General features: G+C 68.5%; 52 protein-coding genes and 1 tRNA gene (1 of these 53 running past the window's edge). 22 read left to right on the top strand and 31 right to left on the bottom strand.

Annotation, left to right across the window (positions count from 1 at the left end):
• Positions 1-34 carry the 5' portion of a class I SAM-dependent methyltransferase gene (locus ABIC25_RS22700; protein ID WP_354563265.1) on the bottom strand. The gene continues 830 nt to the left of window position 1, outside the view, so 34 of the gene's 864 nt are visible here — the first part of the coding sequence; the start codon lies at positions 32-34; its stop codon lies beyond the left edge, outside the window.
• Positions 15-674, bottom strand: coding sequence for a DUF5336 domain-containing protein (locus ABIC25_RS22695; RefSeq protein WP_239402897.1), 660 nt, complete (start codon positions 672-674; stop codon positions 15-17). Before ABIC25_RS22695 ends, ABIC25_RS22700 begins: the two co-directional genes overlap by 20 nt.
• 227 nt (positions 675-901) lie before the next feature.
• Here ABIC25_RS22695 and ABIC25_RS22690 point away from each other — a divergent pair, with 227 nt between their 5' ends.
• The gene (locus tag ABIC25_RS22690) at positions 902-1,570 is read left to right on the top strand and encodes a TetR/AcrR family transcriptional regulator (protein WP_354563263.1); all 669 of its coding nucleotides are present in this window, start codon (positions 902-904) and stop codon (positions 1,568-1,570) included.
• On the opposite strand, the gene ABIC25_RS22685 is transcribed toward ABIC25_RS22690, so the two are convergent.
• The 3 genes from ABIC25_RS22685 to ABIC25_RS22675 form a co-directional block, all read right to left on the bottom strand.
• Entirely contained in the window at positions 1,571-2,191 is a 621-nt protein-coding gene (locus ABIC25_RS22685) for a nitroreductase family protein (RefSeq protein WP_239402896.1), read from the bottom strand.
• Positions 2,192-2,277: 86 nt separating this feature from the next.
• Positions 2,278-2,688 carry an NUDIX domain-containing protein gene (locus ABIC25_RS22680; RefSeq protein WP_354563261.1) on the bottom strand — a complete coding sequence of 137 codons (411 nt, stop codon included), beginning with the start codon at positions 2,686-2,688 and terminating at the stop codon, positions 2,278-2,280.
• Positions 2,685-4,160, bottom strand: coding sequence for a carboxyl transferase domain-containing protein (locus ABIC25_RS22675; protein ID WP_354563260.1), 1,476 nt, complete (start codon positions 4,158-4,160; stop codon positions 2,685-2,687). The genes ABIC25_RS22680 and ABIC25_RS22675 overlap by 4 nt, the downstream gene beginning before the upstream one ends.
• Positions 4,161-4,240: 80 nt before the next feature.
• Here ABIC25_RS22675 and ABIC25_RS22670 point away from each other — a divergent pair, with 80 nt between their 5' ends.
• Positions 4,241-4,705: an SRPBCC family protein gene (locus tag ABIC25_RS22670; RefSeq protein WP_354563258.1), complete on the top strand. Its 465-nt coding sequence runs from the start codon at positions 4,241-4,243 to the stop codon at positions 4,703-4,705.
• Here ABIC25_RS22670 and ABIC25_RS22665 read toward each other — a convergent pair.
• From ABIC25_RS22665 to sucC, 4 genes are all read right to left on the bottom strand, one after another.
• Positions 4,689-5,216 (bottom strand): RDD family protein, encoded by a 528-nt coding sequence (locus ABIC25_RS22665; RefSeq protein WP_239402892.1) that lies wholly within the window; start codon positions 5,214-5,216, stop codon positions 4,689-4,691. The two genes, ABIC25_RS22670 and ABIC25_RS22665, sit on opposite strands and share 17 nt — an antisense overlap.
• Entirely contained in the window at positions 5,213-5,923 is a 711-nt protein-coding gene (locus ABIC25_RS22660; RefSeq protein WP_004020099.1) for a hypothetical protein, read from the bottom strand. Before ABIC25_RS22660 ends, ABIC25_RS22665 begins: the two co-directional genes overlap by 4 nt.
• Before the next feature lie 97 nt (positions 5,924-6,020).
• The gene (gene sucD / locus ABIC25_RS22655; RefSeq protein WP_004020100.1) at positions 6,021-6,923 is read right to left on the bottom strand and encodes a succinate--CoA ligase subunit alpha; all 903 of its coding nucleotides are present in this window, start codon (positions 6,921-6,923) and stop codon (positions 6,021-6,023) included.
• Between the two features lie 13 nt (positions 6,924-6,936).
• Complete coding sequence (sucC, locus tag ABIC25_RS22650; protein WP_004020101.1) at positions 6,937-8,100, bottom strand: ADP-forming succinate--CoA ligase subunit beta; 1,164 nt, start codon at positions 8,098-8,100, stop codon at positions 6,937-6,939.
• 439 nt (positions 8,101-8,539) lie between these two features.
• Here sucC and ABIC25_RS22645 point away from each other — a divergent pair, with 439 nt between their 5' ends.
• Complete coding sequence (locus ABIC25_RS22645) at positions 8,540-9,700, top strand: M23 family metallopeptidase (protein WP_248644916.1); 1,161 nt, start codon at positions 8,540-8,542, stop codon at positions 9,698-9,700.
• 68 nt (positions 9,701-9,768) lie between these two features.
• Here the strand turns inward: ABIC25_RS22645 and ABIC25_RS22640 are convergent, their stop codons facing one another.
• Positions 9,769-12,273, bottom strand: a complete 2,505-nt coding sequence (locus tag ABIC25_RS22640; RefSeq protein ID WP_239402889.1) for a UvrD-helicase domain-containing protein — start codon at positions 12,271-12,273, stop codon at positions 9,769-9,771.
• Between the two features lie 219 nt (positions 12,274-12,492).
• On the opposite strand from ABIC25_RS22640, the gene ABIC25_RS22635 reads away from it, so the two are divergent.
• A complete protein-coding gene (locus tag ABIC25_RS22635) occupies positions 12,493-14,049 on the top strand; it encodes a hypothetical protein (protein WP_239402888.1) in 1,557 nt (518 codons plus the stop codon).
• Positions 14,050-14,055: 6 nt separating this feature from the next.
• Here the strand turns inward: ABIC25_RS22635 and ABIC25_RS22630 are convergent, their stop codons facing one another.
• The gene (locus tag ABIC25_RS22630; RefSeq protein ID WP_239402887.1) at positions 14,056-15,894 is read right to left on the bottom strand and encodes a hypothetical protein; all 1,839 of its coding nucleotides are present in this window, start codon (positions 15,892-15,894) and stop codon (positions 14,056-14,058) included.
• Positions 15,895-15,992: 98 nt separating this feature from the next.
• Between ABIC25_RS22630 and ABIC25_RS22625 the strand changes: the two genes are divergently transcribed.
• Together ABIC25_RS22625 and pgi are read left to right on the top strand one after the other, a co-directional pair.
• A complete protein-coding gene (locus tag ABIC25_RS22625) occupies positions 15,993-16,352 on the top strand; it encodes a chorismate mutase (RefSeq protein WP_064571230.1) in 360 nt (119 codons plus the stop codon).
• 101 nt (positions 16,353-16,453) lie between these two features.
• Entirely contained in the window at positions 16,454-18,151 is a 1,698-nt protein-coding gene (gene pgi, locus ABIC25_RS22620; protein WP_064571231.1) for a glucose-6-phosphate isomerase, read from the top strand.
• 26 nt (positions 18,152-18,177) lie between these two features.
• Here the strand turns inward: pgi and ABIC25_RS22615 are convergent, their stop codons facing one another.
• The 4 genes from ABIC25_RS22615 to ABIC25_RS22600 form a co-directional block, all read right to left on the bottom strand.
• Positions 18,178-18,711: a hypothetical protein gene (locus tag ABIC25_RS22615; protein ID WP_248644914.1), complete on the bottom strand. Its 534-nt coding sequence runs from the start codon at positions 18,709-18,711 to the stop codon at positions 18,178-18,180.
• 20 nt (positions 18,712-18,731) lie between these two features.
• Complete coding sequence (locus ABIC25_RS22610) at positions 18,732-19,262, bottom strand: hypothetical protein (protein WP_248644913.1); 531 nt, start codon at positions 19,260-19,262, stop codon at positions 18,732-18,734.
• An 80-nt stretch (positions 19,263-19,342) separates the two neighbouring features.
• Positions 19,343-20,086, bottom strand: coding sequence for an SDR family oxidoreductase (locus tag ABIC25_RS22605; RefSeq protein WP_004020112.1), 744 nt, complete (start codon positions 20,084-20,086; stop codon positions 19,343-19,345).
• Positions 20,087-20,139: 53 nt separating this feature from the next.
• Positions 20,140-21,030, bottom strand: coding sequence for a DNA-formamidopyrimidine glycosylase family protein (locus ABIC25_RS22600; protein ID WP_354563254.1), 891 nt, complete (start codon positions 21,028-21,030; stop codon positions 20,140-20,142).
• A gap of 25 nt (positions 21,031-21,055) precedes the next feature.
• On the opposite strand from ABIC25_RS22600, the gene ABIC25_RS22595 reads away from it, so the two are divergent.
• Together ABIC25_RS22595 and ABIC25_RS22590 are read left to right on the top strand one after the other, a co-directional pair.
• The gene (locus ABIC25_RS22595; RefSeq protein ID WP_354563253.1) at positions 21,056-21,796 is read left to right on the top strand and encodes a 3'(2'),5'-bisphosphate nucleotidase CysQ; all 741 of its coding nucleotides are present in this window, start codon (positions 21,056-21,058) and stop codon (positions 21,794-21,796) included.
• A gap of 62 nt (positions 21,797-21,858) precedes the next feature.
• Entirely contained in the window at positions 21,859-22,608 is a 750-nt protein-coding gene (locus tag ABIC25_RS22590) for an ABC transporter permease (protein WP_064571234.1), read from the top strand.
• A 6-nt stretch (positions 22,609-22,614) separates the two neighbouring features.
• Here the strand turns inward: ABIC25_RS22590 and cobF are convergent, their stop codons facing one another.
• The 3 genes from cobF to ABIC25_RS22575 are packed head-to-tail and all read right to left on the bottom strand — an operon-like array spanning position 22,615 to position 24,443.
• Complete coding sequence (cobF, locus tag ABIC25_RS22585) at positions 22,615-23,376, bottom strand: precorrin-6A synthase (deacetylating) (RefSeq protein ID WP_248644909.1); 762 nt, start codon at positions 23,374-23,376, stop codon at positions 22,615-22,617.
• 2 nt (positions 23,377-23,378) lie between these two features.
• Positions 23,379-24,188, bottom strand: coding sequence for an SDR family oxidoreductase (locus ABIC25_RS22580; RefSeq protein WP_101820334.1), 810 nt, complete (start codon positions 24,186-24,188; stop codon positions 23,379-23,381).
• A 30-nt stretch (positions 24,189-24,218) separates the two neighbouring features.
• Entirely contained in the window at positions 24,219-24,443 is a 225-nt protein-coding gene (locus ABIC25_RS22575; RefSeq protein ID WP_004020120.1) for a hypothetical protein, read from the bottom strand.
• 82 nt (positions 24,444-24,525) lie between these two features.
• Between ABIC25_RS22575 and ABIC25_RS22570 the strand changes: the two genes are divergently transcribed.
• A complete protein-coding gene (locus tag ABIC25_RS22570; protein ID WP_033203698.1) occupies positions 24,526-25,488 on the top strand; it encodes a GlxA family transcriptional regulator in 963 nt (320 codons plus the stop codon).
• 43 nt (positions 25,489-25,531) lie between these two features.
• Here the strand turns inward: ABIC25_RS22570 and ABIC25_RS22565 are convergent.
• A tRNA-Arg gene (locus tag ABIC25_RS22565) sits at positions 25,532-25,607 on the bottom strand.
• Positions 25,608-25,866: 259 nt separating this feature from the next.
• Between ABIC25_RS22565 and ABIC25_RS22560 the strand changes: the two genes are divergently transcribed.
• Positions 25,867-27,198, top strand: coding sequence for an acyltransferase (locus tag ABIC25_RS22560; RefSeq protein WP_248644907.1), 1,332 nt, complete (start codon positions 25,867-25,869; stop codon positions 27,196-27,198).
• Between the two features lie 7 nt (positions 27,199-27,205).
• Here the strand turns inward: ABIC25_RS22560 and ABIC25_RS22555 are convergent, their stop codons facing one another.
• Positions 27,206-28,429, bottom strand: a complete 1,224-nt coding sequence (locus ABIC25_RS22555; protein WP_354563250.1) for an oxygenase MpaB family protein — start codon at positions 28,427-28,429, stop codon at positions 27,206-27,208.
• A 150-nt stretch (positions 28,430-28,579) separates the two neighbouring features.
• On the opposite strand from ABIC25_RS22555, the gene ABIC25_RS22550 reads away from it, so the two are divergent.
• A complete protein-coding gene (locus ABIC25_RS22550) occupies positions 28,580-29,245 on the top strand; it encodes a TetR/AcrR family transcriptional regulator (RefSeq protein WP_064571239.1) in 666 nt (221 codons plus the stop codon).
• Positions 29,246-29,297: 52 nt separating this feature from the next.
• Positions 29,298-30,911, top strand: coding sequence for an MFS transporter (locus ABIC25_RS22545; RefSeq protein ID WP_239402876.1), 1,614 nt, complete (start codon positions 29,298-29,300; stop codon positions 30,909-30,911).
• An 8-nt stretch (positions 30,912-30,919) separates the two neighbouring features.
• Here ABIC25_RS22545 and ABIC25_RS22540 read toward each other — a convergent pair whose 3' ends face one another.
• Positions 30,920-31,369 (bottom strand): SRPBCC family protein, encoded by a 450-nt coding sequence (locus tag ABIC25_RS22540; RefSeq protein WP_354563248.1) that lies wholly within the window; start codon positions 31,367-31,369, stop codon positions 30,920-30,922.
• Positions 31,370-31,506: 137 nt separating this feature from the next.
• Between ABIC25_RS22540 and ABIC25_RS22535 the strand changes: the two genes are divergently transcribed.
• The 4 genes from ABIC25_RS22535 (at position 31,507) to ABIC25_RS22520 (ending at position 37,929) form a co-directional block, all read left to right on the top strand.
• Positions 31,507-33,468: a gamma-glutamyltransferase family protein gene (locus ABIC25_RS22535; protein ID WP_354563246.1), complete on the top strand. Its 1,962-nt coding sequence runs from the start codon at positions 31,507-31,509 to the stop codon at positions 33,466-33,468.
• 198 nt (positions 33,469-33,666) lie between these two features.
• Entirely contained in the window at positions 33,667-35,838 is a 2,172-nt protein-coding gene (locus ABIC25_RS22530) for a glutamine synthetase III family protein (protein ID WP_354563244.1), read from the top strand.
• A gap of 158 nt (positions 35,839-35,996) precedes the next feature.
• Entirely contained in the window at positions 35,997-37,496 is a 1,500-nt protein-coding gene (locus ABIC25_RS22525) for a SulP family inorganic anion transporter (RefSeq protein ID WP_354563243.1), read from the top strand.
• A 19-nt stretch (positions 37,497-37,515) separates the two neighbouring features.
• The gene (locus ABIC25_RS22520) at positions 37,516-37,929 is read left to right on the top strand and encodes a MerR family transcriptional regulator (protein ID WP_064571244.1); all 414 of its coding nucleotides are present in this window, start codon (positions 37,516-37,518) and stop codon (positions 37,927-37,929) included.
• A 21-nt stretch (positions 37,930-37,950) separates the two neighbouring features.
• Here ABIC25_RS22520 and ABIC25_RS22515 read toward each other — a convergent pair whose 3' ends face one another.
• Together ABIC25_RS22515 and ABIC25_RS22510 are read right to left on the bottom strand one after the other, a co-directional pair.
• Complete coding sequence (locus ABIC25_RS22515) at positions 37,951-38,847, bottom strand: SDR family NAD(P)-dependent oxidoreductase (RefSeq protein WP_354563241.1); 897 nt, start codon at positions 38,845-38,847, stop codon at positions 37,951-37,953.
• A 43-nt stretch (positions 38,848-38,890) separates the two neighbouring features.
• On the bottom strand, positions 38,891-40,492 hold the full coding sequence (locus ABIC25_RS22510; RefSeq protein WP_248644901.1) for a PucR family transcriptional regulator: 1,602 nt from the start codon (positions 40,490-40,492) through the stop codon (positions 38,891-38,893).
• A gap of 74 nt (positions 40,493-40,566) precedes the next feature.
• Between ABIC25_RS22510 and pruA the strand changes: the two genes are divergently transcribed.
• Positions 40,567-42,213, top strand: coding sequence for an L-glutamate gamma-semialdehyde dehydrogenase (gene pruA, locus ABIC25_RS22505; protein ID WP_354563239.1), 1,647 nt, complete (start codon positions 40,567-40,569; stop codon positions 42,211-42,213).
• Positions 42,213-43,163: a proline dehydrogenase family protein gene (locus ABIC25_RS22500; RefSeq protein ID WP_004020135.1), complete on the top strand. Its 951-nt coding sequence runs from the start codon at positions 42,213-42,215 to the stop codon at positions 43,161-43,163. The genes pruA and ABIC25_RS22500 overlap by 1 nt, the downstream gene beginning before the upstream one ends.
• Before the next feature lie 156 nt (positions 43,164-43,319).
• On the opposite strand, the gene ABIC25_RS22495 is transcribed toward ABIC25_RS22500, so the two are convergent.
• The 5 genes from ABIC25_RS22495 to ABIC25_RS22475 form a co-directional block, all read right to left on the bottom strand.
• The gene (locus ABIC25_RS22495; RefSeq protein ID WP_354563237.1) at positions 43,320-44,900 is read right to left on the bottom strand and encodes an FAD-dependent oxidoreductase; all 1,581 of its coding nucleotides are present in this window, start codon (positions 44,898-44,900) and stop codon (positions 43,320-43,322) included.
• Entirely contained in the window at positions 44,897-45,742 is an 846-nt protein-coding gene (locus ABIC25_RS22490) for an FAD:protein FMN transferase (protein ID WP_081486989.1), read from the bottom strand. Before ABIC25_RS22490 ends, ABIC25_RS22495 begins: the two co-directional genes overlap by 4 nt.
• A 38-nt stretch (positions 45,743-45,780) precedes the next feature.
• Complete coding sequence (locus ABIC25_RS22485) at positions 45,781-46,329, bottom strand: FMN-binding protein (RefSeq protein ID WP_354563235.1); 549 nt, start codon at positions 46,327-46,329, stop codon at positions 45,781-45,783.
• Positions 46,330-46,395: 66 nt separating this feature from the next.
• The gene (locus ABIC25_RS22480; protein WP_248644898.1) at positions 46,396-48,132 is read right to left on the bottom strand and encodes a substrate-binding domain-containing protein; all 1,737 of its coding nucleotides are present in this window, start codon (positions 48,130-48,132) and stop codon (positions 46,396-46,398) included.
• Between the two features lie 111 nt (positions 48,133-48,243).
• A complete protein-coding gene (locus ABIC25_RS22475; protein WP_004020140.1) occupies positions 48,244-48,681 on the bottom strand; it encodes a type II toxin-antitoxin system Rv0910 family toxin in 438 nt (145 codons plus the stop codon).
• Here ABIC25_RS22475 and ABIC25_RS22470 point away from each other — a divergent pair.
• Entirely contained in the window at positions 48,659-49,279 is a 621-nt protein-coding gene (locus tag ABIC25_RS22470; protein ID WP_064571248.1) for a DNA-3-methyladenine glycosylase, read from the top strand. The genes ABIC25_RS22475 and ABIC25_RS22470 overlap by 23 nt on opposite strands.
• A gap of 6 nt (positions 49,280-49,285) precedes the next feature.
• Here ABIC25_RS22470 and ABIC25_RS22465 read toward each other — a convergent pair whose 3' ends face one another.
• Genes ABIC25_RS22465 through ABIC25_RS22455 form a run of 3 tightly spaced genes read right to left on the bottom strand, consistent with a single transcriptional unit; the run spans position 49,286 to position 53,267 of the window.
• Positions 49,286-49,534: an antitoxin gene (locus ABIC25_RS22465; RefSeq protein ID WP_064571249.1), complete on the bottom strand. Its 249-nt coding sequence runs from the start codon at positions 49,532-49,534 to the stop codon at positions 49,286-49,288.
• Between the two features lie 53 nt (positions 49,535-49,587).
• Positions 49,588-52,086 (bottom strand): HAD-IC family P-type ATPase, encoded by a 2,499-nt coding sequence (locus tag ABIC25_RS22460; RefSeq protein WP_354563232.1) that lies wholly within the window; start codon positions 52,084-52,086, stop codon positions 49,588-49,590.
• Complete coding sequence (locus ABIC25_RS22455) at positions 52,083-53,267, bottom strand: MBL fold metallo-hydrolase (protein WP_354563293.1); 1,185 nt, start codon at positions 53,265-53,267, stop codon at positions 52,083-52,085. The genes ABIC25_RS22460 and ABIC25_RS22455 overlap by 4 nt, the downstream gene beginning before the upstream one ends.
• Positions 53,268-53,372: 105 nt before the next feature.
• Between ABIC25_RS22455 and ABIC25_RS22450 the strand changes: the two genes are divergently transcribed.
• From ABIC25_RS22450 to ABIC25_RS22440, 3 genes are read left to right on the top strand one after another with little or no spacing between them, the layout of a single operon-like run.
• Complete coding sequence (locus tag ABIC25_RS22450; RefSeq protein WP_239402865.1) at positions 53,373-53,996, top strand: TetR/AcrR family transcriptional regulator; 624 nt, start codon at positions 53,373-53,375, stop codon at positions 53,994-53,996.
• Positions 53,980-55,269, top strand: coding sequence for an alanine racemase (locus ABIC25_RS22445; RefSeq protein ID WP_354563230.1), 1,290 nt, complete (start codon positions 53,980-53,982; stop codon positions 55,267-55,269). Before ABIC25_RS22450 ends, ABIC25_RS22445 begins: the two co-directional genes overlap by 17 nt.
• Entirely contained in the window at positions 55,257-56,588 is a 1,332-nt protein-coding gene (locus tag ABIC25_RS22440; RefSeq protein ID WP_354563228.1) for a D-arabinono-1,4-lactone oxidase, read from the top strand. The genes ABIC25_RS22445 and ABIC25_RS22440 overlap by 13 nt, the downstream gene beginning before the upstream one ends.
• Positions 56,589-56,753 lie beyond the last annotated feature (165 nt).

The raw sequence follows: 56,753 nt of genomic DNA, 5'->3' as shown, positions 1-56,753 counted from the left end.
CGTCGGGTCCGTGGTCAGGAGTGGTGCGCGTCATCCTTCTTCAGACCGTACAAGAAGGCGGCCGCGACGAGCAGCGCCACCTGCAGGAAGCCCAGGATCAGTCCGACGATCGCGCCGGCGCCCAGATCGAGGAACGGCGGTGTGATGAGGGCCGAGGCGAACAGCGCCAGCCACGCGGCCACCCCGACGACCGCCAGGAACGGCAGCGCCCTGCGATAGCGAGGAACCAGGACGAACGTCGCCGCGATGCCCACGACCCCGAGTGCGATGAAGAACTTCCCGGGGTTCAGGACGATCTCGTAGGAGAAGAACGCGGGAATCCCACCCTGTCCCTCCTCGAAGTCGGTGCCCCACCGGTTGAGTTCCTCCTCGGCGCCCGCCGACACCGAGACCCAACTGAGGAAACCCATGAAGTAGGTGACGATCCCGGCGAGCGCGGAGGCCAGCGCGAAGATCACCGACAGGTCGGCACGCGGGCCACGGGTCGGCTGTCCCCAACCGGGAGGCGGGTACTGCGCGCCGGTGTTCCACTGCTGCCCGGGAACACCTCCAGTGCCGGGGTGCTGAACGTGGGCCGTCTGGTCCTGGTTTCCGGCGAAGCCTCCGGTCTGCGGCGGGCCCTGCGGAACGCCTGACCACTGACCGCCCGGGTGCTGGGGTTCGCCTGGATTCACGATCCGCTCCTCGTCGCTGATGCGGGACTCGGCCCGCCGCCCTTCCGGACTGTCCTGCGCCCGCCGTCCGGCGCGCGACCATGCGCAAGACTAAGCCCTCGCCGGCCCCGGAAGCGGTGGCCGGCGCAGTTTTCATTCGACCGGGTCACCCGCCACCGGGATCCGCCCACCGACGTCGGTCAGGCTGCATCTCGTTCGCATGCACGGACGCGTAGAGTGCGGGATCGATGTCCGCAACGCACGAACCGCGCGAGGACGAATCGGAAGCCACGAATCGTCCGCCGACGCGCCGAACCCAGGCCAAGGCGGCCCGTCGTGCCGAATTGCTGTCCGCCGCCGCTCGTCAGATGGCCGAGCGCGGGTTCGCGGGGGTACGGCTGGAAGACATCGGACGGGCTGTCGGGGTGAGCGGACCGGCAATGTACCGCCATTTCTCCTCCAAGACCGAGCTGCTCGACGAGATGCTCATCGACATCAGTCAGCGACTGCACGACGGCGGCAGCGAGGTCGCCGACCGCGGTGGCTCCCCGTCGGAAACGCTGGTGGCGCTCATCGGCTTTCACATCGACGTGCTCGTCACCCGCCCCGACCTCATCACCGTGCAGGATCGCGACCTGCCGTCGATGACCCCGGCCGCCAATCATCGGGTTCGACTGTTGCAGCGCCGCTACGTGGAACGGTGGGTGGATGTGCTCCTCGCCGTCACCGACGAGGCCGGCATGGCTCTCGACCGCGCCGAGGCCCGCGTGCGCGTGCACGCGATGTTCGGGCTGCTCAACTCCTCGCCGCGCCTGCCCGCTTTCGACCAGAACGGACTGCGTCGACTTCTGACCGCGATGGCGCTGGCTGCACTGCAGTGCGAGGTGCCGGATCAGGTGGGACCCGGCACCTCCTGATCACCAGCCGTCGATGTGCAGGACCGAATCGAGGGACTTCCGCGGTGCGGGCTTGAAGTCGGTGCCCTTGCTGTAGGCCACCGGCAGCAGCACACCCTGATGGATGTTGTCCGGGATGCCGAGGAGTTCGGCGATCTCCTTCTCGTAGTTGATGTGCAACGTCGTCCACGCCGACCCGAGACCACGGGCACGAAGGGCCAGCTGCAGGCTCCAGGCACCCGGCAGCAACGAACCCCACACACCGGCCTGATTACCCGCCGGCAGGTCCCCTCCGGTGTAGATGGCGCCGATGACCAGCACCGGGACCTGACCCATCGTGTCGGCGAGGTACTGGGCGCTGGACGCGACCCGCTTACCGGTCTCGTCCCGCGGGGCCTGGCCCGAGTAGTACTTCGCGAACGACTGCGCATAGTAGTCCGCGACCTTCTGCTTCAGCTCGGGGTCGGTGAGCACGATCCAGTGCCAGGTCTGACTGTTGCTGCCGGTCGGCGCCTGCAACGCGACCTCGAGCGCCTCCTTGACCACGTCGAGCGGCACGGGACGATCGAAGTCGAGACGCTTGCGCACCGAGCGGGTGGTGGTGAGGAGTTGGTCAGGGTCCAGGGGCAGTAGTTCGGTCATGTCTCCATCCTGCACACAACCGCTCTCGAGCACCACGTCACCCCCACACGGCGAACTGCCGTCCGCGGGTTCGGCTCGATGACCGGTCAGGGCGACTCCGGTGGCAGTGCACCGGCCTGTTCCAGATACTCCACCAGCCGGCTGGTGACTTTCGCCGTGCGCACCTGGGCCGGTGTGAAGAAGGCCGCGTCGGCGGCGTCGTCACCGGGACGCAGTTTCCCCGAGCGGATCTCGGCCCGGAAGTCGTGCACCTCGTACACCCGTCCGTCGCCGACCGGTATCTCGAGCTGGATGGCCGGTTCACCGACCGTCACCGCAAGACCGGTTTCCTCTTCCACCTCGCGCACCACCGCCTCTTCGAGCGATTCCCCGGGCTCGACCTTGCCGCCGGGGAGGCTCCAGTGTCCGGCCGACGGCTCGTTGCGGCGCAGTATCAACAGGATTCGGCCGTCCTCGTCGGTGATGAGTGCGCCGACGGCAACCACGCGGTCGGTCATCGGGCGTCCGCCGTCGGCACGCGCGTGCGCGCCTCGCTGTCCGGAACGGGCGAAGCGGCCAGGTACCGGGCGATCGAGTCACGGAGCGCCGACATCGCTTCGTCATCCGATCCGGCGTCGACGACGACGTCGATCATCCCCTGAGCCGCCATGCGACCGGCGAGAATGCCCTGCCGCGAGGCCATTTCACCGGCGTGGTCGAGATCCCGGTGCACGATGAGGCTCGCTCCCTCGGGCGGCAACGGCGAGAGCCAGGCATCGGCGCGCGCGACGCGGAAGTCGGCGGGGAAGAGCGCCAGCGCCGCACCGCCCGCACCCTGGCCCAACAGCACGGAGACCGTCGGCACCGGGGCGCTGATCAACTGGACTGTGCAGCGCGCTATCTGCGCCGCGAGGCCACCCTCCTCGGCGACGACCGACAATTCCGCGCCCGGGGTGTCGATCACGGTGACCACCGGGAGCCCCAGGTCCCCGGCCGTCAGGAGTGCCCGGCGCGCCTCGCGCAGGTGCCGGGGACCCGGCAACTCGCCGGCCGCCTGTGACGTCCGGTCATATCCGACGACCAGTGCGACGTGTCCGTCGAAGTCGCTCAGCGAGAATCGGAGTGGCCCGGCATCCGACAGCGGCGCGGAGTCGCCGTGCGCCAGGAACTCGACGAGTCCCGCGCGCTCGGGCTCCCGGGTCGCGCGGACACACGCCCAGGTGTCGTCCGGCTCCCCCGAACGCGTGCGTCGCGGACGTACCCGAATCGAGTCGGGCGGCGCCACCGCATCTCCCCGACGGGCGAGGAGGCGCAGTACCGCCGATAGGCGCTCGCGGAGGTCCAGGGGCGCGACCACGTCGTCGACAACCGTTGTGCGGACCAGGTTCTCGGCGGTCTGGACATCGTCGGGGAATGGCTCACCGTGCAGGCCCTCGTACACACGCGGTCCGAGAAAGCCGATGAGCGCTCCGGGTTGCGCCCAGGTGATGTGCCCGAGCGACCCCCACGAGGCGAACACACCGCCGGTCGTCGGGTGGCGCAGGTACACCAGATAGGGCAGTCCCGCGGCCTTGTGGTCGGTGACGGCACCGGTGATCGCGACCATCTGCAGGAACGCCGCGGTCCCCTCCTGCATCCGGGTGCCCCCCGAAGCCGGGAGGGCCAGCAGCGGAAGCCGCTCACGCGTCGCGCGCCGGACCGCCGTCACGATCCTGGCACCCGCGTCGCGTCCGATGGACCCACCGAGGAAGCCGAACTCACTGACCACCATGGCCACCGGGTGGCCGCCGATCACACCGGAGCCGGTGATCACCGATTCGTCGGACCCGGTGCGCTCGCGGGACCGCGCCAGTTCCTCGGCGTAGGCGTCGTCGTCGCCGTCCGAGGCGGACGCCGGACTCTCGACCGGGGAGTCCCACGATTCCCACGTTCCCTCGTCGACGAGCATGTCGCGCAGGACCGGTGCGCTCAGCCGTGCCCGTTCACCCATGGATGCCACCGTATCGGCTGCCCGCCGGTGTCATACTCACGTCACCTCGAACCAGTCGACCGACGGCCAGGAGACCCCGCATGTCCGACACGTTCCGCATCACCCGATCCATCACCGTCGACGCACCGCCCGAGGCGGTACTGCCGTACCTGACCGACTTCCGGCAGTGGGTGCACTGGTCCCCGTGGGAGGGCGTCGATCCGGACATGACGCGCGACTACTCCGGCGCGGAGCACGGTGTCGGCGCCGAGTACGCGTGGTCGGGCAACAAGAAGGCCGGACGGGGTGCCATGGAGATCACGCGCGTCGACGAACCCCGAGAGGTCGAGGTGCGCCTCGAGTTCGAGAAGCCGATGACGACCACCAACACCGTCACCTTCGAACTCGTTCCCCGGGGTCGGGCCACGCGGGTGTCCTGGACGATGGTGGGCCCGCAGTCGCTGTTCAGCCGCGTCGCCGGACTCTTCGGCATCTTCGACAAGATGCTGGGCAAGGACTTCGAGAAGGGGCTGACCCGACTCAAGGCGGTCACCGAGAGTAGATGACCCGGGTCCGCAGGAGGACGTCGGCCACCGACCGACGACGCCGGTCGATCACCACCCACACGAGGCCTATCGCGAAGAAGGTGCACAGCAGCGCGCGCAGCACCGCGATGGTCGGCCGGATGCGGGCCCCTTCCGAATTGACCACGCGCAGGCCCATCACGACCGACCCGAGCGTCCGTCCGGAGATCTCCCAGCACGTCGCGAGATACAGCACCGCGACGAGGACGAAGCCGGTCGTGGTGAAGATCAGATCGACTTCCGGCAGCGAGAATTCGCCGACCGAGATGACGAACTTCATCAGGGACAGTCCCGCGTAGGAGGCGCCGAGGATCGTCCAGACGACGAGGAGATCGAGGAACGAGGCGACACCCCGACTCACGATGCCGGCGTTCTTGTCCCGGTCCTGCACCGCATGCGCCTTGTGCGTGGGTGACCGGCCGGGCGTCGTCGGCGGCGGCGACGCCGGAGTCGAATCCTTCAGCGGCCCGGTCGGTTTCGGTTCAGCGGTCATCGAGGTCCCTCGGCGTCGGGCGCAGCCTCGACGGTCGCGGCGCCACGCCGGCGCAGAAACCGGTTGACCGCATTGGCCACCGCGTCGTCGGCGCGCTCACTGGTGCTGCGCACATCGGTCATCACATCGGCGGTCACCGATGTGCTCGCCTCGCGGATGATGTCGGGGAGATCGACGCCGTCGATGATCTCCTCGGCGAGCCCGATCAGATCGACCCGCCCGAGGATGGCGTCGATGTCAATCCGCGCGGCGATCGCGTCGATGTCGATTCCGGTGGCGACGGCATCGAGATCGACCTTGCCGATCACCGCGTCGAGGTCGACGAGGTCGATAGCCGCGTTCAGGTCCACCTGTGCCACAGCACGATCGAGATCCACGGTGGTGATCACCTCGTCGATGTCGATGAGTGCGAGCACCTCGCTGATGAGGCGCTTGAGGTCGACATGGGTGAGGACGAGGTCGGTGAGGTCGACCTCCTCGACCAGCGCGTCGACCACTTCCCGGATGACGACGCCCAGGACGGCTCTCGTCGTCGAGACCGCCACCGTCACAGCGGCGTCGGTGATCGTGGCGATCCGCGCCCGTGCGGACCCGATCAACCCGCCCGCCACCGGAAGCCGTTCGGCAACCCCCACGAGCACCCCGGCGTACCGCACCGACTCCCCCACCAGCTGGGGAATCGCGCCGCGTCGAGCCTGGGAGTTCACCGACGGATTATCTCACGCGGCGACTGTGGCGGGTCGACCCATGAAAAAGCCCGAGCGAGGAAGATTCCCGCTCGGGCTTTTCCGTGGGCGTCGAGGCTTACAGGGCCTGGTAGAGTTCCCGTGCCAGCGAGGCGGTCTCGGACGGCGTCTTGCCGACCTTGACGCCCGCGGCCTCGAGGGCCTCCTTCTTGCCCTGGGCGGTGCCCGCACCGTCGGAGACGATGGCTCCGGCGTGGCCCATGGTCTTGCCCTCGGGAGCGGTGAAGCCCGCGACATAACCGACGACCGGCTTGGTCACGTTGGCCTTGATGTACTCGCCGGCCTTCTCCTCGGCGTCGCCGCCGATCTCACCGATCATGACGATCAGCTTGGTCTCGGGATCCTTCTCGAACGCCTCGATGGCGTCGATGTGGGTGGTCCCGATGACCGGGTCGCCGCCGATGCCGATGGCGGTCGAGAAGCCGAGATCGCGCAGCTCGTACATCATCTGGTAGGTCAGGGTGCCCGACTTGGAGACCAGACCGATCGGCCCCTTGCCGGTGATGTTGTTCGGCGTGATGCCCACCAGCGCCTCACCCGGGGTGATGATGCCGGGGCAGTTCGGGCCGATGATGCGGGTCTTCTCGCCCTTCTCCACGTTGTAGGCCCACGCGTAGGCGGAGTCCTGCACCGGGATGCCCTCGGTGATGACCACGAGCAGCGGGATCTCCGCGTCGATGGCCTCGATGATGGCGTCCTTGGAGAACTTCGGCGGCACGAAGGCGATCGAGGTGTCGGCCCCGGTCTCCTTCATGGCCTCGGCGACCGAGGCGAACACCGGGAGTTCGACGTTGTTGCCGTCGGCGTCGACGTGCGAGACGGTGGTGCCCGCCTTGCGTGCGTTGACACCGCCGACGACGTTGGTGCCGGCCTTGAGCATCAGGGCGGTGTGCTTGGTGCCCTCACCGCCGGTGATGCCCTGGACGATGACCTTGTTGTCTTTGTTCAGAAAGATCGACATTTCCGTGGCTCCCTTACTTGCTCGCCAGCTCGGCGGCCTTGTCGGCGCCCGAGTCCATGGTTTCGGCGAGCGTGACCAACGGGTGGTTCGCATCGGCCAGGATCTTGCGGCCTTCGTCGACCTTGTTGCCGTCGAGGCGGACGACCAGCGGCTTGTTGGCGTCGGACCCCAGCTTCTCCAGAGCACCGACGATGCCGTTGGCGACGGCGTCACACGCGGTGATGCCACCGAAGACGTTCACGAAGACGCTCTTGACCTGCTCGTCGCCGAGGATGACGTCGAGACCGGCCGCCATGACCTCGGCCGAGGCGCCGCCGCCGATGTCGAGGAAGTTGGCGGGCTTCACGTTGTTGTGCTTCTCACCGGCGTAGGCGACCACGTCGAGGGTCGACATGACCAGGCCCGCACCGTTGCCGATGATGCCGACCTCACCGTCGAGCTTGACGTAGTTGAGGTCGTTCTCCTTGGCCTTGAGCTCCAGGGGATCGGTGGCGTCGCGATCCTCGAACTCCTCGTGGCCGGGCTGACGGAAGTCGGCGTTGGCATCGAGGGTGACCTTGCCGTCGAGGGCGAGGATCTGATCGTCCGGAGTGCGGACGAGCGGGTTGACCTCGACCAGGGTGGCGTCCTCCTTGACGAAGACCTCCCACAGCTTCGAGATGGTGACCGCTGCGGCGTCGAGCACCTCGGCGGGCAGATGGCCCTGCTCGGCGATCGAGCGCGCGGTCTCCAGATCGACACCCTTCACGGCGTCGACGGCGACCCTCGCGAGGCGCTCGGGCTTGGTCGCGGCGACCTCTTCGATCTCCATGCCGCCCTCGACCGAGCACATGGCCAGGTAGGAGCGATTGGTGCGATCGAGCAGGAAGGAGATGTAGTACTCCTCCGCGATGTCGCTGGCCTCGGCGACCAGCAGCTTCTTGACGACATGGCCCTTGATGTCGAGGCCAAGGATGTTGGAAGCGTGGGACTGCGCGTCGTCCGGGGTCGCGGCGTACTTCACGCCGCCTGCCTTGCCACGCCCGCCGGTCTTGACCTGCGCCTTGATCATCACAGGCTTGCCGATTTCCTCGGCGATCGCCCGCGCGTCGGCGGCATCATCGGTCACCCGACCGGGTGTGGTGGGAACCCCGTGCTTGGCGAACAGTTCCTTCGCCTGGTATTCGAAGAGATCCATTCAGCTCACCATCTCGTAGATTTGCCCGCGCAAGGGTGTAATGCGGGCCATATCGGACTTTAAACCTGTCGGAAATCGCCACCCCGCGCGCACCCTGCGCTTGTGCGACAGATCACTCGCTCGGTCGGCCCTCACAGGATTGGCGGCGCCGAGTGAGGGGGACACCCACCCCGAGCGTCCATGAGCAGCACATACACGCGCCGACATCCGTTCGCCGGATTCACAGGTTCGATGCACCATCGTGAACTGCAAATTCGTCAACTTCGAGCGTGGCGCACAAGTCATGTGACTCAGCTCACAATATGCCGGTTTGTCGCTTTCTACGGTTGGACTTGCCGCAATCATTTCGTTACCGTCGGCTCTCAGCGGTTGGTCACAGAAGGATTACGGACGGTAACTTCGAATCCGCCAACGACGAGATGCGGCAGCAAGAGATGAGGTGGACGATTTGGCGGGACTCGGTGTCTCACGCGGATCGGGCCGCGTCCGATCGGGCGGGTTGATCGATGACGTCACAGCGGAAGAGATGACCACGATCATCCCCATCGTCGACACCGACGACGCCGCCGGATACGACCTCAGCGACTACGACTTCGATTTCGCCGACTCCGCCACCACCCGCGAGTCCTCCGACGCCGGCTGGACCCCGTCGTCGTGGCAGGGCTACTACCGCCCCACCCGCTCGGAGATCACTCAGGACATCCTGATCCCCGAGCACGAGTTCGATCAGTACGAGCACGACGAGCCGTTCGATGTCGACGGCGCCGAACTCGACGTCTTCGACGGAGGCGAACTCGACGCCGTCGCCGACGACGCCCTCGACGGCGAGAATCGCCCCTTCCGCACCAATCCGGCCGGACAGCGCGTGCGCCGTGGCGGCAAGCACCGCATCGCTGCGCCCCCGAACGCCCTCAAGGGCGGACGCGCCGCCCTCATCGCCATGGCGGCCGGCGCCGCCGTCGCCGCCGTCGCCCAGGTCGGCGCAGGCGACGAAGCGCCCGCCCCGGTGAACGCCGCCGCCGTCAACGACGCGTCAGCGCCCGGCGCCGCACCGGTCGAACTCGGCCCCGGAGTGGCCGCTGCGACAGCACAGACCGACCAGATGAACGTCTTCACCAACCAGCTCGGTGTCGGCGCCAAGATGGCCGCAGACCAGGATCGCCGCGAGGCCCTGGCCCGCCGCCCGCTCTTCACCTCGCCGATCCCGCTCGGCAGCTACGACTTCACCTCGGCCTTCGCGATGCGCTGGGGCACCATGCACGGCGGCATCGACATGGCCGCTCCGCTCGGGACCCCGATCCACGCGGCCACCGACGGCGTCGTGATCAAGGCCGAGCCCGCATCGGGATACGGCCACTGGGTTCAGGTCCAGGCGGCCGACGGAACGGTCACCATGTACGGCCACATGGCCTCCTCGGGCGTCCTCGTCAAGGAAGGCCAGCGCGTCACCGCCGGCGACGTCATCGCCCTGGTCGGCAACGAGGGCTTCTCGTTCGGGCCGCACCTGCACTTCGAGGTGTGGAAGAACGGCAACACCAAGATCGATCCCGTGCCGTGGCTCGCGGCCAAGGGCGTGAAGCTCTCCGGTTACACCGGCTGACAGCAGCGCGACCGCCGCAAGCTCCGAGCGCCCCTCAGGGGCAGCCGGGGGTGTCGCTTGCCCTCACCCTAGAGCTTGTCCCCAGGAATCCCGCCCGCGGTGAGAAGAGTGACTCGACCCGCGCTGCCGCCGTAGTCGATCGTGACGCGCTCGGTGGCGCCGCTGCCTTCCTTGGCCACGACCTTGCCCATCCCGTACTTCGGGTGGTTGTGCCGATCGCCGATGTCGAGCTGGACCTGCTTGTTGCGACCACGTGCCGGATCCGAGGAATACGACGAACGTCCGCGACCCATCGACGACGAACCGCCCGAGCCGGAGAATCCCCCGTCGCGGCCGAACACTCCGCCCGAAGACCCGCCGAACCCCCGTGCCGAGCGCCGGGGTTCGGTGCGACGCCAGTCGATGAGGTGTTGCGGGATCTCCTGCAGGAAACGGGATTCCGGGTTCGACACCGGCTGACCCCACGAGGCGCGGGTGACCGAACGGGTGAGATACAGCCGCTGCTTGGCGCGGGTGATGCCCACGTACGCGAGGCGTCGCTCCTCGCTCAACTCGGCCGGATCGCCCAGCGCCCGCATGTGCGGGAAATGTCCGTCCTCCCAACCGGTCACGAAGACGACCGGGAACTCCAGCCCCTTGGCGGTGTGCAGGGTCATCATCGTGACCACACCCTCGCCCTCGTCGGGCACCTGATCGGCGTCGGCGACCAGCGAGACGCGCTCGAGAAACGCTGCGAGCGAACCGGGTTCGGGCTCACCCTCGCGGTCGACCTCGATGTCGGGGTCGTCGGCATCGGCGTCGACCTGTGCCGCGTCGGCACTGAATTCTCTTGCCACGGCGACGAGTTCGTTGATGTTGTCGAGCCGGGCGCCATCCTGCGGATCGTTGGAGGCCTCGAGTTCGGCCCGGTAGCCGCTGCGTTCGACGATCGCGTCGACGAGTTCGCCGATGTCCGCCGATTCCTCGGTGGCATCGAGGAAGGCCACGTCGGCGTCTTCGGTGCCCGCCTCGCCGAAGTGGGTGAGGAAGTCCGAACGCAGGCCCTCGATGAGTTCGACGAACCCGCCGATCTGCTTGACGGCCCGTGTGTTCAACAGGGCGACCTTGCCCTCGGCCGCGTCCATCAGCGACTCGTAGAAGCTCCGGCCGGTGTTCTCCGAATGCACGGCGACGCAGGCCTCGGCGCGGTCGCCGATGCCGCGCCGGGGGGTGTTGAGGATGCGGCGCAGGCTGACCGAGTCGTCCGGGTTGGCGACCACCCGCAGGTAGGCCACCACGTCGCGCACCTCCTTGCGCTCGTAGAACTTGGTACCGCCGACGACCTTGTACGGAATCCCGTGCCGGACGAACACTTCCTCGATCGCACGCGACCCCGTGTTGGTGCGGTAGAACACCGCGACGTCGGAGTACTTGTGGCTCGACGAACCGCCGATCGAGTAATCGGTGAGCTCCTCGATCTCCTTGGCGATGAACGTCGACTCGTCACGGTCGGAGTCGGCGACATAGCCGACGATGAGTTCACCCTCGCCGGAGTCGGTCCACAGCCGCTTCTCGCGCCGGTTCGAGTTGCGCGCGATGACCGCGTTGGCGGCCGACAGGATCGTTTGCGTCGACCGGTAGTTCTGTTCGAGGAGAACGGTTTCGGCGGACGGGAAGTCGCGCTCGAACTCCTCGATGTTGCGGATCGTGGCACCGCGGAACGCATAGATGGACTGGTCGGCATCGCCGACCACGCACAGTTCGGACGGTTCCAGACCGCTCGCGGTGGTCTGCTCTCCCACCAGCTCGCGGATGAGCACGTACTGCGCGTGGTTGGTGTCCTGGTATTCGTCGACCAGAACGTGACGGAACCGGCGCCGGTAGTACTCGGCGACCTGCGGGTGCCGGTGCAGCAGCGCGACGGTCTCGCCGATCAGGTCGTCGAAGTCGAAGGCGTTGGCGGCGCGCAGCCGACGCTGGTACTCGGCGTAGATCCGGGCGATCGTCGTCGAGGTCGGATCGTCCTCGGGCGCCGAGGCCAGTGCCTCGTCAGGCGAGATCAGCTCGTTCTTGAAGTTCGAGACGGCCACCGACACCCCGCGCGGGCTGAACTTCTTGGGGTCGAGGTCGAGGTCGCGGATCACCATGCCGAACAACCGCTTCGAGTCGTCGGAGTCGTAGATGGAGAAGTTGGAGTTCATCGACTCCAGCAACCCGGACTGCGCACGCAGGATGCGCACACACGTGGAGTGGAACGTCGAGACCCACATGTAGGCGGCACGGGGGCCGACGAGATCGATGACGCGCTCGCGCATCTCCGCGGCGGCCTTGTTGGTGAACGTGATGGCCAGGATCTGCCCGGGTGTGACATCCCGCGCGGCCAGCAGGTAGGCGATCCGGCGGGTCAGCACCGCGGTCTTGCCCGAGCCGGCACCCGCCACGATCAGCAGCGGTGCGCCGGCATGCAGCACCGCGGCGCGCTGTTGCGGATTGAGACCTTCGAGCAGGCGCGCGACCCGATCGTCGGCGGCCGCACCCGAGGTGGCGGCGCCCGCGCGACCGGCGAGAAGAGGGGCAGAAGAAGAGCTGTTCATCGGTTGTCCAGGTTACCCGCCACTGCCGACAGACCCCCGTCGGCCGGTCCGCTCGGCCCCGGTGCGAGGTCCACCGAACAGTCGACCGGCCCCGTGGGTTGAGGCCCCGATCGTCGTCGCCCGCGGCTAATATGACGCCGTACCACCGGCTCGGGGTGCCCTGTCTGCGAACGAACTCGCATGCGGCGACGCCGCCCCGGCGAGCAGGAAGAGGCGCCCATGAAGAGACCGTCCATTGTCCCCGCCGCCATCGCACTCGGTGTCGGAGCACTGGCCCTCGTCATCGCGCTCGTCCTGTCGTTCGTGCCGTTCAGCAGCGCGGGCACCGTCGAACCCACGCCCGCCTTCCGTGCGCAGAAGAGCCTCGACGAGGTGCTGTTCAAGATGGCCACGAGCCCGGCGGCCAAGTTCACCGGCCGGGTCACCTACAAATACGACGACGAGCGCGGCGAGGGCACGGTCGAGTTCGACGACCTGATCGTCACCACGTCGAACACCGCCGAGGGCACGATCACCCTCGGCGCGCAGCAGGGCGAGTATCGCCAGATCGGCAACAGTCCGTTCATCAGCGCGCCCGGCGCCCTCTGGACCGAGCTCCTCGTCGACGCGGAGAAGACGAACCTCGACACCGGGCCCCTGGACAACAAGTGGGCCTCGACCCGCTTCACGAGCATGCCGCGCCTGGGCACGATCCTCGGCCCGGACAATCTCGCCGGCGACATCGGCAACATCGAGGCCGGCGACGCGCCGCAGCTGGGGGCCGAACTCCCGGCACCCAACAAGGGCACGCCCGACGCCCGCCACTGGCCGACCACCGACCCGCCGATCGAGTTCGTCGGTGACGACAAGGTGAAGATCGGGGCCTGGGAGGTCACGTTCGATCCGGAGACGAAGAACGTCACCAACGTCAAGGGTCAGAGTGTGCAGGGCCCGGTCACCTACGACATCGACGCGGCGGTCAGCCTGCAGCCGGCCGACCAGGCCCAGAAGGTGTTCGCCAACCAGCGCGCCCTCGTCTCGGACCTCGTGTCGGTACCCGCGCCCGGACTGTGGATGAAGCAACCGGTGGTGTCCTCGCGGCAGACCGGTGCATGCACCACCTCGTCGTGCGCCTTCGACTACACCGTGCAGGGCAGCCCTTACACCGACGACGTCCGCGGCCACTTCAACTACGGTCTGACGCTCAACTTCGCGGTCGGCAACCGACCACCCGGAGCGCTCGGCGGTGAGTGCAAGGTGGTCCTGCGAGTGGACTTCGGTCGCAACGGCACCACCCGGTGTGCGGCCACCAACCTCCCGCCGGACACCAACATCGCGTCGCGATACAGCTTCACCTACCTCGCGTTCATCGACTCGACCGAGACCGAGCTGAACGATCTCATCGACAACAACGAGAAGCAGACCAACACCGAGATCGTCTATGTCCGTACCGGAAACAAGGAACCGGAACAGGCCCGCTTCGGTGCCAGCGTGACCGGCCTGCCGAGCTACTACGCGATCAAGCGCGGCGACTACGTCTTCGACGGCATCGGCACCGACGGCAACATGCACGTCACCTTCGGTGACGGGTATCGGGAGCACATCGTCGGCGGCACCTTCGATCCGTCCTGGGAGGGCACCGAGGTGCTCCGCGAGCAGATGCAGCAACAGGTCACCGCGGCCGGGGACGCAAAGGTCGTCTACTTCGTCGCCGAGGAGGAGACCGCGTCGGCCCTCCGGGCCCTGATCGCCGCGGAGAACCAGAGCGACAACATCTCCGCCTTCTACTACGACTGAGGGCGCTCAGCCGCCGGCGAAGCGCGCCTCGGCGGCCTCGCCCACCCGACCGGCGCCGGTGTGCAACCGCAGCCCCGGGGTCAGGGGACGTATGTCCACGTGGTCGCCGCCGCCGTCGATCCGGACGTACACCGACCCCAGTCCCGCGCGGACCGGCGCCCGGACCGCTTCCCCGTCCTCGAGGGCGATCTCGATCTCGCCGTCCCGGGTCGCGCAGTAACTCAGCGCGATCGTCCAGGGCCAGGAGAAGAGCGGGCCGTCGAGTCGCAGTCGGGAGGGCCCGTCGACCTCCGGGGTGCGGCAGGTTCCCGAACCCGCGTAGATGATGCGTCGCTGGGTCACGCCGCCGGGCACGAGGTTTCCCGCGGTGTCGAGCACGAACAGCCGGTCGGTGGCCGCCCCGAAGTCGGGCCGGGGATCCACCCGACCGAAGATGCGGCTGATCTGATTGTCGGGGTAGACGAACGGCTGCAAGATCTCCAGCGGCACCGACTGATCGAGCATGGTCAGGCCATCCGGCCCCTGCGCCGCGGCATCGTGCAGCGACGCGGTCGCCGTCTCGAGGTAGTCGCCGGTCGGGTTGTCCCGCCACGACGACGAGAACGAGACCAGCGAGACCAGTGCGGACACCGCGACGAGCGCACCCACGACCGATGCGAAGGCGGGCAAGGCCGACCGCTCCTCGTCGAGCCCGGACTCCGCGTCGGACGTGCGCGCATGCCGCCCGCCCACCTCGGCGTTCCGGGCCGGCGCCGCACACAGCAGGGCCAGCGCGATGCTGAACACCAGCGCGGTGTCCGGGAGGTAGCGCATGTGCTGGGCGAGTTCGATCGCGGTCTGCGGGCTCGACCGATTCCACATCACCGGGATCTGCGCCGCGACCGCGTAGAGGGCCGCGCACGCGACGATCACCGCGCCACCGCGTCTGCGGGCCACCGCCCACCAGGTCACCGCGGCCAGCACCAGCCAGCCGCCGACGATCATCCACATCTGCGGGAAACCCGTCGGGGGGCTCGGTGTCCACCGTTCCCACTCCCACGGTCCGCCGACGAGCGAGGGCACGATCGCGTCGGTCACCGATCGCCAGACCAGACGCGCGGTCTGCGCCACCGAATGGTCACCCGACGTCGGATCGGTGGTGACGAAGTACACGGCAATCCACAGCGCGGCGGTGACGGTCAGCGCGATCCACAACTCCCGGGCCGCCCGCAGCGTCGGCATCGTCGCGCGCACACCGCCGTTCGCGAGGACGGCGGCCACCAGGGCGACCGGCAGGATATACAGCGACTTCTCGAAGAACGCCAGCGCGATCACGAAGACGATGGTCGAGCGAACCCACACCAGCCTGCGCCGCGCGTCGTCGACGTCACCGCAACCGAGGCGCACCGCGTCGGCGACGATCCACGCCATCGCCGCCTGCATGGGCAGGGTGTTGAGGCCCGCGGCCCACCAGGCGAAGGCGGGCACCGTCATCGGACTGAACAGATAGAACGCGAGCGCGACGAGCGCACCGATGCGGGCGCGCGGCGCGATGGTCCGCACCATCCGCCACACCGCCACCGAGGCGATGCCCTGCAGCACGACCAGCATGAGTGCCGGCAGCACCCAGTTCAGCGGCGCCAACCAGGTGGCCACCCCGGCGAGCAGGAAGGCCGCGGGCATGAAGTGGCCGTCGTGACCGTGTCCCAGGTACTCCCAGGACAGGATCGGGTTCGACGACGCGCGCGCGACGAGGACCAGGTCGTCCCAGTAGAAGTTGCCGGTCGCGACGAGCCAGCCCCGGACGATCAGCTGGCCCACGATGAGGGACAGGGCGACGAGGGACACCATCCGCGCATTGGGCATGCGCTCCAGTTTCCATGTGCGCCGAGCGCCGTCGTGGTCGGGTCGGGTGACTCGGCCGCGTGCGGGTCATCGGGGGGCGTCGTGGCAAAATCGGGCGCGTGACCGATCGCAGCCCCAGCCCCGGCGCTCAGGACCCCCGCCCGTCCGGCGGCACGTCCTTCGAGAACTCGATCGACCTCGACAAGTACCAGCTCTCGTCCGAGGTCGGCGACCTGCCCGACGACATCGACCAGCTGCGACTCGAGATCGATCGGCTCGACGCCGTCATCCTCGCCGCGATCAAGCGCAGGTCGGCGGTGTCGAAGAAGATCGGCGCCGCGCGGATGGCCTCCGGCGGACCCCGCCTGGTCCACAGCCGCGAGGTGAAGGTGCTCGAGCGCTTCCAGGACCTCGGCCAGGAGGGGCACACCCTCGCGATGCTGCTGCTGCGCCTGGGGCGTGGACCGCTGGGCCGCTGATCTCTCGGCACCCCGCCGCCCGCGCGGTGATCCGGTGACGTGCTCTCGCCGCGTGTGACGACCGTCGCGGCCCGGCCGCCGAGCACATAGGGTTAGGGGTCATGAGCACCCAGGCCCCTGGCAGCGACTTCACCGGCACCGACCACGGCGACATCACCGCGACGCAGTCCTGGCAGGCGCTCGCGGCTCATCAGCCGCACGTGTATGCCATGCATCTGCGTGAGGTGTTCGCGATCGATCCCGCGCGCGGCACCGAGCTGACCGTCGACGTCGGGGATCTGCACATCGACTACTCCAAGCACCGGGTGCTGCGCGAGACCCTCGAACTGCTGATGAGCCTGGCCCGCGAGATCGGTCTCGAGGAGATCCGCGACGACATGTTCGCCGGAACCCACATCAACACCTCCGAGGACCGCGCGGTCCTGCACACCGCCCTGCGGCTGCCCGCCGACGCGACACTGACCGTCGACGGCCAGGACGTCGTCGCCGACGTCCACGAGGTCCTGACCCGGATGGGCGAGTTCACCGACCGCCTCCGCAGCGGAGAGTGGAAGGGACACACCGGCAAACCCATCACCGATGTGGTCAACATCGGCATCGGCGGTTCCGACCTGGGACCGGTCATGGTCTACCAGGCGCTGCGCCACTACGTCGACGCCGGAATCCGCTGTCACTTCGTCTCCAACGTCGACCCCGCCGACATGGTCGGCACACTCGCCGACCTCGACGCCGAGACGACACTGTTCATCATCGCCTCGAAGACCTTCACCACCCTCGAGACGCTCACCAACGCCGCCGCCGCACGCACCTGGCTCCTGCAGGCGCTCGGCGCCGACTCCGACGCCGTGGCAAAGCATTTCGTCGCCGTCAGCACCAACGCCGCCGAAGTCGCCGAGTTCGGCATCGACACCGACAACATGTTCGGCTTCTGGGACTGGGTCGGCGGCCGCTACTCGGTGGACTCCGCGATCGGACTGTCGGTGATGGCCGCGATCGGCAAGGAACGCTTCGCCGAGTTCCTCGACGGCTTCCACCAGGTCGACGAGCACTTCCGCACCCAGCCCCTCGAGCGCAACGCGCCGGTGATCCTCGGCCTGATCGGCCTCTGGTACAACAACTTCTGGGACGTCGGCGTTCGTGCGGTACTGCCCTACAGCAACGACATGGCCCGCTTCGCCGCCTACCTGCAGCAGCTGACGATGGAGTCCAACGGCAAGTCGGTCACCGCCGGCGGCCACCACGTCACCACCGACACCGGTGAGATCTTCTGGGGCGAACCGGGAACCAACGGTCAGCACGCCTTCTACCAACTGCTGCACCAGGGCACCCGGATGGTGCCCGCGGACTTCATCGGCTTCGCCGAACCCACCGACGACCTACCGACCTCCGCCGACGGGACGGGCTCCATGCACGACCTGTTGATGAGCAACTTCTTCGCCCAGACCAAGGTGCTCGCCTTCGGCAAGACCGCCGACGAGATCGCCGCCGAGGGCGTACCCGCACACGTCGTGGCCCACAAGGTGATGCCGGGCAACCGACCCACCACCTCGATCCTCGCCCCCCAGCTCACCCCGTCGGTGATCGGCCAGCTCGTGGCGCTCTACGAACACCAGGTCTTCGTCGAAGGCGCCATCTGGGGCATCAACCCCTTCGACCAGTGGGGCGTCGAACTGGGCAAGACCCAGGCCAAGGAACTGCTCGGCACCCTCGTCCAACCCGAAGCACCTGACACCCACGACGATTCGTCGACCGACGCCCTCGTGACCTGGTACCGGCAACGCCGCGGCCGCGCGGTCTGAGGGGTTTCGACAAGCTCAACCGGCGGTTAGGTCCAGTACTCCTCGTCGAAGACCTCGTCGGGGATCTCGTCCCCGGGTTCGACGCCGAGGGACTGGATGCGGCCCATGATCGCGGCCGCGGTGGCCACGTAGGTGACGAGATCTGTTGGCTCCACGTCACGTTCGGCGGGATCGCCGCCGAGGAACTCGTACAGGGTGGGCGGCACGCAGGCGCCCATGTCCAGCGCGCGGGTGCCGGTCGCCGCCCGCCAGGCATCGAAGCTCGCGACGTCCACGGCCTCGGCGACATCGCCGGTGCGGATCGCCTCGGCCACCTCGTCGACGGTGGCCAGCTCGCCCGAGGTCCCGCTCGACGGATCGAAGCCCAGAACCGTGTCGACGGAGGTCGTCTCGTCGTCGGTGAGGGTGAAATAGACGATGCCCCGCCAGTCGGAGCCCATGGCCGCGATGTCCGTGCGGTCGAAGATCTCGCCGAGCAGTTCGCCGACCTGCTCCCGTTGCCGGGCGCCGAACGCCTGAAACGCGCCCGACGCCACCACTTGTCCCTGCTTGTTCGCCACGACGGCCACCTTACGCAGGGTCAGTCGTCGAGACCGAGGACGACCACGCGCCCCGACGCCGGAGACAGGTAGACCCGCGCCTGCCACTGCGCCGACGAGAAGGCCCGGTCGAGTTCCGGGCTGCCGAGCAGCTCGCCCGGCGGGACGAACTCGCGCAACTCGTTCACCGGCGACAGGGGCTCCGGCACCGGTTTCGCCTCGTACTCCGCCGCCCACCGCGCGACCTGATCGGCGCCGGCGTTCATCACCGCGTCGAACCAGTAGGTGCTCGGCCCGGGTACGCGACCCGTCGCGCTCGTCCCGAGAGTGCCTGCCGCCCAGCCGTCGACGGTCGCGTCGGCCAGCGCCGGGAACCGCGCCGCCACCGGCTCGATGTCGCGGCGCGGGCCGGTCGTCAGCGTCTTCGTCGGCTGCGACGTCGATGAGGGGTGCACCGACGAGGATGCCGGGACCCGGCCGGCCGGTGCCGACGGCACGCAACCGAGCAGCCCGGCACAACCGACCACGGCGGCGACTACGACCCACCAGGACCGCCACCGGTTGCGCGTCATTCCGCCACGCTAGTCCCCTCCGGCCATGTGCACGATGAAAGGTCCACTGCGTGAATGAGTTCCGCTCGAGGCGGAAACGCTCAGACCAGTCGGCGGCTGACCGACGCCGGCAGGAACTTCAGCGCCGCGGCGATCGGCGTCCACGGCCACGCGGGTACGGGCGCCCACCCCTTCTCCGCCTCGATCGCCTTGACCAGCGCATCGACGCCCTTGTCCGTCTCGACCATCAGGGAGGTCTTCACGCCCCGGTTGATGTCGGTTTCGATGTAGCCCGGCGCGACCACCGACACCGTGATCGGCGACGAGGCGAACTCGGCTTGGAGCCCCTGCCCCAGCGCCGTCAGCCCGGCTTTCGACGCCGAGTACGCGGCCTGCGCCTTCGGCATGCCGCGGACACCCGAGATCGAGCTGACGAGCACCAGATGGCCGGCGTTCTGCGCCCGGAAGATCTCCAGTGCCGCCTCGGCCTGGGCGAGCGCGCCGACCAGATTGGTCTGCACCGTCTCGATGTTCGCCGCGGCCTTGCCGGTACCGAGGGGCGCCCCCTTGCCGAGTCCGGCGTTGACGATGACCCGGTCGAGACCGCCAAGCCCGTCGGCCAGTCTCCCGAAGACCTCGGGAACGGCCTCGACGTCGGTGACGTCGAGCGCCGCGACCTCGACACGTTCGGCGGACGGCCGGAGCTCATCGGCCAGCGCCTCCAGTTTGTCGCGTCGGCGGGCCGCGAGCGCGAGCGAACGCCCTTGCGCGGCGAAGCGCCGGGCCATGCCCTCCCCCAGCCCCGAACTGGCCCCCGTGATGAGAATTCTCTGTCGTGTCGTCACGACCGCCAGGCTACCGGCCGGTAAGTTCCGGGTTCTCCGCCCGGCCGCGACGGCTACTTCAGCAATCGCGACATCCGCCGATCGGCGAGCACCTTCCCGCCCGTCTGGCATGTGGCGCAGTACTGGAAGGACCGGTCGGCGAAAGACACCTCGCGGACGATGTCCCCGCACACCGGGCACGGCAGGCCGGTGCGGGCGTGTACGCGCAGGCCGGTGCGCTTCTCGGACTTCAGCCGCGCGACGGCCTGGCCTTCCAGGCGACCCGTCGCGTCGGTGAGCACGCCGCGCATGGCGTCGTAGAGAGTGGCGACCTGGTCGGGCTTCAGCGTTTTCGACGAGGCGAACGGCGACAGACGTGCGGTGTGCAGGATCTCGTCGGAGTACGCATTGCCGATCCCGGCGATGGTGTGCTGGTCGGTGAGCACGTTCTTGATCCGGCCGGTCGTCCCGGCGAGGATCTCCGCGAATTCCTCGGCCGTCAGTTCGAGCGCATCGGGTCCAAGGCCCGCGATGCGGTCGACCTCGGTGAGTTCGCGGACCAGCCACACGGCGAGCCGCTTCTGCGTGCCGGCCTCGGTGACGTCGAATCCCTCACCGGGTAGTCCACAATGCACGCGCAGGGCGATCGGACTCTTGCCGCCCGGCCGCAGGGGTTTGGGCGACAGGTCCTCGCTCCACCGCACCCAGCCCGCGCGCGACAGGTGGATGACCAGCTGCAACAACGGCTCTGACGCGGTGGCCGCCGAACCGGGAACGGTCCGGATGACCAGGTACTTCCCCACACGTCCGACGGATTCGACGATCCGGTCCATCAGCGCCGTGTAGGGCGGATCGGCCGTCTTCAGCACCGACAGCGACGCGACGTCGACCCGACGGATCGGGAGTCCGGCCGCTCGACCGTCGACGTAGTCGGCGATGGCGGCCACCTCTGGGAGCTCAGGCATGCCACCAGTGTGCTCTAGTTGTGGGATGAACTCCCGACTTTCCGACGCCGACCTGGCCGCCCGGATCGCACAGGGAGCCGGCGAAGTACTTCTCGGAATCCGGTCCGGTGACCTGCTGGGCGGCGCGATGCTCGGCGATGTGGGCGATGCGCTTGCGCAGGCCTGGATCTCGACGGTGCTGCGCAAACACCGGCCACGCGACGCGGTGCTGTCCGAGGAGGCCGCCGACGTCGGCGACCGGGCCACCGCCGCTCGGGTGTGGATCATCGATCCGCTCGACGGCACAAGGGAATTCGCCGCCGGTTCGGCGGACTGGGCCGTGCACGTCGCCCTGACCGAGGGCGGGATCGTCACCGAGGCGTCGGTGTCGCTGCCCGCGACGGGTGAACTGTTTCGGTCCGACACGGTCGAGCGACCCGCCGGTGAACTGACCCGCCGCCTGGTCACCTCCCGATGGGGCGGTTCCTACGAGACCAGTCATGTGGCGAACCGTCTGGGTCTGCAGATGGTGCCGGTCGGCTCGGCGGGGGCGAAGGCGATGGCCGTCGTCCGCGGGGATGCCGACGCCTACGTCCACGCCGGCGGTCAGTACGAGTGGGACAACGCCGCGCCGGTGGGGGTCGCGCTGGCGGCGGGCCTGCACTGCAGTCGACTCGACGGTTCGGAGATCGTGTACAACAACCGGCATCCGTACATGCCGGACTTCGTCATCTGCCGCAGCGAGATCCGCGAGGAGATGCTCGCCGCGCTGCAGCAGATCTGGTGAATCGGTGCGGGATGAGCCACGTTCCGCTGCCGGCGTGTGCCCGGCCCTGGTGAACTGGATCGGTGAACGGAATCGGCGACGCGGTGGTGCGCATCGGCCCCGCCCTGGTGGTGGTCATCGTGCTGCTGGCCGGCGTCGCGGTGATGGTGAACCGCCGAAGCGGGTTGGCTCGGGAGACCGTCGTCGCCACGCTGCGTGCCGCCGTACAACTGGCTGCGCTGGCCGCCGTGCTCGCCGCGGTCGTCCCGCACCTCTGGGCCTCGGCGCTGTTCGTCGCGGCGATGGCCTCGGCGGCCGCGTGGACCTCCGCCCGACGTGTCCGTCCCGCGCGTCCCCGACTCGCCGACGTCATCTGGTGCGCCGGGCCGGTCGCCGCGCCGACGATCGTGATCGTGACCGCCCTCGTCGTGGCCGGGGTGCTCCCCGGTCGCGGTATCGCCGTGATCCCCACCGCCGGGATCATGCTCGGCGGCGCCATGGTGACCGCCTCGCTCGCCGGTCGACGGGCACACGACGAGCTGCGCGTGCGTCGGGGTGAGGTGGAGGCCGCACTGTCGCTGGGCTTCGAGCGGCGAGACGCGCGGATGGAGATCGCCGGCCCGGCGTCGGCCACCGCCCTGATACCCGGCCTCGATCAGACGCGGTCGGTCGGCCTCGTCACCATCCCCGGCGCATTCGTCGGGATGGTCCTCGGCGGCGCCTCGGTGTGGGCGGCCGCGGCCATGCAGCTGTTCGTGCTGATCGCCCTGCTGGCGGTGAGTTCCATCGCCATGGTCGTCACCGTGGAACTGGTTGCGCGGGAACACCTGTGACGACGACTACCGACTCGTCTTCCGTAGTAGATAGATGTCCATGATCCAGCCGATCCGGTCCCGGGCCGCGGCGCGCGCTTCGACGATCCGGTCCGTGACCTCGCCGACCCGGCCGCTGATCAGGATCTCGTCGTCGGTGCCGACATAGGCACCCCACCAGATGTGATCGTCCGGGTCGGCGGTGTGCCGGAAGGCGAGGTCGGCGTCGAGCATCACGACCTGGTTGGCGTCGGCGCCCACGGGCGTGTCCGCCAGGCGCCGGCCGGTCGTCGTGTGGATCGGTTCACCGACGCGGTTGGCGACGATGCCGTGCGCCGCGGTGAGCGCGCTCGCGCTGGTCACGCCGGGGATGACCTCCACGACGAGTTCGAGGTCGTCGCGGGCCGCGAGATCGTCGACGATGCGCAGCGTGCTGTCGTAGAGTGCGGGGTCGCCCCAGACCAGGAAGGCGGCCACACCGCCGTCACCGACCTCGTCGCGTAGCGCGGCGGCGATCAGATCGGCGCGCGCAGCATGCCAGCGGCGGACCTCGGCGTCGTAGTCCTCCGGTTCGCGATCGCGCGGTGGGTCGGGGATCTCCACCAGCGAATGACCCTGCCGCGCATGCTCGGCGAGGATCGCGCGGCGGGCGTCGAGCAGACCGCTCTTGGCGGTACCCTTCTCGAGTGCGAGGAAGGCGTCGACGTCGGCCATCGCGTCGATGGCCTGCAGCGTGATCTGACGCGGGCCCCCGGGTCCGATCCCGATGACGCGCAGTGTGATTCGCACGGTCAGATCGTCACCTTGGGGAGTCCGTGCTTGCGGGCGGTCATATCCAGGATGAGCTGCCTCGGCGCGAGGCGTCGGAGGAGGAAGACCAGGCCCGCCTGATTGCCCTTGGCATAGAAGGGCTTCGGATGGTCGGCGAGAGCGGCGTCGACGATCTGGGTGGCCATGCTCTCCGCGGTGATTCCCGCGTCCTCGTTGCGACGCGTCGCGGCGGCGAGCGTCTCGTACTCGGCGCGGTACGGCGAGTCGTCGCCGATGTGGATGCTCCGGCGATCACCGATCCCGGTCGCGATCGTGCCCGGCTCGACGCTGATCATCCGGATACCGTACGGCGCCAGCTCGCGTCGGGACGCGAGCGCGAACGCCTTCAGCGCCGACTTGGTCGCGGCATAGTTGGACCGGAAGGCAACCGGGAAGCTGGACAACATCGACCCCACCATCACGACCGTGCCGCGACGCCGCAGACGCATCCCGGGCAACACCGCCTTGGTCAGCGCGATGGGTCCGAAGACGTTGACCCGGAACAGATCTTCGACGGCGGACATCGACGTGTCCTCGAGCGCACCGGCCTGGGACTCGCCGGCGTTGTTGATCAGGATGTCGACCTCGCCGACGAGGGCCGCGCACGATTCGGCGGAGGCGTAGTCGGCGTTGTCGAGCCGGACATAGGTGACGCCCGGCAGCGGGTTGCGCACGGAGTCGGGGTTGCGGGTGGTGCCGTACACCCGGTGCCCCCGCGCGACGAACTGACGGGCGACCTCGGCGCCGATGCCACTGGTCGCGCCGGTCACGAGGACGGTCTGTGAAGTCACGACCGCAACGGTAGCGCAGCGGACCGGGCGTCAGATGAGCTTGTCGTACCGGCGGGTGAGGATGCTGAGTTCCGCCGCGACCCGCTCGGTGTCGGGGCCATAGGGCCGCCGCGGATTCCGCGTGAACCAGTCGGAGATCCGCTGGCCCGGCGTCCGCTGTCCGGCGGGGGTACGACGCGCGGCGAGAGCCAGCACTCCGGTCGCGCAGGCGACCGAGACGACGACGACAAGGGCGAGAACGAAGAGGAGTGTCATGGCAGTAATCATTCGCCCACGGCTTTCCCGCCAACAGTGGCAGCAAAGCCATTGTTCGCAAATTATCTGCCATACTGGTGCGGTGTTGAAATCCGTCGGCGTCCTCCTCTACGGACGCGTCGCGCTGTTCGAGTTCGGGGTCGTCCACGAGGTGTTCGGCCTGGACCGCACCGACGACGGGGTCCCGGCCTTCGACTTTCGCGTCGCGTCCCCCGAACCGGGATCCTCGCTCGGGGTGGGCAACGGGGTCTCGCTGCAGGTGTCACACACCCTGCCGGAGTGCCGGGACGTCGATCTCGTGGTGATCCCCGGCGGAAGCATCAGCGGCGACTACCCCGACGAGATCCTGGACACCATCGGTGCGGTCGTCGACAACGGCGGACGCGTCCTCACCGTCTGCTCGGGCGCGTTCGTCGCCGGTGCCGCCGGACTCCTCGACGGTCGCCGGTGCACCACCCACTGGCGGTACGGCGACGATCTGGCGCGCATGTTCCCCCAGGCGCAGGTCGACACCGATGTCCTCTTCGTCGACGACGGCCCCATCACCACGAGCGCCGGCACTGCCGCCGGGATCGACGCGTCACTGCATCTCGTCCGCGAGTCCTGGGGGCCGGCGGTCGCCAACCGGATCGCGCGACGGATGGTCGTGCCACCGCATCGCGACGGCGGCCAACGCCAGTTCGTCGAGGCGCCGATGCCGGCGTGCGCCGACGAGGGATTCGGCGCGTTGCTCGCCTGGATGACCGCGAACCTCGACCGCGACATCAGCATCGACGACATGGCGACCCGTATGCACATGTCGGGGCGGACCTTTGCGCGACGGTTCGTCGACGAGGTCGGGATCTCGCCTCGTCGCTGGCTGACCGAGCAGCGCGTGCTCTCGGCGAAGAACCTGTTGGAATCGACCACCGCGAGCGTCGACGAGGTGGCGCGGCGGGTCGGCTTCACGTCGGCCACGCTGCTGCGCCATCACTTCGCCGCGAGTGTCGGCGTCTCGCCGCTCGTCTACCGTCGGCGGTTCGCGAAATCCGGCGCCGATGCATAGCCCGAGACCGCTCAGCGGATGGACCTGCCGTCCGAAACCGGTGTGGTGCCCTCGGCAGGATTCGAACCTGCGACCTACCCTTTAGGAGAGGGTTGCTCTATCCCCTGAGCTACGAAGGCGGGGTTGTCGATGCCGTGGCCGCGGTTCCGCGGCACGGCCATCCGGCAGTCTACGTCAGCGCCTCACCCGGGCAGCACCCTCTCCGCCAACGCTCCCGAGCGCATCCTCGCTATAGTCGGGGCATCGCTCGAAACGGACATTTCCGGCTGTGATTGTCGCCACTCGGAACACCCCGGCGTTGAGGTTGCTGCCAGCTTGTGTCCGTACACTGCCTACCGCATACGTTCTACCGTTTCACCCGGGGAGGTCTTTTCGTTGGTGCACGCGGCATCAGGATCGGCGCGCACCGCCGACGACGACGAGACCACGGCCACCACCGCCGAGTCGCCGGACTCCGCCGCATCACCACGTCCTGCCGGTTCGGCACCTCGCCCGCCTGCGACCAAGCCGCGCGGACGCGCCCACACCGCCGATTTCATTCGCGTTGTGCTGTTCACCTTCGTGGTCGTCGCCCACAGCGTCAATGCCATCAACGGCGGGGTCGACGAGATCCGCGGCGCGAATCTGGTCGGCACCCTGTGCCATCTGACACGCTACGGCTTCGTCGCGGTCACGCTGTACGTCCTGGTGCTGAGCATGCAGGGCCGGGAGATGTCGCCGTGGCAGTTCTGGCGGCGTCGTTTCGGACTGGTCGTCGGCCCCTACCTCGCCTGGACGCTGATCTACACGATCACCGACCACCTCATCCTGGCCGACAACCCCTTCCCGCCCGTCGGCGAGATGCTGCCCCGGCTTGCGCACGACCTGCTCGTGGGCGAGGGCAAGTACCAGCTGTACTTCCTGTTGATCTCGATGCAGATCTACCTGTTCTTCCCGCTGATCGCATGGGTCTTCGAACGCGGCCGCACCCGCCCGTGGCTGTTGCTCGCCGGCGGGACCGCGATCCAGCTCCTGGTGTTCGTCGTCTACCAGTACCTCCCCCGACCCTCCGGTCACGCATGGGACGTCGCGTACCAGCATCTGTGGAAGACGCTCCCGATGTACGCGCTCTTCGTCGCGATGGGTGTCCTGGCCGCGCAGCACCGCGAGGCCGTCGACCGTTGGCTGCGCGACCACATGGCCACGGTCGTCCTGGTGGCGGCCGGTTGCGCCGCGTTCACCATCGCCGGCTACCTGCTGGCGACCTCACCGGGCAATGTGCCGTGGAAGGCCAACACGGCCTGGAACCCGGTGTCGCTGCCCTGGTTCGTCGGCGGCTTCGTCCTGCTCTGGCTGATCGGTCTCGTCTGGGATGACCGACGCGCCGCCGGCCGCCCGGCCGGCGGAAAGCTGGTGTCGCAGGCCACGCTCCGCGCGTTCGGGGTTTTCGCGGTCCACCCGCTGATCCTCGACATCCTGGGTCGCGTGGGATTCCTCAGCGGGCTCTTCGACTGGTTCCCGCACTCGGCGGTCCTGCGCTCGATCATCTTGATCGCCTTGGTGCTGGCGGCATCGCTGGTACTCGTCGACCTCCTCTTGCGTCTGCCGTTCAGCAAATGGCTGACCGCCCGACCCCGCATCCCCCTGTTCCCGAAGCGGAACAAGAAGGAGCAGGACCGGGCGGTGGAAGTCGGCGAGTCGGCGGGGGCTGCGCAGGTGTCCGCCGACTAGGCGTGGGCTACTTGTACTTCGGGTTGTTGATCACCGGGATCTCGATGTTGATCGGCATCCGGAGTTCGGACATGTAGAAGAGCACGAACTGGCGGAGGAATTCGTCGAACAGCCAGTACGCCTCCCGCGGCATGCCGACGTTCAGCAGGCCCTCGCGGATCTGCACGTACGGACCCCACGCCGTCTCGAGCAGCGGGCTCCACACGGGCTCGCGCGGGATCTGGTACCAGTTGGCGACCTGGTCGCCGAGCACGAATCTCGTGAGCGCTCCCAGCACGCCGCGCGAGATCAGTGAGAGATCGAGGTTCATGCCGAGATCCAGCAGCATGTCGGCGAGCTTGCGGCCCTCCGGGGTCGGCGCCAGGATCGGATCGAGGACCTGCCGCGCCTGCGAGTCGGCGGCGTCCCACGAGGCGGGGATGTACTCGTCCTTCACTCCCAGCATGTAGGCGCTGATCTGCCACGAGTGCAGGAACCCGGCGGACTCGTCGGCGGCGATGGGGACGTTCCACTTGTCGAAGTTGCGCATGACCGTCGTGGGCAGACTGTGCCAGGTGACCATGATGTCGGCCTGGCTGATCGGCTTCTTCTCCGTCGCCCCGTGCACCCAGTGCGGCGACTGCGGCAGGAGATGCCGCACGCCCGCGTGGGCCATGCGCGTCTTGACGCACGTCACGACCATCTCGCCGCCGGGCTGATAGGCGTTCAACGAGCCGATGTCGTAACCGAGCTTGGCGGTCTTGGTGATCCGGTCCTTGAGGTCCCACCCGCCCTTGGAGTAGTACACCGACCGGGCCTCGCGTGGGATGACCGTGCTCATCATGCCGCTGGCGAAGCCGTACAGGACGCCGAGGTAGGTTCCGCGTTTCTGGTTGAAGCGGACCGTGTCGGCGAGCTTGGCCTGGTCGGTCCACGACGGCAGCTGGCGCGCGTACTCCATGAAGTCGCGCAGTTCCGAGGGCAGCCCGGCCGGCAGCGGCTGCGAGTTACGATGCCACGTGCGCAGCAGCCGGTTGACCTTGTGTACCTGTCCGCTGTCGATGACCTTGGCGATCACCGGATCCGCCTCGTCGTCCCACAGCTGCCGCGGATCCGCGCCGCGGCCTCGGCCGGGCACCGAGTTCGCCGGCGACCACGTCCATGGTGTCGTCTGCGAGAGCGCGGCCACCGCGCCGGCCGCACCGACGACACCGCCGGCGCGTATGAGATTCCGCCTGTTCAGATCTTCCATGACCCCGTCCCATCACTTCCATGTATCAATGTGACAAACAACGTATCCTTGTATCATTGTTACCACCGGGTGGTCCAGGACACATGTGTTTCGCGATTTTTGCGATCATGGAAGCCCAGGCGGTCATCATGAGACGAAGGGGGTGACCAGGTGACCACGCAGCCGACCGGCGCCTCACTGTCGAGTTCACTACTCCAGCGCGCGTTTCTCGAGTCCTCGACACCGTCCGAGGGAGCGGCCGACCCGACCGCCGAGCGCCTCCTCGACGCGGCCTTCGAACTGTTCTGCCGACTGGGCGTCCAACGCACGCCGATGGAGAAGGTCGCCAAGAGCGCGGGTGTCACGCGGGTGACCCTGTATCGGAAGTTCGCCACCAAGGACGCACTCGTCGACCAGGTGGTGCTGCGCGAGTTCCGCCGGTACTTCGACCGCTTCCGCGCGGAGATACCCCGTGCCGAAACCGTCGCCGACCGTGTCGTGTTCGGCTTCGTCGGTTCACTCCGCGCCATCTCCGGCAATCCGCTGATCGGCGAGATCAGCGACGCCGAACCGAGCATGCTCATCGAGTCGATGATCGGCGGGGACGGCATGCTGCTCGCGACGGTGCAGCATTTCGTCGCCGCGCAGCTGCGTCGAGAACAAGTGGCGGGCAACATCTCCGATCAGCTGGACGTCGATCTCGTGGCCGAGATGATGGTCCGCGTGTCGGCGTCGTTCCTCACCGTGCCCAGTCGTGTCGTCGACATCACCGACGACGAGCAGCTCGCCACCGTCGCGCGTCAGTTCCTCGTACCGATGCTCAATCCCGCGCGATAACGGCCCGAACCTGTAAAGATCAGAGCGCTCACCACATCTGAGGAGACTGACGATGCGCTCTTGGTCTGTGATCATCATCTTGGCCATCTCCCAGTTCGTCATGGTGCTCGACAGCACCGTGATGAACGTGTCGATCTCGGTGGTGGCCGACGACCTGGGGACCTCGATCACCGGCATGCAGGCCGCGATCACCTTCTACGCGCTCACGATGGCCGCGTTCATGTTGACCGGCGGCAAGCTGGGCGACTTGATGGGCCGCGCACGAGCTTTCAAGATCGGTGCGGTCATCTACGGCATCGGATCACTGACCACGGCGCTGAGTCCCAACCTGACCGTCCTGCTGATCGGGTGGTCGCTCGTCGAGGGGCTGGGCGCGGTTCTGGTGATCCCCGCGATCGCATCACTGGCCGCCATCAACTACACCGGCAAGGCGCGTGTCACCGCATTCTCGATCCTGGGCGCGGTCACCGGGCTGGCCGCGGCCATCGGCCCGCTCCTGGGTGGCGTGATGACCACCTACCTGTCGTGGCGCTACGTGTTCGTCGCCGAGACGGTGGTGATGGTGGCGGTCCTGTTCGCGGCCAAGCTGATCCGCGACGTCCCCCGGGACGCGAACGTGCGCATCGACCCGCTGAGTGTCGTGGCCTCCGCCGGCGGTCTGGCGTTGATCGTCTACGGCGTCCTCCAGTCGAAGACCTGGGGGTGGCTGAAACCGCAGCACCCGCCGGAGATCGGCGGGGACGCGATCGCCCCGCTCGGGGTCTCGCCGGTCGCCTACCTGCTGCTCCTCGGAGTCGTCGTGCTCTGGCTGTTCGTCCTGCGGCAACGTACTCTCGCCGACTCCGGTCGACAACCGCTGCTACGGGTCGAGTTGTTCCGGATCGCCCCTCTGCGTAGCGGACTCGGCGGTTTCCTCGCCCAGTACTTCGCGATCGCGGCCCTGTTCTTCGTGGTCCCGGTGTACCTGCAGACGATGCTCGGGCGCGACGCACTGCAGACCGGGGTGAAGATCCTGCCGCTCTCGGTCGGTCTCATCTTGTTCTCGATCCTCGGATCCTGGCTCACCGCACGACGTTCCGCGCGGTTCATCGCCCGGGGCGGGCAGATCACGATGGCGCTGGGGACACTCCTCGTCATCGCGTCGGTGGGAACCGACCTGCGCAGCGCCGTGTTCGCCGCGGGAATGTTCGTGGTGGGCGCGGGATTCGGACTGCTCGCCTCGCAGCTGGGTAACGTCAACATGTCCGCGGTCGAGGAGAAGGACACCTCGGAGGTCGGCGGTCTCCAGGGCACGTTCCAGAACCTGGGGTCGTCATTCGGCACCGCGGTGGCAGGTTCGGTCTTTCTCCTCATGCTCTCGTCGGGCTTCGTGTCGGCGGTCAACGACACCGAGAACCTCCCCGCGGCGGATCAGCAGCAGATCGTCAGCACGGTCGACGCCGCGGGCGTACCGATCATCTCCGCCGACGAGGCCCGCACCCTCGTTCTCGATGCGGGCGGCTCGTCGGAGTCCGCACAGGCGGTGTCCGAGGCCTACGCGGACTCGCAGATCGCGGCGCTGCAGCAGGCCCTGTTCGTCGTGTTCGGTCTCCTCGTCCTGGCGTTGCTGTTCTCGCGACACCTGCCGAACCGGATACCCGAGCCCGCCGACCGGGAGGCGGCCTGAACCGGCGGTCAGCCGGTGGCGCCGACCTTCTTGCCGATGGTCACCTCGGTGTGGCGCACGGCCTGGGCCGCGAACGGGCCGATGATCTTGCCGAGGAGTTTGCCTGCCATCCCGCCCGGAAGTGTGTAGGAGAATTCGACGTCAAGATCTGTTCCCGACCCACCGTCCGCCGCGTCGGCGAATCGCCACCTGGTGTTCGCCCCGAACCCTTCGATCGCCTCCAGTGCGATCAGTTCGTTCTCGACGTATTCGGTGCACTTGACGATCGACTTCAGCGCCTTGGGACCGACATCGATGGTCACCGCGAAGGTCGCGCCCAGTCCGCTCGTCTGCTCGGTGGTGGGTTCGAAGCGAGTCACCCCGAACATGTACTCGCTGACGTTCTGATACCCGTCGACGTACTCGAACACCCGCTCACGCGGCCCGTCGATCCGCGCCTGATGCCGTACCACTCCCACGATTCTCCCCGTTCGTCTCGTTCGGCCGACCGTGCCGGTGCGGCCCTACCGCCTCGACCCTATGCGCTCCCCCGACTCACCTGAACCACCCGACCCGGTTCTCCTCGCGGACGGCCGATCGCCAGTACGCTTGGTCGATGACGCCCCGTCGCGGAGTCCCTGTCATCGTGCGCGCGCTGTCCGCGGCGTTGGCCACCGCCCTGATCGCGACCGCGTGCGGCACGGATTCGGCCCCGCCGGAAGCGAATCCGATCACATGCGCCGAGATCCCCAACGGAGAGATGATCGACGCCCGGTCGGTGTCCGCCGCACCGACCGACATCGCCACCAGACCTGAAGTGGCCTCGGGGTTCCGAACCGGGATGAGGCCCGTCGTCACCACGACATATGCGGCGGCAACGGCGAATCCGCTCGCCACCCGCGCCGCCTGTGAGGTCCTGCGTGACGGCGGCACGGCCGCCGATGCCCTGGTCGCCGCGCAGCTGGTTCTCGGCCTCGTCGAACCACAGTCGTCCGGCATCGGTGGTGGCGCCTTCGCCCTCTACTACGACGCGGCGTCGAAGAGTGTTCGGGCCTTCGACGGGCGCGAGACGGCCCCGGCCGCCGCCACGGAGTCCTACCTGACCCGGATCAGCCCGGACGATCCCGCGCCGCCCGTGCCGAGTGCCCGCGCCTCAGGCCGGTCCATCGGGGTGCCGGGCGTGATGCGGATGCTGGAGACGGTCCACGGCGAGTTCGGCGGGCACGCCTGGCGTGACCTGTTCGAACCCGCAGTGCGCTTGGCAGACAACGGCTTCGACATCAGCCCGCGGCTCGCGACCGCGATCGCCGCGTCGGCGGCCGAACTCGCCGTCGACGAGGATGCGCGCGCGTACTTCCTCGCCGCCGACGGCTCCCCCAAGGCGGCCGGCACCAGGCTCGTCAACCCGGCCTACGCGAAGACGCTCGGCGCGCTGGCCGCCGACGGCGCCGGCGCCCTGTACGACGGGCCGCTCGCCGAGGCCATCGTCGCCGAGGCCGGGTCCACCGCGGGCGGCATGACGCCGAGTCTGATGACGGTGCAGGATCTCCGCGGGTATCGCGCACTCGTCCGGGACCCGGTCGTGACGACGTATCGCGGACGCCAGATCGTGGCCATGCCCGGGCCGTCGTCGGGCGGGATCGCCGTGGCGTCGGCGCTGGGCATCCTCGAGAACTTCGACCTCCCGTCGATGCCCCCGACCGACGTCGACGCCGATGGCGGACGCCCCGACCCGGCCGCCGTGCATCTCGTCACCGAGGCCGAGCGGCTCGCCTACGCCGATCGCGACAAGTACGTGGCCGACCCCGACTTCGTCCCCCTCCCCGGACGAGGGGTGGCGACCATCCTCGACCCGGCCTATCTCCGATCGCGCGCGGCACTCATCAAGCCCGACTCGTCGCTCGGCGAGGCCCCGGCGGGCGACCTCGGGCCGGTGCCCCTGGGGTCGTATGCCGGCTCCGAACACGGGACCAGCCACATCACCGTCGCCGACCGCTACGGGAACGTCGCCTCCATGACGACGACGATCGAATCCGCGTTCGGGAGCTACCACATGGTCGACGGCTTCCTGCTCAACAATCAGCTGACCGACTTCTCCGCGAAGCCCCGCGACGACGACGGCACGCTGCTCGCCAACCGGGTGTCGCCCGGCAAACGGCCACGGTCGTCGATGGCTCCCACCCTCGTCCTGCAACCGGGCGCCGACGGCGCTCCCGCCGAGGTGGTCGCAGCCCTCGGCTCACCCGGCGGGTCGGTGATCATCCAGTTCGTGATCAAGACGATCGTCGGGATGCTGGACTGGGGACTCGACCCACAGCAGGCCGTGTCGATGATCGACTTCGGCTCGGCCAACACCCCGACCTCGAACGTCGGCGGTGAACACCCCCTGGTCGACACCACCGACGACGGCGCCGGAGATCCCCTGGTCCGAGGCCTGCGGGAGCGCGGCGCCGAGGTGTCGATCGAGGAGCAGTCGAGCGGTCTCAGCGCGTTGCTCCGGCAGGACGGCGGTTGGATCGGCGGCGCCGATCCGCGTCGCGAAGGTGCCGTGATGGGAGACGACGCGACCCTGCGCTGACCCGTCCTGGCCTCGTTCCGGGTTCGACACTGCCTCAACCGGTTCCGGGGCAAGTAGTTTTCCTCGGCGTCACACGGGGGCAATCGAGCGCATACACCCAGCTCATAGCGTCGAGTCGCTCGCATCTGCGACAACGACGTGGCGACGTCGTCGTGCGACCCCCGCGCACGTGGGGGCCGAGATCATCCAGGAGTAACCATGAGTGGCAGCATGTCCCGCCGACAGGCGATCGAGGCCGTGACAACCTACGACTGCTCGGCACCGGGGTTCACCGAACCGCTGGCAGACACGTTCGGGCGCAATGTGTTCAGCCTGTCGGTGATGAAGAAGCGGCTGCCGAAGCACGTCTTCAAGGCGGTCGCCGCGACCGTCGACACCGGTTGTGCGCTCGACCCCACCCTCGCCGACTACGTCGCGGTGGCGATGAAGGACTGGGCCATCGAGAGGGGCGCCACCCACTACGCCCACGTGTTCTATCCGCTGACCGGCTTCACCGCCGAGAAGCACGATTCGTTCCTCGAACCCGATTCCACCGGTGCATCTCTCGCCGAGTTCGCGGGCAAGACGCTGATGCAGGGCGAGCCCGACGCGTCGAGCTTCCCCAACGGCGGCCTGCGCGGGACCTTCGAGGCCCGCGGTTACACGGGCTGGGATGTCACCAGTCCCGCGTACCTCCTGGAGAACCCGAACGGCAACACGCTCTGCATCCCGACGATCTTCATCTCGTGGACCGGTGAGGCCCTCGACAAGAAGACCCCGCTGCTGCGCAGCCAGCAGGCGATGAGCAAGCAGGCGATGCGGCTGCTCCGGTTGTTCGGTCACGACGACGTCGACACCGTCGTCTCGTACGCGGGCGCCGAACAGGAGTATTTCCTGATCGACGAGCACTTCTTCTATGCCCGACCGGATCTCATGACCTGCAACCGGACCCTGTTCGGCGCACCGCCGTCGAAGGGTCAGGAGTTCGACGACCACTACTTCGGCGCCATCCCCGAGCGCGTGTTGTCCTTCATGATCGAGCTCGACCGCGAGCTGTTCAAGCAGGGGATCCCGGCGAAGACGCGACACAACGAGGTCGCGCCCGGCCAGTTCGAGATCGCGCCGGTCTTCGAACGGTCGGTTCTCGCCCACGACCACCAGCAACTGATGATGACCACGATGAAGGCCGTCGCCGAGAAGTACGGCATGAAGTGTCTGCTGCACGAGAAGCCGTTCTCCGGCGTCAACGGTTCGGGCAAGCACGTGAACTTCTCGCTCGGCAACTCCACCCAGGGCAATCTGCTGAACCCGGGCGACACCCCGCACGAGAACATGCAGTTCCTGACCTTCTGCGGCGCGATCATCCGCGCGGTCCACCTCTACGGCGGACTGTTGCGCGCCGCGGTCGCGTCCGCCTCGAACGACCATCGACTGGGGGCCAACGAGGCTCCGCCGGCGATCATCTCGATCTTCTTGGGCGAACAGCTGATGGATGTGTTCGAGCAGATCGCCAAGGGCGGTGCGACCGGCTCCAAGGCCGCGGGCGTCATCGAACTCGGCGTCGACACCCTCCCGCCGCTGACGGCCGATCCGGGAGATCGCAACCGCACGAGTCCGTTCGCGTTCACCGGCAACCGATTCGAGTACCGCGCACCGGGTTCCAACCAGTCGATCTCGGACCCGATGGTCGCCATCAACACGATCCTCGCCGACTCGATCGATGTGATCGCCGCCGACCTCGAGAAGCTCCTCGCCGACGGGCTCGACCTCGCGGACGCCGTCCAGAAGGTGTTGCAGGAGATCGTCAATTCGCACGGGGCGGTCATCTTCAACGGCAACGGTTACTCCGACGAATGGCAGGAGGAGGCGGCCGCCCGCGGCCTCAAGAACCTGCGGACGACGGTCGACGCGGTGACGGAGTACACCTCGCCGGAGGTCATCGAGATCTTCGAGAAGTACGGCGTGCTGTCGGCCCGCGAACTCGAGGCCAGGGAAGACGTCATCTTCGAGTACTACGCGCTGACCCTCCTCGTGGAAGCCAAGGAGACCGCGGAGATCGCCAAGACGATGATCATGCCGGCCGCGATCCGTTACCAGGGTGAACTCGCGGGCACCGCGGCGTCGCTCAAGATGGCCGGGATCGACGCTCCCACACCGCTGCTCGAGGAGCTGACCGGCCTGATCGGCGCGCTGCACGAGGGGTTGGTGACGCTGGATGCCGGAATCGCCGGGATGCACGGCGAGTCCACACTCGACGAGTCGACGTACGCGCTGGAGACCCTCATCCCGGCCATGGCCACGGTTCGCGAGGTTGCCGACACCCTCGAATCCATCGTCGCCGACGACCTCTGGCCCCTGCCGACCTACAACGAGATGCTCACGATCCTCTAGGCACGCAACCGACCGGGTGTGGATATCTACCCTCCCGTAAGGGTAGAGTTTCCGCGTCCGTAGGGCCGGCCCCGGTCGCCATCGCCGCCGACGATCCGGCGAGGTGTGTGAGTCACTGCGCGACACCCGTTCTGATCGCTCGCGAAGATGGAGACGCCGTGACCGCCGAGGTGCTGACCCCTGCCCGCCGACAGTCGGTGTTGGCGACCCTGCGGTCCCCACGACGGCTGCGTACCGAGGTCCTCGCCGGTCTCGTCGTCGCACTCGCACTCATCCCCGAGGCGATCTCGTTCTCGATCATCGCCGGGGTCGACCCACGGGTGGGTCTCTTCGCCTCGTTCACGATGGCGGTGACGATCGCGATCGTCGGGGGCCGTCCGGCGATGATCTCGGCGGCCACCGGCGCCGTGGCGCTCGTGGTGGCGCCCCTGGTCGCCAGTCACGGCCTTGACCATCTGATTGCGGCGGTGCTCCTGGCCGGTGTCATCCAGATCGTCCTCGGTGCCCTGGGGGTCGCGCGACTCATGCGCTTCATCCCGCGCAGCGTGATGGTCGGGTTCGTCAACGCGCTGGCGATCCTGATCTTCACCGCCCAACTGCCGCACCTGCTGGGCGTTCCGTGGCTGGTCTATCCCCTCGTCGCAGCGGGACTCGCGATCATCGTCGGTCTCCCCCGGCTCACCTCGGCGATCCCGTCACCGCTCGTGGCGATCGTGCTGCTCACCGCGGTCACCCTGGCGGTCGGCTTCGCCGTCCCCGACGTCGGCGACGAGGGCGAACTACCCGACAGCCTCCCCACGTTGTTCTTCCCCGACGTCCCGCTGACGTGGGGCACGCTCTCGGTCATCGCGCCGTACGCGTTCACCATGGCACTCGTCGGCCTGCTCGAGTCGCTGATGACCGCCAAGTTCGTCGACGACCTCACCGACACCCATTCCGACAAGACGCGTGAGGCCACCGGGCAGGGCATCGCCAACATCGTGACCGGCCTCTTCGGCGGGATGGGCGGGTGCGCGATGATCGGCCAGACCATGATCAACGTCAAGGAGTCCCGGGCGCGCACCCGGATCTCGACGTTCCTGGCCGGACTGTTCCTGCTCATCCTGGTCGTCGGGCTGGGCGACATCGTCGCCCTGATCCCCATGGCGGCTCTCGTCGCGGTCATGATCATGGTGTCGGTGGGCACTCTGGACTGGCACAGCGTCAACCCGAAGACGTTGCGGCGCATGCCCAAGAGCGAGACCGCGGTGATGGTCGCGACCGTCGTCGTCACCGTGGCGACCCACAATCTGGCCTACGGCGTGATCGTGGGTGTCCTCACGGCGATGGTGCTGTTCGCGCGCCGGGTCGCACACGTCACCGAGGTGGTCGAGGTCGCCGACCCCGAACCCGGAACCCGGGTCTATGCGGTGCGGGGCGAACTGTTCTTCGCGTCCAGCAACGACCTCGTCTACCAGTTCGACTACGCCGGCGACCCGGACGACGTCGTGATCGACATGAGCGAGGCGCACATCTGGGACGCGTCGACGGTCGCTACCCTCGATGCGATCACCACCAAGTACGCAGCCAAGGGCAAGACCGCCACCATCGTCGGCCTCGACGGCCACAGCGCCGAGCGCCATCGGCGTCTCAGTGGCCGGCTCGGCGGCGAAGGCTGACCGGTAGAGAGGGCGGGTCGTGACCGACGGAGGGACCGAGAACACCGGCCATCTGCAGATCGGCGCGGTGGCGACGGAAACCGGGTTGTCCATCAAGACCATCCGCCACTACGACGAGGTCGGCCTGGTCGTCCCGTCCGCGCGTTCGGCCGGGGGGTTCCGGTTGTACACACGTGCCGACATCGATCGGCTGTTCGTGATCCGGCGGATGAAACCACTCGGGTTCACGCTCGATGACATGCGTGAACTCCTGCACGCCGAGAGCGTTCTCGACGACAGCGACGCAGCACCGGAGGACCGGCGAGCGGCACTCGACGCGGTCGCGGAGTTCCGGCAGCGGGCCAGGCTTGCATGCGAGAAGCTGGAGCGGCAGCTGCACTATGCGCACGAACTCACCGCCCAGCTGTCGGATCGACTGACCGATCTGGCGTGACCCGGCAGGGCGACGCGAGCCCTAACCCAACGGCCACCGGGTGCCGGTGCGCTTCTCGGCCTCGCTCCACAGACTGCCGGCCAGTTCGTAATCGCACGCGATGCGGGCGCGGCCCGACAGCACCGGCCGGCCGCGCAGTCCCCACAGTCCGTCGACCCCCACATAGCTGCCCGGCGGGATGGGTTCGGTCAGACAGTGCAGCGTGGGTGCCGCCCCGGCGGTGAGATCGTTGCCGAGCACTCCAGCCAGACCCTGGGCCGCCCGGTGCAGGACTCCCAGGCCCGGCTTGTTCGAGATGTTCGACGCGGCCCAGCCCGGGTCCGTGAGCATCGAGGTCACCGGTGACCCGACCGCGCGCAATCGCCGGTCGAGTTCGAGGCCCCACAGCATCACCGCCAGCTTGGACGCGGCGTAGGCCCGGGGTGCCGACCACCGGGTGTGTCGGTGGTCGAGATCGGCGGGGTCGATGCGGGCGTGGCGGTGCCCCTCGGATCCCACCGTGACGACGTGCCGTCGGATACGCGGCAGCAGGAGGTTGGTCAGGGCGAACGGGCCGAGGAAGTTCGTGCCGATGGCCAGTTCGAACCCGTCCGGCGTCGTCCTGCGCTGGTGCGGAAACATCCCCGCGTTGTTGACGAGTACATCGACCGGACCGTCGAGTTCGGCGACGAAGGCCCGCACCGAGGCGAGGTCGGCGAGATCGAGTCGGAGCACCTCGCACTCGCCGCCGAACTCCCGTGCGCGTCGTGCGCCGAGTTCGGTGTCGCGGACGGCCAACACCACCCGCACTCCGGCCCGGGCGAGCGCCGCGGCGGTGGCCATCCCGATGCCGTTCGTCGCACCGGTGACGACCACCCGCCGGCCGGCGAGGTCGGACAGGGACTTCGACGAGGACGGCATGGGCGCCACGGTACCCATCGGATGTCCCGGGCGGGTGACACTCGGCTTCGCTGTGCCGCCCTCACCGGACACGTAATGACAGCGCCACGACGAGACGCGTCGCCGGATCGTCGAGGTCCATTCCGGTGAGTGCCTGGATCCGACGTAGGCGATAGCGCAACGTGTTCGGGTGGACATGCAGTGCCGCGGCCGCCCCACGGACATCACCGAAGTGATCGAGGTAGGCGCGCAGTGACGCGGTGAAGGCACTGCCGCTGCGGGCGTCGAGATCGACGAGGCCGGTGACCCGGTCGTCGACGAGATCAGGGTTCTCCGAGAGCAATCCGATGATCTCGCCGAGCAGCACACCGGTGCGGGATCGCTCGACCGTGGTGACATCGTCGATCAGGTCGGCTTCCCGGCCGGCCGCATCGAGCACGCGGTCGATCGAGTGGCGCAGCTCGGTTGCGGTGGAGATGCTGTCGGGACCGGCGACCACGGCGCGGGCCGGCACCGCGAACTGCCGGTCGGCCGCGCCGACGGCGACCCGGGCCCATGTGACGGCGTCGTCGAGCGCGACCCCCGGCAGCACGGCGTAGGCGCGGTCGCCGATGGTGACCGTCACCGAGAGTGGACTGAATGCGCTGGCGTGCAACATCAGTGCCGAGACCTGTCCCCCGCGGATGCCGTCGGGGGTGGCGAACCCGGCGATCGTCACGGTCGCCGACGGCGCGATGCCGAGCTGGGCGGCGAGACGATCGGTGTCGACGGGTTCGCCGCCCACACCGAGGAGCCGCCGCACCCGCTCATCGTGGTCGGAGCCGGCGGAGCGGCGCCGCGAGATGATCCGTGCCGCAACGGCTGCGGCTCCGACGAGCACCTCGTCGGTGTCGCGGGCCGGCGGACGAGATCCCTCCTGCAGCCAGACGACCCCCAGCAGGACGTCGCCGGAGCCGCTCGGTCGGGCGGTGGGTGCCGGCCGGATCGCCACCGCGCGTCTCGGCTGCAACCCCAGATCGGCACGCGCGTCGACGGTCACGACCCCGGACGACTGCCGTACCGCGTCCATCACGCCCCACTCCCGCAGCCAGGCGAGCATCTCGGGCGGACCCTCCCGGCCCAGGATCGACAGCCGGCGCAACTCATCGGCCTCGTCGCCGGCCGAGCTGTAGGCCAGGACGTGCGCATGCTCGTCCTCGATGCTCACCAGGCCTCCGGTCCGCCGGGCGACCTCGGCTGCGAGCTGGAACAGGTCGCCGGTGCTCCCGGACTCCATGGACTCGCCGTCCCCGACCGGGTGGGATCGAGCGTCGAGCACCCGGGTGACGAGGTTGTAGATCCGTTCCCAGCGGGCGTGCGGGTCGATGGCGATGACCGCGATCCCCAGCCGCTCGGTTAGACCGATCAACGCCGGTGTCGGGCTCTTGGTCAGCACGGCCACCGGGCGATGCGCACCGAGGTCACCGAGCCATTCGACACCCACCTCGTCGCCGAGTCCGACGAGAAGGAAGAGATCGGCCGATCGCGCCGCACGCCCGAGCCCGTAGTGGAGATCGTCGGTGTCGACCATCGCCAGCGTCGACACCGGGGCGTCGAGCCCGCGTGGGGACGAGACCAAGGTCGCGACGGTCTGATCCAGGGCCAGGACCAGCCGTCCCAGAGCGATGCCCGCGGTCTTGTCCATACGGACAAGGCTACGACGCATATGTTTGCCGATCGGCCATATCGTGGCACCGGGAGGGACGGTGGACTGGACTCATGGATGCCATCACCACTCCCCCTCGACCGTCCAATGAACCCGTACACGGTTATGCCCCCGGTTCGCCGGAGCGAACGCGCATCGTCGACGAGCTGGCGCGGCAGTCCCACGCCGGGCGGCGCGAGTTCCCCCACATCATCGGCGGCCATCTGAGCCTCGGTGCCGGCGATGAGATCGACGTCGTCCAGCCCCACGCACACCGCGAGGTCCTGGGCTTCATCACCAACGCCACCCACGACGACGCCCGCGCCGCCGTCGATGCCGCTCGCGCCGCCGCCGACGACTGGGCGCACACGAGCTTCGACGACCGGGCGGCCGTCATCCTGCGCTCCGCCGAACTGCTGGCCGGTCCGTGGCGCGAACGGATCGCGGCCGCAACGATGCTCGGTCAGTCGAAGTCGGTGCAGCAGGCCGAGATCGACGCACCATGCGAACTCGTCGACTTCTGGCGGTTCAACGTGGCCTTCGCCCGCGAGATCCTCGCCGAACAACCGGAGTCGTCACCGGGGGTGTGGAATCGGCTCGACCATCGTCCGCTGGACGGCTTCGTCTACGCCGTGACCCCGTTCAACTTCACCGCGATCGCCGCGAACCTACCCACGGCTCCGGTGCTCATGGGCAACACCGTCGTCTGGAAGCCCTCACCCACCCAGGCGTATTCGGCCCAGTTGATCATGGCCCTTCTCGAGGCCGCCGGCTTGCCGCCCGGCGTGATCAACCTCGTCCACGGCGACGGCGTGGCCGTCTCGGATGTCGTACTCGCCGACCAGGATCTAGCCGGCATCCATTTCACCGGGTCGACACGCACGTTCCGGCATCTCTGGCGCGAGGTCGGCGCCAACATCGAGCGGTACCGGAACTATCCCCGCCTCGTCGGCGAGACCGGCGGCAAGGACTTCATCGTCGCGCATTCCTCGGCCGAGCCGCATGCGCTGCGAACGGCATTGTCGCGCGGGGCCTTCGAGTACCAGGGACAGAAGTGCTCGGCGGCGTCACGCGCCTACATCCCGCGGTCGGTGTGGGATCGGATGGGCGACGAGTTCCTCGGCGAGGCCGCCGAACTCACCTATGGCGACGTTCGCGATCTGACGAACTTCGGTGGCGCGGTGATCGATCGGCGCGCGTTCGACAAGCAGGTGGCGGCGATCGACCGCGCGAAGTCGTCGGCGTCGCTCACCGTCGCGGTCGGCGGCGACTGCGACGACTCCGAGGGTTTCTTCGTACGGCCCACCGTCCTGTTGTCCGACGATCCGACCGACGAGGCGTTCGCCACCGAGTACTTCGGTCCGATCCTCGCCGTTCACGTCTACGACGACGCGGAGTACGAGAACATACTCGGACTGGTGGATTCGACGGCGACCTACGCACTGACGGGGTCCATCATGGCCACCGATGTCGCGGCCGTCACACTGGCGTCCGACCGACTGCGCAACGCCGCGGGCAACTTCTATGTCAACGACAAACCGACCGGTGCGGTCGTCGGACAGCAGCCCTTCGGCGGGGGCCGGGCGTCGGGGACCAACGACAAGGCCGGATCGAAGCAGAACCTGATGCGCTGGACGTCGACCCGCACGATCAAGGAGACCTTCAGCCCGCCCACCACGACGACCTACCCGCACATGGCCTTCGACTGGACGGGGATCTGATGGGCACCGTCTTCGACACCGTGCTGCGTCCGGCGATCGTCGCGGTGTCGCGTAGCGAACGCGTCAAGGATGTGTCCGAGCGGTGGCCGGTGACCGAGAGAGTGGTGCGCCGGTTCGTGCCGGGCGAATCACTCGCCGACGCCATGACCGCCGTCGGAGCCGAACTCAATGACGGACTCGCCGTCACGGTCGACCACCTGGGTGAGGACACCGTCGACGAATCCCGGGCCGACGCCACGGTGAGCGCCTATCTCGAACTCCTCGAGGCACTGTCGATGTTCCGGTCGGCACCTGCCGGGTCGGTCGAGGTGTCGGTGAAGCTCACCGCACTCGGCCTGAGCCTGCCGGAGCACGGCGCGAAGATCGCCGAGGAGAACGCGCGGACGATCGTCGACGCCGCAGATGGCCGGGGCGTCCTGGTCACCGTGGACGCCGAGAGTCACACCACCGTCGACCGGCGACTGGCGATCGTACGCTCGTTGCGCGACGACTTCCCGGACACCGGAACCGTGCTGCAGGCCGGCCTGCGCCGGACCGAGGACGACTGCGCCGAGTTCGCGGCGTCGGGAGCTCGAATCCGCCTGTGCAAGGGCGCCTATGCCGAACCGGCCGCAGTCGCCTTCACCGAGCGCCGGCAGGTCGACGACAACTATCTCCGCTGCCTCCGGACGCTGATGAAGGGGCGCGGATACCCGATGGTCGCCTCCCACGACCCCACGATGATCGACGCCGCCACGATCCTCGCCGACGAGTTCGGACGGGCCCCGGGCACCTGGGAACACCAGATGCTCTACGGCATTCGCGTCGACGAGCAGCGTCGTCTGGCCGACGCCGGCGCCCGGGTCCGCGTGTACATCCCCTACGGCGCACAGTGGTACGGCTACCTCGTCCGCCGTCTCGCCGAGCGGCCGGCCAATCTCGGCTTCTTCCTGCGCGCGCTGGCCGGGTGACCCGACCTATGGACCCGCAACACCCCGAACTCCCCGGCAGCGGCGACCCGAACATGGGGTGCGCACAGTCAACGACAATCAACGCACAGTCGACGAAATCTTCCGCACAGTCAACGATTTCGTGACTCGGAGAAGCTGTCGCCATCTCGCCGGGATTCAGTAACCCGCGAACGAGTCGGTGTGAACACGCCAGGGCCGGGTCCTCGTGGAACCGTCGAGCCGACGGATCGTCGCCGAGGTCCGTTCGACGAACGCCGGTGTGCCGGACACGTAGTAGTGTGTGCCCGCGGCGCGGGGCCCGATCAGTTCGGCGACCCGGTCAGCATCGTCGATCCCATCGGCGATGTCCGGCGCTTCGACGGTCACGACGCGTGCACCGGCCGCCCGAGCGCTGTCGAGATCATCGTCGTACACGGCGCGTCGTCGGTCCCGCAGAACGTGCACGACGGTCAGTCCGGACAGATCGCGACCCGGCTCCGACTGCACCAGATCCCGAACCATCGACACGAACGGCGTGATGCCGATCCCCGATGCGATCAAGACCACCGCGCCGTTGGACGGAAACGCCCGCGGCAGAACGAAGTCGCCGCCGATCTCGTCGACGTAGGCGCGCCGCGCGGTCCCCTCCACCAGCGCCGCCTTGTAAGCGGACGGCTTCGCGGCAACCGTGAAACCGAACTCCACCGGTTGCTGCCGGGGCGCGGACACGAACGAGAAGACCCGCCGCGAACCCGACCACACCGGTGCTGACCACCGGGGCACACTGACACTCGACCACTGGCCCGCCCGGAACGACGTGGGGGCACCGACCGCTTCACCGCGCACCGCGTAGGTCCGGTCGGCGACCGGGGTGGTCACCACGTCGAGCGGCACCCGGCGCGCGGTCCCCGACACCAGGCGGACCGCGAAGGCGTACAGACATCCGACGAGCAACGCGACCTCGGGCACAAAAGCCAACGTGTACGCGTCGGTGATCGCAATCGTGTACTGGCAGTGCATCAGCACGCCCACCAGGGCCGCATAGACGAGCCGATGGATCTCGGTGGCGGGTGACGTGAGCGGCTCGGGCAGCATGATGGCCGCGACGAACAGCATCGGACTCGACACGACCCACGTCGACAGGTCCTGCCCACCCCGCACCAGCTCGACGACCCCGATCGTGACGAGCGAGGCACCGATGAACACCAGGGCCAGCCGCCACTCGCGGATCAGCGTCACCACCACGGCGCCGACCACGATCATCGGTACGAGCAGCGGTTCGGCGGCCACCCACCAGAAGGGAAAACTGATGCCCTCGACACCGGCATAGGCCAACGCATAGCAACCGATCGCGCCCGCGACCGCGGGATTGACGAACAGCCGACGACGCCACGCGAGAACATATTTCGACGCCGCGGCGATGGCGGTGCCCACCGCGACGGTCGCCACCGCGGTGTCCTCGGAACCGCCCGGCAACACGAAGAACAGGATCAGCCCGGTGATCAGCCAGGAGTCCGAGTTGGGCGGCACCCGTAACACGCCGGCACAGGCATTACCGACGACCGCGCTCACCCCGACCGCGACCACCAGCCACACCGCGAGGTCGTCCGGGCCGTACCCGAAATCGGCGTCGGTCGCGGACACGACGAAGGCCACCGCGACCAGCACCACCAACCCGCACAGCACCGCCCGATACGGGGTCAGGTGTCGCCGGGCGGCATCGATCGGCGAGAGCAGCTGCGGCAGAAGCGTTGTCACAGGAACAACTCCAATCCGGGGATCGCGGTGTGCTCGACGCTCCCGTTGCGTCGGATGGTCACGTGGTGGAAACCTTCGCGGTGGTGGTCGAAGTCGCCGCGCAGGAACGCCGCCGGCGTGAAGAACAGCGCCGTCGCCAAGCCGTCCGCCTCCATCGCCGACGGCGCGATCACCCAGGTCGCGAGGACTTCTCGGGCGGGCGAGGCCGTGCGCGGGTCGACGATGTGATGCCAGTCGGCCCACACCCGCCGATTGCTCGCCGATGCGCAGATCGCGCCACCGGCGACGGACACGACACCGATCGCCTTCGTCGTATCGGACGGATGCTCCAACGCCACCCGCAATCCGCGGGAGCGGGGCGAGACCACCATGTCGCCACCGGCGTCGACCACGAAGTCGTCGACGCTCGCGCCGACGATGGCCGCCACCCGGTCCACCGCGAATCCCTTTCCGGCAGCACCGACGTCGAGCAACGCCGGTTCGCGGATCTCCAGTGCGCCCGTGTGCTCGCCGATCACGGAGTCCCATGCCGGGGCGGCCGGCACCCGGGTGGACGCGCGCAGGCTGTAGGCGGCGTCATAACCCGCGTCGGCGAGCGTCTGCCCCACCAGCGGCGACACGGCGCCGCCGGTGAGGTCGTAGAGACGGCGATACCAGTCGACGAGCGGCTGGTCGGAGTCGGCGATCGGGTACCGACCCGCCTGCCTGGCCATGTCCGCGACCGTCGAGTCGTCCCGGAACCGGGACCACGCGCGATCGATCCGGTCGATCTCGGCGTCCACCGCGTCGACCACGTCGACGGGCAGCGGCGACGGGGTACTGATCGTCCATCGGGTCCCGATCGCGTCGAAGGTCCAGTGGTGCGCGGCACCGAGTGCGGTCAGGCCTGGGCCTCTTCCTTGATCTGGGTGATCGCCTCGTTGAAGCCACCGGAGGTGAGCGACGAACCGGACACCTTGTCGACCTCGATCTCGTCGATGCTCTTGCCCACCACGACATCGGAGATGCCACCGGCGAACTTGCCCTGATACTCCAGCGACGGCCCCTTGGTCTGGCTCGTGTCCACCGACACCGCGGTGATGACCGAGTTCGACAGCGTGACGGTCACGCCGACGCTCTGCGGGCCACCGGGCGAGATGTACTCACCGCGCGCGGTGTACTCGCCGTCCTTGTATTCGCCGGAGCCGGCGTCGGCCGCCTCGGTGGCGGCCGAACTGTCCGCCGGCGTGGCGGTGGTCGAGTCTCCCGACCCGGAGTCCCCGGACGAGCACGCGCCCGCGACGAGTCCGACCGCCGCCATGGCGGCGACCACCCCGCCGGTGCGAGCAAGCGCGGTGGATCCCCGGAGAGTCCGGGACGGACGGGGGGACTCGGAGGAGGCGGTGCTGCGCGGTTCGAGGGTCTCGGGCGTCTCTGGGGTGTACGTCATGTACCAATTGTGCCGATCGCGCGCGCATTCGTCCCGACGACGCCCGCGGCGTCGGCGAAACCGGTCTCAGCGTCCGGCGGCCGCGACCCTCGCCTGGATGGCGTCGACGAACACGGTGCGGATGTCGGCCGCGTTCTCCGCGACGTAGGTGGTGCCGCCCGTCGCCTCCGCGATCTGCTTGAGTGCGTCGGAGTCCGCGTCGTCGGAGATGCCGATCGTCAGCACCAGCACCGGACGCGCCGGGTCCTCGAGGCGCTTCAACTCGGCGAGCAGTTCGTCGAGCGTGATGCTGTCCGGATCCTCGTTCTGTCCGTCGGTCATGATGATGACGCTGTTGGAGTAGTTCGGGTCGTAGGTGTCCTGCACCTTCTTGAACGCCGCGAGGGTCGTGTCGTAGAGACCGGTCCCGCCACCGAGGTCCGACAGCCCCTCTTCGACGGCCCGGCCGAGCGCGTCGCGATGCGTACCGCTCCCCGAGCGGGCGTCGAGGCGACGGATCGGGGCGAGTTCCTCCCAGTCCTGCCCGGGCCCGCCCTTGTTCACGCTGAACGCCCAGCCGCCGATCATCGTGTTGTTGGGGAAGAGTTTCAGCCCGGTCTGGGAGGCGTCGATGAGCAGGCCGGCCCGGGTGGTCCCGCCGGCCGGCGTCTCCATCGATCCGGAGGTGTCCTGCACGACCAGCGAGCGGATCGGCACACCCAGCACCTGCCACTGGCGCAGCGCCTTGTCGACGGACGACGGATCGCGGAGTTCGAGCTCCTTCACCGGCTGGCCGACGCCGTTCCCGTCGGCGTCGCGGTATCCGGAGTCGGCCAGTGCGGCGCGTCCCGCGTCGGTGCCCAGGGCGGCTACCAGGGCCGCCCCCGCGTCGGCGGACGCCTGCTGACGTGCCGCGGGTGCCGTGTTGACCAGCGGGTAGTCGAGCATCACGGTCCCGGCCGCGGGAATCGTCGACGTCAGCTTCGAGCCCGGATGGGTACGCATGAAGAGGTCGAACTGCTGCTCGGTGGTGACCACCGGGACGCCGGAGGTGTTGGCGAGGTTGAGCCGGGTGCCCTCGTTGTCGTTGGCGAGGCGCGCATTGTTCTGCTGGATGGCGAGGATGGTCATCGCCTCGGTGAAGTCCTCGTCGGCGAGCTCGCCGGAGTCGACCGCCGCGAGGGCGCCGATGATCGGCGCGTCCCCGGTGCTGGTGTCCACGGGGCTGCCGGTGCGCAGGTCCGGCAGCTTCATGACCTCCACCCAGGTGCCCAGCTCGGGCACGTCGGTACCGGCGACGACGGCCGGGGTCGACGCGATCGACGGCGACACCAGGTCGAGTTCACGACGCACCTGGGTGGTCACACGGCGGGCCTGCACCTGCGAGTCCGCGACCCAGAGATCAGGAGCCGCGGCACCCTGCGTGAGGAGTCCGGGCACGTCCGCGCCCGCGGCCGTCTGCACGTCGTAGTCGAAACACGAATCCGCGGACGCCTGCCGCGCCACCTCGCGCAGCGGCCCCGTCATCGCCGAGTCCGACGCCACCGCCACCCGGGTGCGTTCACCGCAGCCGCCCGAACTGGTCTGCCAGATGATGACGCCGGTGACCAGGGCGACGACGACCAGCAGAACGGCACCCGCCCACAGCCATCCGCCGCGACGGCCCCCGTCGGTGTTGCGATGCTCGAAACCGAAGTCGTCATCGCGGTCCGACCGGGCACTGTTCGACGGAGACTGCGCACGCGGCGGGACCGCCCCTCCCGTCCGGTCGTTCCCGTTCCACTCGTTTCCGGCGCGATCGGCACCGGAGCTGTGACGCCCCATTTGTCTTCTTCCCGTTCCCCTCGTACGGCAGCCGGCAGGCCGGCCTCTCGCGTGGCCGCCGCACGACGCATCGACGCATCGGCGGTCGCGGCCCGCGCGCTCACGCGTGGCTCAGCCGAACACCTCACGGAACTTCAGCAGCGACTTACGCAGATCCCCCGAAACCGCCATCGCCGCGGTCTTGCCCACGGGTCCGATCAGCGGCAGCCCACCCAGATCAACAGTGAAGGTTACTTCCGATCCGGTCGACGTGGGAGCGATGCCCAGATCCAGCTTGGCCTTGACCCCGCCTTTGCCGTTGCCCTTCAGGCGCACGTGGGACACCGGCTCGAACTTCTCGACGACCCAGTCGAAGCGGACGCGGGTGCCCTTGACCTTCACGATCGACGAGATCTCGGTCCCCTTGCCCAGCTCGGTGGCGTCCGGGAGGGGGCTGCGCCACGTCTCGTGGATCACCAGCCATTCGCTGTACCGCGAGAGATCCGAAGCCGCGGCCCAGGTATCTTCCGGTGACAGATCAACGCCGATGGAGTCGCTCGTCTTCGCCATGACCCAAGAGAGTAGTGCCCCCGCCTCCGCCGCCGAACAGGCACGTTCGCTGCTGGGCTCGCACCTGACCGGGCACGGTGTGACGATCCGCCTGACCGAGGTCGAGGCGTATGCCGGTCCCGACGATCCGGCGTCCCACGCCTACACCCGAACACCCCGCTCGGAGATCATGTACGGCCCGCCGGGCCGCCTGTACGTCTATCGCATCCACGGCCACCACTGCGCGAACGTCGTCGTCGCCGGTACGGGACCCGCGGCCGCGGTGTTGCTGCGCGCGGGCGAGGTGATCGACGGCACCGAACTCGCGCGCGCCCGGCGCGGCGTCACCCGCGTCGGGCCCGTCTCCGACGACCGACTCGCGAGCGGCCCGGGCAATCTGTGCCGCGCTCTGGGGATCACGATGGCCGACCTCGACACCGACCTCACCGACCCGTCGACCCCCGTGCTCCTCGAACCCGGGATGCCCCGAGCCGGCGAACGCGTGGTCGCCGGCCCACGGGTCGGCGTCCGTCGGGCCGCCGACCTCGACTGGCGATTCTGGATCGGCGGCGACCCGACGGTGTCGACGTATCGCCGACATCCGCGGGCGGGCGCGTGAACCGTTCTACTGCTGGGGGTTACCCGGGTTCTGGTGCCCGGGGTTCGGCCCGGGATTCTGCGGTCCGGGGTTCTGGTGCCCCGGGTTCTGGTGAGGCGCGCCGACGGCCTTGCGCACGGCGTCCTGTGCCTTGTCGACCTGACCCGAGTACTTGTTCTTCGTGACCTTGTCGATGGCGTCGCCGCCCTTCTCGATCAGGTTCGGGTTCTTCTGCAGCGTGGCTCTGGCCTTGTTGACGAGTCCCTTGAGATCCATGGCGTCTCCTCTGATCGACGTGCCGGACATCTTCCGGCCACTTGCCGCAGATTCTATCGGTCGGAGACGAGCGCCCCGCTGAGCTGCGCTTCGTCCCCGTGGGTGGCGATCCACCTCGGCGCGACGCGTGAGACGACCTCGACGCACACGATTCCGACCGCGGCCGAGATCAGGGCCACCGAGTTCATCTCCCAGTTCGAGGAGTCGAGCCGGAACAGGTCCTGGGTGAACGGCCACGCGAAGATCAGCACGTACGCGCCGGCCGAGACCGCCAGCAGGACGACCTTCCACCAGTTGTACGGACGGGCGACCACCGCGAGCACATAGACCGCGATCGCGATCAACGTCATCAGCGCCGCGGTGGCGGCCTGCGTCTGAGGCTGCGACAGCTCGACGGCGTCCCCGCCCACCTCGACACCGGCGCCGCCCGGGTTGACGATCAGGTAGGTCACGAAAGTGCACAGACCGACGATGACGCCGTTGGGCACCGCGCTGAGCAGCACCCGGCGCACGAAACCACGGCGTGCTCGCTCGTTGTTGGGAGCCAGCGACAGCACGAACGCCGGTATGCCGATGGTGAACCAGGCCGAGATCGTCACGTGGATCGGCTGGAACGGATAGCTCAGCGGATCGGACCCGAACACCGCCCCGAGGAGTCCGCCCACACCGACGAACAGCGCCAGCAGCACCGCGTACACGGTCTTTGTGAGGAACAGGTTGGAGACGCGCTCGATGTTGCCGATGACGCGACGACCCTCGCCCACCACGTAGGGAAGAGTGGCGAACTTGTTGTCCAGCAACACGATCTGGGCCACCGACCGGGCCGCGGAGCTGCCCGAGCCCATCGCGACGCCGATGTCGGCGTCCTTGAGCGCGAGGACGTCGTTGACGCCGTCCCCGGTCATGGCAACGGTGTTGTCCCGCGACTGCAACGCCTTCACCATGGCGCGTTTCTGGTCGGGCCGCACCCGGCCGAACGTCACACCGCGTTCGACGACGTCGGCGAGTTCGCCTGTCTCGGCGGGCAACTCGCGCGCGTCGACCGAGGTGTCGACCGACCCGAGGCCGAGCGACGCGGCGACCGCGCCCACGGACCGGGCGTTGTCGCCGGAGATGACCTTCACCGCGACATGCTGCTGTTCGAAGTAGTCGATCGTGTCGCGCGCGTCGGAACGCACGCGTTGTTCGAGGACCACGAGCGCCACCGGCGACACGGTTCCCGGAGCGATCTGACCCGGTGCGGGGTCGGTGTCGACGGGGATGTCGGTGCACGCGAGCAGCAGCACGCGGAGTCCGGTGGCGCCGATGTCGGAGGCGAGGCGGGCCGTGTCGCTCGCCGGGTCGAGCAGGACGTCGGGCGCACCGATGAGCCAGTGCCCGTCGTCGCTTCCGGCATCCGGGCCGGAGCCGCTTCCGCGGAACGACATCCCGCTCCACTTGGTGGCGGAGGTGAACGGTTTGACGGCCGTCACCGTCCAGTCCGGCGCGACCGGGTGGGCCTCGGCGACCGCGACCATGCTGGCGTTGGGTCGCGGGTCGTGGGCGGCGAGTGCGGCCAAGACCTGGTCCGCGGTCTCGCGTGGTACCGACCCGAGGTTTCGCACCTCGGCCAGTCGCATCCCGTTCTCGGTCAGGGTGCCGGTCTTGTCGGCGCAGACCACGTTGACGCGCGCCAGTCCCTCGATGGCCGGTAGCTCGTTCACCAGACACTGCCGTTGACCCAGCCGCACGACGCCCACCGCGAAGGCGATCGAGGTCATCAGGACGAGCCCCTCCGGGACCATCGGCACCAACGCGGCGACCATGCCCAACAGCGACTTGCGCAGATCGTTGTCACTGATGAAGAGCTGATTGATGATCGTCAGCACGCCGGCCGGGATCAGCAACCAGGTGATCACCCGCAGGATCTGGTCGATCCCGGAGCGCAGTTCCGAGGAGACGAGGGTGAACTTCGACGCCTCGGCCGCGAGCTGCGCCGCGTACGCGTCGGCGCCGACCTTGGTGGCGCGGTACGCGCCCCCGCCGGCCACCACGAAACTGCCCGACAGCACGGCGGCTCCCGGGTCCTTGTCGATCGGGTCGGCCTCGCCGGTGAGCAGCGACTCGTCGACGTCGAGCGCGGTCGCCTCGACGACCTCACCGTCGACGACGATCTGGTCGCCCGCACCGATCTCGATGATGTCGTCGAGCACCACCTCATCGGGCGGCACCTCGGTCACCGTGCCGTCGCGCCGGACCCGTGGTCGGGTCTGACCGACGATCGCGAGCTTGTCAAGGGTCCGCTTGGCGCGGATCTCCTGGATGATGCCGATGCCCGAGTTGGCGATGATCAGCAGCCCGAACAGCCCGTTGATCAGCGAGCCGGTGAACACGACGATCGCGAACAGCACCCCGAGGATCGCGTTGATCCGCGTGAAGACGTTCGCGCGCACGATGTCCGAGACACTGCGACCGGACCGGTCGGGCAGGGCGTTGACCTGACCGGCCGCGACCCGCTGCGCCACCTCGGCGGCGGTGAGACCGGGACTGGCGATCCCCGTCGACGAGCTCACGCGGAGGCCTCCCACCAACCGGGCTGTGCCACACCGGTACCGGTCCGGTGGGTCAGGTCGATCGAGCCACCGGGCTGCGGCACCAGGATCGTCGGCGTGTCCGGCCGCGAATCCGCCCGCAGCCGCGCGATGGGCTCGCCCCACGGATGACGCGCCAGGTTGAAGGTCCCCCAGTGGATCGGGATGAACACCGAGTCCGAACCCGAACCGGGCGAGACCATCCGGTGGACCGAGAGGGCCTCCTCCGGGTTCACGTGGATGTCGGGCCACATCACGTCGTAGGCCCCGACGGCGATGAGGGTGAGGTCGAACGGGCCGAGGCGGGCGCCGACGTCCTCGAATCGTTCGCTGTGTCCGGTGTCCCCGGAGAAGAAGACCTTGTGGTCGCGGCCGGCGATCGCCCAGCTGCCCCACTGTGTGAGATTGCGTGCCAGCCAGCGCCCGGAGAAGTGCCGTGCCGGGCCGCACGTGAAGCGCAGCTCGCCCGCCCTGGTCGGCACCACCACCTCCTCCCACCAATCCGCCTGCCGGATACGGTCTTCGGCGATCCCCCACGACGCGAGGTGCGCACCGACCCCGATCGTCGTGACGAAGACCGCATCGGGCTGCGTGTCGGCGATGGTGGTGACGGTGTCCATGTCGAGGTGGTCGTAGTGATCGTGACTGATCAGGACGACGTCGAGCGGCGGCAACTGCGACGCGGACAGGGGTGCGGCGTGCATGCGAGCGGGACCGACGAGCCGGCTCGGCGAACAGCGACGGCTCAGAACGGGATCGGTGATGACACGGGCGCCGTCGATGTCGACGACGGCGCTGGCGTGACCGAGCCAGGTGACGGCGAGGTCGGCCGGCGCGTCGAAGCGCGGGACCGTCACCAGGACGGGTCGGCGCGGCCGGCCGGGCCGCCGGGCCATGTCGGTGAGGACCTGCAGGCTCGGGTCGGCGATCGACGGGGGTTCCGGGTTGTCGAAGGCGCCATCGCGCTGGTGCGGACTGTGGAGCACATGCGGCGCGATCTCCGCACGGGAGGCGCCGAGCGCGCGGGCGGGGCCGAGTCCCTCGGCCGCGAGCCGCCCGACGACGGCGTCGGCCACCGCCACTCCTGCCGAACCCACGCGCGCGAGGACATCGTGGCGCAGGTCGGTCGTGCCTTTTCTACCGGTCGTGGAGGTCACGTCCACACAGTAGTGCGTGAAGCGCATTGTGCGCCTCACCGGCACTGATAGGCTCCACCGAGCATTGTCCACCGAGCATGCGCCGGCGCATGCGGTCAGGAAGTCACCGCAGTGGCACGGATGTCCGTCGACCAACGTCGAAGCGCGCTCATCGAATCGGCGTACCGCGTGATCGCCGATCACGGGGTCGAGGGCGCGACGACCCGTCGCATCTGCGCCCACGCCGGGATGCCGCTCGCGAGCTTCCACTACGCGTTCGAGAGCCGCACCGCACTGTTGTGCGCGGTGATGGAGACGGCGGTGCCCACCGACATCGAGCGCATGCTGCACGCCGTGCTGCCCGCCGCCGACTACGGATCGGAGCCCGGGCCGGAGACGATCCGGTCGAGCATGGTGCGGCAATTCCACGCGTTCTACGACCTGTTGAAAGCCGACCCGGGACGGATGCAGGCGACCATCGCGCTCGGCATCTACGCCCACAATCACCCGGAGCTGCAGCAGGTCGGCAAGTACATGTACGAGCAGCTCTACCGGGTCGCCTCGGCGGGGCTGCGGTCGATGGCCGACCTGACGCCCATCGTGTGGACCACGCCGGTCGAGGACCTCGGTCCGCTCATCATCGCGGCGACCAACTCGATCACACTCGTCTACCTCAGCACCGCCGACGACAAGGTCGTCGACGCGATCATCCGCTCGATCGCCGACCAGCTCATGACCTATGTCAGCTTCGAGTGAGGGTCTCGACGCGTCCCCGGCCGGCGGGACGACGCCCACCCCCTGGCTGAGCGACCCCGAATCCCACTGGGCGGCAATCGATCAGGCGGTCACCGACGCGGGACTCGACGCCCCCGTCCTCGCACTCGACCGGGCCGCCCTGGAGCACAACGTCGCCGACCTCACCCGACGGTCGGCGGGTGTCCCCATCCGGCTGGCCACCAAATCCGTCCGCGTCCGCTCGGTCGTCGAGGACATCGTCGGTCGCCCCGGTTTCCACGGCGTACTCGCCTACGACCTGGCCGAGGCGCACTGGTTGGCCACGCAGTCGGGAATCGGCGAGGTGCTGATGGGTTATCCCAGCGTGCGGCGGAATGCGCTGGCGGCCCTGGTCGCCGACGAGGTCGCGACGAGCCGGGTGAGCGTGCTCGTGGACTCCGTCGACCAGCTCGACGTCATCGATTCCGTCGTGTCCGCCGGCGCCCGGCCGCCGATCCGAGTCGCCATCGACCTCGATGCGTCGTACCGCTTGCTCGGCGGACGGGTCCACATCGGCGTGCGCCGCTCCCCGGTGCACTCACGTCGAGATGCACTCGAGCTCGCACGAGATGTCGTGGCCCGTCCCGGCTTCGACCTCGTCGGAGTCATGTCCTATGAGGCGCAGGTCGCCGGGGTGGCCGACGCCGTCCCGGGTAAGGCGTTGGCGAACCGCGCCGTCCGGGCGATGCAGCATCGTTCGATGGCCGAGTTGCGCCGTCGTCGGAGCAAGGTGATCGGGGAACTGCGTCAGATCGCGGACCTGGAGTTCGTCAACGGCGGCGGCACCGGATCCCTCGAGGAGACCGCACGCGATCGCGCGGTCACCGACATCGCGGCCGGCAGTGGGCTGTTCGGCGGTCACCTGTTCGACGGTTATCAGCGCTTCCGGCCCGCGCCCGCACTGGCCTTCGGGCTCGACGTCGTCCGGCGCCCCGCCCCCGGCATCGTGACCTGTGCGGGCGGCGGGTGGATCGCCTCCGGCCCGCCGGCCGCCGACCGGCTGCCGTCACCGGTGTGGCCGCAGGGACTCGCCTTCGTCGGCACCGAGGCGGCCGGCGAGGTGCAGACCCCACTGCGGGGTGCGGCCGCCGATCGGATCGCCGTCGGAGACCGGGTGTGGTTCCGCCACACCAAGTCCGGCGAGGTGTGCGAGCGGGCTCGCGAGGTCGCGATCATCGATCGGGACGACGCCGGGCGGGCCACGGTGAGCGAGGTCGTGCCGACCTACCGAGGAGAGGGCAAGTGCTTCCTGTGAGCGGTACCGCTGCGCGTTCGACGCAAGCCTGGCGCAACTGGGGCGGTACCGCCGGTTGCTCGCCGAACCGCGTCGTCAGCCCGTCGAGCGCCGAGGAGATCGCCGGCATCGTCCGGGAGACAGCGGCGCGCGAGGGCACGGTGAAGACCGTGGGCGCCGGACACAGCTTCTCCCCCATCGCCGTTGCCGATGATGTGCAACTCGAGCTGTCCGGCCTGCGCGGACTCGTGTCGGTCGACGCCCATCGCGTGACCGTGCGGGCCGGTACCCATCTCCACGAGATCCCCGGGCTCCTGGCACCTTTCGGTCTCGCGATGACGAATCTCGGCGACGTCGACCGGCAGACCATCGCGGGCGCCACCTCCACCGGAACCCACGGCACCGGGCTGGCCTTCGGGGGCATCAGCACCCAGATCGTCGGCGCGACAGTCGTCACCGGCACCGGTGACATCGTCACGCTGACCTCCGACGACACCGACCTACAGGCGGTCGCGCTCGGCCTCGGCGCCCTCGGGGTCGTCGTCGAACTGACCATCGAGTGCGTGGACGAGTTCCGGTTGCACGCCGTGGAGGGGCCGGAGACCGCCGACGCGGCGATCGCCGCGTTCCACGAACGCGTCGCGAGCACCGATCACCACGAGTTCTACATCTTCCCGCACACCAATTGCGCTCTGGTCAAGACGAACACCCGCGTCGGGCCCGACGCCCCGCTCACCGGCCCGTCACGCATCAAGCGCTACATCGACGACGAACTCCTGAGCAACAAGGCTCTCCGACTGCTGTGCGAGATCGGTGCGCGCGTCCCCCGGCTGGTACCGACCATCAACGGTGTCACCGGTCGCGCGCTCTCCGCGCGGGAGTTCACCGACACCTCCACCGGGGTGTTCGTCTCCGACCGTGACGTCCGGTTCCGGGAGATGGAGTACGCCATCGACCTCGACGCCGTTCCCGAGGCCCTGGGCGAGATCCGGGCACTGCTCGACCGGCGCGAGTATCTGGTGAGCTTCCCCATCGAGGTCCGCGCCGCGGCCGCCGACGACCTGATGCTGTCCACCGCATCCGGCCGCACCAGCGGTTACATCGCCGTCCACCGCTACCACCGCGACGACCCCGCCGACTCCGACGCTTATTTCGCCGACGTCGAAGCCATCCTCACCGGTTTCGGTGGCCGACCGCACTGGGGCAAGATGCACACCCGCGACGCCGAGTACCTCCGCGGGGTCTACCCGCGATTCGACGAATTCCGTTCCGTGCGGGACCGGTACGACCCGTCTCGCGTGTTCGCCAACGACTATCTGCGGCGAGTGCTGGGCGACTAGGGCACAGACATCAGCCCGCGTACCGCGACATGGCAAACCCACCCCTTTTCCGTAAACTCACCGCCACACCTGGACTGGTCCCCAGGAGTTGGACTGGTAATTCGGGAGGTTACGCCACGAGGGTCTGAGTCCGGTATTGCACCGGGCTTAGACCCTCGAGGCGTT

The sequence above is a fragment of the Gordonia sp. PvP123 genome, from assembly GCF_040547295.1.
In the GTDB taxonomy this organism is placed as follows: domain Bacteria; phylum Actinomycetota; class Actinomycetes; order Mycobacteriales; family Mycobacteriaceae; genus Gordonia; species Gordonia terrae.
This window is presented reverse-complemented; position numbering and strand designations above follow the sequence as displayed.

What these genes read in the sequence shown, in the direction of transcription:
- ABIC25_RS22690 (WP_354563263.1), top strand. Translation starts at nt 902, where the DNA reads ATGTCCGCAACGCACGAACCGCGCGAGGACGAATCGGAAGCCACGAAT.
- ABIC25_RS22685 (WP_239402896.1), bottom strand. Translation starts at nt 2,191, where the DNA reads ATGACCGAACTACTGCCCCTGGACCCTGACCAACTCCTCACCACCACC.
- ABIC25_RS22680 (WP_354563261.1), bottom strand. Translation starts at nt 2,688, where the DNA reads ATGACCGACCGCGTGGTTGCCGTCGGCGCACTCATCACCGACGAGGAC.
- ABIC25_RS22675 (WP_354563260.1), bottom strand. Translation starts at nt 4,160, where the DNA reads ATGGGTGAACGGGCACGGCTGAGCGCACCGGTCCTGCGCGACATGCTC.
- ABIC25_RS22670 (WP_354563258.1), top strand. Translation starts at nt 4,241, where the DNA reads ATGTCCGACACGTTCCGCATCACCCGATCCATCACCGTCGACGCACCG.
- ABIC25_RS22665 (WP_239402892.1), bottom strand. Translation starts at nt 5,216, where the DNA reads ATGACCGCTGAACCGAAACCGACCGGGCCGCTGAAGGATTCGACTCCG.
- sucD (WP_004020100.1), bottom strand. Translation starts at nt 6,923, where the DNA reads ATGTCGATCTTTCTGAACAAAGACAACAAGGTCATCGTCCAGGGCATC.
- sucC (WP_004020101.1), bottom strand. Translation starts at nt 8,100, where the DNA reads ATGGATCTCTTCGAATACCAGGCGAAGGAACTGTTCGCCAAGCACGGG.
- ABIC25_RS22640 (WP_239402889.1), bottom strand. Translation starts at nt 12,273, where the DNA reads ATGAACAGCTCTTCTTCTGCCCCTCTTCTCGCCGGTCGCGCGGGCGCC.
- ABIC25_RS22635 (WP_239402888.1), top strand. Translation starts at nt 12,493, where the DNA reads ATGAAGAGACCGTCCATTGTCCCCGCCGCCATCGCACTCGGTGTCGGA.
- ABIC25_RS22630 (WP_239402887.1), bottom strand. Translation starts at nt 15,894, where the DNA reads ATGCCCAATGCGCGGATGGTGTCCCTCGTCGCCCTGTCCCTCATCGTG.
- pgi (WP_064571231.1), top strand. Translation starts at nt 16,454, where the DNA reads ATGAGCACCCAGGCCCCTGGCAGCGACTTCACCGGCACCGACCACGGC.
- ABIC25_RS22610 (WP_248644913.1), bottom strand. Translation starts at nt 19,262, where the DNA reads ATGACGCGCAACCGGTGGCGGTCCTGGTGGGTCGTAGTCGCCGCCGTG.
- ABIC25_RS22600 (WP_354563254.1), bottom strand. Translation starts at nt 21,030, where the DNA reads ATGCCTGAGCTCCCAGAGGTGGCCGCCATCGCCGACTACGTCGACGGT.
- ABIC25_RS22595 (WP_354563253.1), top strand. Translation starts at nt 21,056, where the DNA reads ATGAACTCCCGACTTTCCGACGCCGACCTGGCCGCCCGGATCGCACAG.
- ABIC25_RS22575 (WP_004020120.1), bottom strand. Translation starts at nt 24,443, where the DNA reads ATGACACTCCTCTTCGTTCTCGCCCTTGTCGTCGTCGTCTCGGTCGCC.
- ABIC25_RS22555 (WP_354563250.1), bottom strand. Translation starts at nt 28,429, where the DNA reads ATGGAAGATCTGAACAGGCGGAATCTCATACGCGCCGGCGGTGTCGTC.
- ABIC25_RS22545 (WP_239402876.1), top strand. Translation starts at nt 29,298, where the DNA reads ATGCGCTCTTGGTCTGTGATCATCATCTTGGCCATCTCCCAGTTCGTC.
- ABIC25_RS22535 (WP_354563246.1), top strand. Translation starts at nt 31,507, where the DNA reads ATGACGCCCCGTCGCGGAGTCCCTGTCATCGTGCGCGCGCTGTCCGCG.
- ABIC25_RS22530 (WP_354563244.1), top strand. Translation starts at nt 33,667, where the DNA reads ATGAGTGGCAGCATGTCCCGCCGACAGGCGATCGAGGCCGTGACAACC.
- ABIC25_RS22515 (WP_354563241.1), bottom strand. Translation starts at nt 38,847, where the DNA reads ATGGGTACCGTGGCGCCCATGCCGTCCTCGTCGAAGTCCCTGTCCGAC.
- ABIC25_RS22510 (WP_248644901.1), bottom strand. Translation starts at nt 40,492, where the DNA reads ATGGACAAGACCGCGGGCATCGCTCTGGGACGGCTGGTCCTGGCCCTG.
- pruA (WP_354563239.1), top strand. Translation starts at nt 40,567, where the DNA reads ATGGATGCCATCACCACTCCCCCTCGACCGTCCAATGAACCCGTACAC.
- ABIC25_RS22500 (WP_004020135.1), top strand. Translation starts at nt 42,213, where the DNA reads ATGGGCACCGTCTTCGACACCGTGCTGCGTCCGGCGATCGTCGCGGTG.
- ABIC25_RS22485 (WP_354563235.1), bottom strand. Translation starts at nt 46,329, where the DNA reads ATGACGTACACCCCAGAGACGCCCGAGACCCTCGAACCGCGCAGCACC.
- ABIC25_RS22480 (WP_248644898.1), bottom strand. Translation starts at nt 48,132, where the DNA reads ATGGGGCGTCACAGCTCCGGTGCCGATCGCGCCGGAAACGAGTGGAAC.
- ABIC25_RS22470 (WP_064571248.1), top strand. Translation starts at nt 48,659, where the DNA reads ATGGAGTCGCTCGTCTTCGCCATGACCCAAGAGAGTAGTGCCCCCGCC.
- ABIC25_RS22475 (WP_004020140.1), bottom strand. Translation starts at nt 48,681, where the DNA reads ATGGCGAAGACGAGCGACTCCATCGGCGTTGATCTGTCACCGGAAGAT.
- ABIC25_RS22465 (WP_064571249.1), bottom strand. Translation starts at nt 49,534, where the DNA reads ATGGATCTCAAGGGACTCGTCAACAAGGCCAGAGCCACGCTGCAGAAG.
- ABIC25_RS22445 (WP_354563230.1), top strand. Translation starts at nt 53,980, where the DNA reads ATGTCAGCTTCGAGTGAGGGTCTCGACGCGTCCCCGGCCGGCGGGACG.